This is a genomic window from Candidatus Anaplasma sp. TIGMIC (assembly GCF_028204095.1).
Classification (GTDB): domain Bacteria; phylum Pseudomonadota; class Alphaproteobacteria; order Rickettsiales; family Anaplasmataceae; genus Anaplasma.
This window is the reverse complement of the sequence record NZ_JAQLOH010000005.1, coordinates 1-47,576: the sequence shown is the minus strand read 5'-3', so window position 1 is coordinate 47,576 and position 47,576 is coordinate 1. Positions and strand designations below refer to the sequence as shown.

Sequence of the window (47,576 nt, the reverse complement as noted above, 5' to 3'; positions counted from 1 at the left end):
ATCGCATTGCGAGGGGAATTAAAGAAAATACTCTCTCCACAAACAAAATTGCGTCAATTGTTCTCAAATTACTCACAAAAGCTAATGAAATAGCGCTCGCTCTATTGAAGGAAGTGCGATACGTTGACTCTCCATGGACACATGCAGTAAATGTGTACGCCCTGGTGTCCGCACAACACAACGTCTCAGAAGCGTGCGGCTTGCTAAAAGGATGTAGTACAGAATTACCTGGAGATACCATAGGCAGGAGAATGTTGCGTACCTACGACCATACTATTGGTTTGTGCCACGTAGCAATGCTCATGTTAAGCGCGTTTTATAGCGACTCCGACATGTGGTTAAACGGTAATGATGAAAAATCTGTATACGTGGCACAAATTCTTGTAGTGATCAGCAATGCCGTAGATGCCATGCAGCAATGCAGGGCAAATATTTACCCTGATGAGTTTGTAACGAACGGTGATGACAAGTTATCAGATGCTCTTGGTAGAGGAGAAAAAATGCTCAGGATCGTGATTCATTCGCTCAACGCCGTGAGAATACCTAAAAAAGATGGCAGAGTTATGGCCGCGGAGAAAGCCGTCTTATTAACCAATGCTTCTCTCCTAATATCCTCGTTCAAACTCTTGAATATCGCTGCCCATAGGAGCTCGGCTATAAAAGATGAAGCATTGCCTAGAGTTCCTCATGAAAGTGTACGATCGATAAAGTTTTACTGTTCTTTTCGTACACTAATTTTACACGCTAAGTGCGAAGGGTATATGTCAGAAACAACCAATAAGGACGCCAGTAAGATATTTAGCACTATTATTTGGGCACTCGATCATCTTTACGATGTAATCTACCAAATATTTCAGGGTACGTATGAAGATGTCGGTGAAGATTTGCACAATGCTTCCAACATATCTCTCAATGTTATGGAATGCGCTACCATACTCACATTGCTATACATGGCCTATGAAAGAAATGGAGAGAAAAACTCAACTATCAAGCACATGCTTCATATAAATGTGGCACTAGCACATGTTACTGCTGTTGAGTATGTTTCGCCGGAGCGCAGCCTAGATAAAGCTGTACTTTACGCCGGAGAGCAACTGCATAACGTGATGACAAATTTAGCATCTCTGCACCAAGGCCTAGAATGCATCAGTAGATATAAGCTCCTGTATCCATTGTGGTCTGCTGAACTATTACAACAAGCACGGCAAGCTGTTGACACGGCGCTAACATTTTGTGAGGCAGAACTTAAAAGGGTAAGGGCGCTGGCGGCAAAGACCACATGTAACGAAAACCCAAGTAGTGAGTTTACCGCATTGTGCACAGAAGCACTTGGTTCCGATGATTATATCGATGCTGAAGTCAGTGATACTGTGCGTCATGTACACTTCAGGCAAAGAAACCACTTAGCCGCTACTCACCGTGAAACTCCCACACAAGAGACAAGTGTACTTAACGAGAGGGGGGGGGGTATTCAGGAACAAAGCACCTATATCGGCGTAACAACTCCTTCGGGCAACCTAGGAGAAGTTTCCAACGCGCAGGCCTATGTGCGTAGCTCTTCATCATGCAATAGGGTGTGAGATACGCAAATACACGTGAAAGAACTACACACATCGAGCGTATGGTTATGTAACAACCAGTACCTCATGTTTGCAAAAGTCTCCGTGATATAACGCATCTACTACATATGCCTGCACAGTGCCCAAACTGCATTAGCAATGGGAATCTCCTCTATCGTCGTAATAAAAAAACAATGAAATCACCACCATCGCAGTAGTGGCCCAAAAGATGTGTGTAAATATTTAAAGTTGAAGTTGAGGAATCATGATACAATAATACAAGACCTGGTATACTTCGGTAAATGCTGTGCATGAACATGGAGCACACAGTGGCAGCAGTAAGAGTTTTTCTCCTTGGGAGCAGTGGACTCCTGAGACAGACATTTTCTTTTACGATCGCGTAGCACGCGGTATTAAGGATAAGTCTCTCACGATAGACAGAGCCGCTGCAATTGTCCTGCAATTACTCACAAAATCTAACGAAATAGCACTGGGCTTATTGCAGGAGTTGGAGTACGTGGACTCTCCGTGGGCCTTCACGATCAACACACAGGCGTTGGTTACTGCGCAACAGTGCATCTCAGAAGCATGTGATTTTCTGACAAAAACAGATGGGGCTGAATCTATAGGAAGCCTGATGGTGCGGATGCATTACAGTATTGTACGCAAGTGCAGTACTGCCATGCTGTCCCTTAACACGTTTTATGACAGATTGGACATGTGGTTGTGTGTGCGTGATGAGAAGTGCTTACACGTGACACAGATGCTGATGAACATAACCGGTGCGGTGGGAGCCATGCAGCTGTGCCATATCTCTACGCATCCTGATGAGTATGTAGCAAGCAATGAAAAAGAACTGGAAGAGTATTTGGAACGTGCACGCCAGGCTCTTAGAATCGCAACAAATGCCCTCAATGCGGTACGAATACCTAAAATAGGAGACGAGAAGATATGTGCCGAAAAGTTGGCTTTAATAACAAATGCTTCAATTCTAGTAGTTACGCTAAAACTGCTGGAGATAGCTGCGCGCCGTGCGTTCTCAAAAAATACACACAGTGTCAACATGCTGTATGTTTACACCTGTGTGAAGGAGATGCGGCATCTCTGTGGTCTTAGAATCACAATATTACGCTCAAAGGCCTCTGAGTATCTAGATATCGATCGAAAAACAACTCTCAGTACAGCCGTTTGGGCCTTGGACCGGCTTGATGATGCCGTTGACGCAATTTCGCTCGGAACGTACGCACGTACAGGAAAATGCCTGAACTACACGGAGGATCTTCAGGCCGACATTGCAGAATGTATGACAATATTGACTTTGCTACGCGCTGCACACAGGCATAATAGGAAACAAAATTCGGACATAGCAAAAGCCCTGAAGGAAAATAGAAGAATAGTTAGGAATGCTGGGTTGTTGTGCACACGTATAAGGTATAATTATACTAATAGATTGTCGGATTCGAGAGGCGCAAGAAGACTTTACGACTTGCTAGCGTACTTGGAGCACGTACACAAAAATCTTACATCCATTGACAAAAGGCAGCTGCGATATCCACTGTGGTCTTCTAGCATGCTCGAACAAGCCTCTGCTGCCATAGAAAGAGCGTGTGGCATATGTGTGGCTGAGCTTAAGAATGCGGATGCGTTTATAGCAAGCAATATCAACGGTGATGGCCCACAAAGCGAGTTATTTTCTGTTGTGAACATGCTATTTGGGTTATCACCACATGCTGAAAGGCATGTGCATGAAGGAGTAAATACCTGCTTAGCGCGGCATACATGTCGAGATAATATGCCGGGTCGACATATGGAGTACTCGTATAGGGGGGGGGAATTCAGATCACCAAGAAGAGCCTCTTTTTAGCGGCATAATACCTTACGCATGTGCTCTTGACCACCCTTGGGCTGAGCCTATAACTTCGCACAGAGTCACACGAAACCAATAGATGCCGAAAACCTCTATGCTCCAGCAAAATGTCACTGATAAACGTGAATCTGGCCATGTTGTGGTAAGTTGCATAATTTTCTGTTCTTTGCACAAGTGTTGCAAGAAGATTTCGGTAAGAGAACTCGCTGTTCAGTAGCAAAGAACCGCTCTGCGTGGTAGCAAAAGTTGTGTTTCTGCGCTATAATTCTTAAGATATTAATGTACTATGGTACACGTGGTGCATGAACGCAGAGATACTCACCTTCTCTATGGATTTTCTCCATGGGAGTCGTGGTCTCCGGACGGGGACGTTTGTTTTCACGACCGCATAGCTGAAGGAATCAAGAACAAAACCCTTTCTACAGACAATGTCGCCGATGTGGTGCTGCAGTTGCTGACCAGGGCAAATGAGATAGCTCTAGCCCTCTTAAAAGAGGTGCAGTACGCCGACTCAACATGCGTAGGAGAGATAAACACATGTGCGTTAGTGATGGCACAACGTCATATTTCTAAAGCATGCGACTTGATGCGAGGAAAAAGCGTCAGTGGGGTGTCTTTAAAAGCCGCTACAAGGGGAGATAGGCTACTGCATGTACATTTTGATATAATTGATGAGTGCTACGCAGCTATGCGTCTTATGAACACCTTTTATCGCAAACTTGACATGTGGATATACGAATGCGATGAAAAGTGTGGGCATGTAGTACGTATGGAGATGCTTCTCGTTAACGCCATAGACGCAGTTCAGCAGTGCCACTTCCATGCCTTTTCTGACGAATACGTCACCCACGATGATGAAGCACTAGATAAGGCTCTGGGTCGTGCTGAACATTGCATTAAAATTGTGGCCAACGCACTAAATGCTGTAAAAATCCCTGTAGCTCAAGGAACAAGGCGAGGAGGAGCCGTGAAGCCATCTGCTCTGTCGTCGAACTGTTCTCTACTGATTTCCACATTTAAGCTGCTTAGCCTTGGGACACGCAAGGCTTTTCCAGTAGGCAAAGCGCGTGATATTCGTGTATATGACCACATGCGATCTATAAACTATAGTTGTGGTTTTAGATCGCTTATTCTTAGAACGATAGCGGATGAGTTTGTTATCGCGATGGAGAAATGTAAGGGCTCTAGTCAGCTACTAACCTGGAGCACAGTGATCTGGGCATTATCCCAACTTTCTGACAACATCGACGATATATCTGCAGGTATGTATGCAGACGTCGAGTGCGGAATGCATTATGCTACAAAGATATCCTTGGATATAACGGAGTGCGTTACACAGTTAACATTGCTCGTCCTTGCTCACGAGACCAAGGGTATGCAGAACTCTGGGACTGGAAAAATTCTTGAACATAGCAAAGAAATGAGTTGTGGCGCTGCGCTTGAGTGCGGGTGCCTAGAAGGCCATGAGGAGCATAATCTTACGGATGCTAGCATGAAGAGGCTATATAATGTGTTAGCGTACGCAGAGGTTGCCCGCGAGAATTTGGCTGCTATCAACAGGAATGAACTACCGAATTCAGAATGGTCTTCATCCTTGCTTGACCAAGCAATAGTAGCTTTAGACAGGGCGGTAGAAGCCTGCGTGTCAAAGCTTGGGGTCGCTGAGGCTCAAACTAGGGAAAGGCGCCAGTTATACGCTTGCGGGGAGTTGTCACCTTTTGGCGATTTAAGAAGGAAGACTGCACACCATAAAGGAGAAACGAGAAATAGAACTACCCCTCAAAGAAGCGCGGATTCCTGCTCAGGTAATGTTTGTTCTGTAAGTATATCTGGTGGTAATAATTCCATCGGGGGGGGGTATTCAGGTTCTGAGGAACTACATTTGGGCGGTGTAACATCCCTTGCGAACACTCTTGAAAATGCTTCAATAGAGCCTGCCGAGCAGAATATTATGGCAAGAGAGCAAGGCATTAGCCGTACCAGACTATAATATAAACTGCAAAACCAATGCCTGTAATTTGTCACAGCGGGTATTTTTGCTCCTTCTCATGCATTTCGAGATAAAAACATCCCCCTAGAAAGCACCTGTGGGTAACAGAGCAGCTGGTTTTGCAAGCATCCAGGTATTTTTTTCCGGTAAAACCACGCGACGTTGTACTCCATGTTACTGGAACAATAGGTAGCTCTTGTATCATGCAAGTTCCTTTCTATGCTACAATAGTTGAAAGAATGCAGTATACTGTGGGTGATGCCGTGCCCGAGCATAACTCCTCAACACATAACAACGATAGTAGCGGCTTTTCCCCTTGGGTACAGTGGACAAGTGAAATGGACGTTAGTTTCCATGACCATGTAGCACAAGGCATAAAGGAAAAAGTCCTGTCTGCAGACAATATATCCACTGTTTCGTTGCGGTTACTCACCAAAGCGAATGAAACTACACTGGCGCTTTTGAAGGAGATTCGGTATGTAGACGCTACCTGGGTATATGAGGTGAATGCCCAGGCTCTGGTAACAGCTCAATGCCATATACTGGAGGTATGCAACATACTGAAGGGTGTTAGTGGCACAGCGATTGACTCGGAGCCCATAGGAAAGAGGATGCTATGTGCATACCCAGAAATCACTGTTCTATGTTATTCCGCCGTAACGTCTCTTGATTCTTTCTATTCCAAACCCGACATGTGGTTACGTGGAGATGATGAAAAGTCAGCATATGTGTCACGAATTCTAGCATTCTTAGTTGGCGCCATAGATGCAATGCAACAATACCACATGTTTGTATGTCCTTATGCCTATAGGGTAAGTAATGGTCGAGAACTAGAAGGGGCACTGTGCCGTGCGCGACACGCACTTAGAACTGTGACCAACGCCTTTAACACTGCTAGCCTACCAAAAAATGAATGGGTACAACAGACAGGAAAGAATGCTCTGTTGACCAACATCTACTGGCTCACCGCCGTGTTTGAACTCCTTGATGTGGCATCACATAGGACTTTTTCAACGGCAGGGATGCATAATCTGACCGCATATCACAACACAGGTACAATAAGCCGCTGCTGTAGGTTCCGAATAACGCTTTTGCGTAAAAAAGCCACTAGGTACATGGCTGTGACAGATTCGTATGATCAGCAAAATCTAGTGTGCAGCACTGCTATTTGGGCTTTAGACAGATTAAATGACGAAATCGATGCCATAGCCAGCGGAACATATGAATACTTCGGCCAGGCCTTGCATTACACAACAGGGATAAACATAGGAACTACAGAATGCTTGTCAATATTGGCACTGATGCGTCTAGCTTACATACGGGAAGGAGAGCGTAATTCTACAGCTGCTAAAACTATTGAGCGAGATTACAAAATGTTGAAGGATGCAAAACTCTTGTGTGCGCGCCTTAAGCTCCGCGGATCAGGAAGTTCAGTTGATGCAGATTGTATAGAAAAACTATATGACGTTTTGGCATACCTAGAGTCTGTGCGAAATGATCTTATGTCTCTTGATGGCAGTAGGCTGTTGCATGCGCAGTGGTCTTCTTCCATGTTAAAACAAGCAGTCAAAGCCATTGAATCGGCGTTTGATATCTGTGAAGCGAAAATTAAGAGTGCAGAAGCTAATGTTGCCGTAGAAGGCACGAACAGTAGAGCCCCAATAGAAGGCGGCGCCACACGTTCGGTTCCAATCCCACAACGTGTCCGCGCCCTTCGGGAAAGATATGGCAACAGCACGTATCCACAAGGCAATATGCATGTAAACTTTGATCAGGTAAATCCTCTCCACACACCTAGTCCGCATGGGGGGGGGGAATTCAGGTCTCGCTGAGCAAATTTCTAATAACGAACAACATCCAGGTAGCTATATCGAAAATGTCGCAGAGCGTGTAGCCGCAGAGGCCGTGCGGAATGCGTACAGTAGACACCTATAAGCAGTAGTATGCTTGCGTGGAATGTTTCTCCACATCTCGGAATTACCATATTTGAACGGACAATTACAACACAGTATCCACATAAGCCAAACTTATCGGAGCATTGCCGCTATCATTGGGAGAAACTACTCCATTTTAAGTGGTAAAAACACCGCCAGGAAGTTGTGTAGACTGTGCTGTCATGCTATAATCTTAAAAAGTTAATATAGCTATGGTAGCCATGATGCATGGAGACGCCGTGGTATCGAACGACGTCGACAATGGGTTCTCTCCTTGGGAAGAGTGGTCACTCGAGGAGGACGTATGTTTTCATGAACGTATTTCCAAGTATCTTAAGGATGGTTCCCTATCGATAGACGGAGTCGCCGCCATTGTTCTGCAATTACTTACTAAAGCGAATAATACTGCTCTCGCGCTTTTGAAGGAAGTGCGGTACGTTGATTCCTCGTGGACACATGAGGTAAATGCGCATGCTCTAGTAACGGCACAACGGCGTATCCTGGAAGCTCGAAACTTGTTGCTCAAGGGGCGCAGCGATACTGTAACAGCTAGGTTTCCTATAGAACCACCAGGAGGGACGCGTATGTTGCGTTTGTATCGCCACATCGCCTACAGCTGCTATGCGGCAGCGGCTTCACTAAATACCTTTTATCAAAGATTTGAAATTTGGCTACACGGTAATGACAAAAAGTATTGTCATGTAGCGCAGATTCTGGTGCTACTGTCAAACGCGCTTGATGCCATGATGCAGTGTCATGCTTTGGTATATCCTGCTGAATACACAATACTTGACGAGAAGGATCTGGACAGTGCTCTAAATCGTGCAAATGTGGCTTTGAGAATTACCATAAATGCACTTAATGCGGTCAGCATACCCGAAGAAGACGCGGGAATGGTTCTGGCGGAAAAGTCAGCATTATTAATCAATACTGCTGTACTTGTATCGACAATTAAGCTTCTAGACATGGCAGCACGCCATGCATTTGCAACATACAAAGAAACTCGCAGTCACAACCCGCACAATCACATCGGGGTAATAAAGAGGTGCTGTATACTGAGGGTACAAATACTCAGGGCAAAGTCTGAAAGTTACGCGCGCATTGCCCAGAAGAATGAATCTACGCAACAGATGATGACTTGCGAGATTGCCATCTGGGCTTTGGATCACCTTCATGATGAAATCGATGCAATATCGCACGGGATGTACGACAGTGAACGAAGAGATTTGTGCTATACCACCGAAATCTCAATGGATATTGCAGAGTGTGTTACGGCGCTGACTCTGCTTCGTCTTGCCTATTCCAGAGCTGGCAGAGAGCACTCTACCCTAGCAAAAACTCTTGAGCGGTACGACGTGATGACAAAAGACATTAGATCACGGTGCGGCCGCCTTGATCCGTGTGAACAAGATTCCGTTACGGAGTTGCATGACATGTTGGAGCGCCTAGAATTCGTACGCGGGGAGTTGGTCGCCATTGATAAAAGTAAGCTACTCCACACTCCGTGGTCGTCAAGGGTGTTAAGCCAGGCCATACAGGCTTTAGCCAGAGCATTCAATACGTGTGAATCCGCACTAAGGAGAGCAGAATCTGGAATGAGCACTAGCGATAACATCTCACGTTATGCATCTAATGACCTATTCAATACACTGCGCAGCGTACTTTTCCGAGCATTGCTAGATAGCGCGTTTAACATAGAAATAGACTGCAGTGCATTAGGAGCTCTGTTTTTATCCGGGGATAATAATATGCCGTCTAGTGAGTACGGGCCTGCCACAGGAGGGGGGGGGTATTCTGAATCAGAACCTAGCTCAGGCAACGTGACACCTCCTGACTGTTACGTGGAGTACGTGATTGCTGAGCCTGTTGCAGAGCATAGCATAACTGAGATAGAGCGGAGTTATGGCCACAGCGGCACAGAAATGTAGGCAAAACTATAGCTCCTTTGCCTGTGGCTAGTCACCAACCTGTACAGCTCATAAGAAACATGGCACAACCGACGCGCCGCGAGTGTGCACATCTACCCTTGTACTGCATACGCACTCGTGAAGTAACCCTGTTTGCAATAGACCTATGCCCCTCATTGGCGAAGACCTACCTATACGGATTAGCGACGAAAGTACGTTTACAAAGGTAAAACACATTAGCCTGCAGAACATGTATGACATGCTCATATCCTCGCGGCCTAAAAAACTAGTATGCATCGAGCCAGCCGATATATTCCAGAAGAAGCAAAATGCAATTTGCCCCAAGAAATGCATAGCAAATCGTATTTCATTTTCAGGGTTCAAATCTCCGAATAGGAGTACTGCGCACCCTGCAAGGAAATGAACTCGGGCAACGTGGCCAACCAGCAGGCCCAATCTGGACTCAGTATTTTGTGACTGAAACAGTCAAAGCACAACCCTCGCCTTTTGACAGTAAGAATACATAGGCCTCACCTGCAGTAACTCCTGACATCAAGGTGCACAATTTCTATTCAACAGGTTGTACACATATAAGAAAGCTAGTCCACGCGTCTGCTTCCGGGCTCATCACGTGTTTCACGCTACCATCTAGAGAGAAGGAACGTATGTGGTAATTCATAAGGTTCCCTGCGTGCTTTTGTAATCCTATACATGCAATTGTCATAACTCTTATAAAGAGCTGAATTCTCCGGATAGTCTTGTTGCTACATACAGTAGTGGATTGATTTGAGCAGTGATCCTGGCTCAATGATACCTTTATAAGGATAAAATATAAGATATATCATAAAAATAATGCAGATGCCTAAAGCGTACGTAGGTTTGCAAGGCCGCGTACAGATCCAAAATTTCATGCTGTGTTTATTGATTTATGACACAGAAAAAACGCCTACGTTTTCGCAGCATAAACCCGCAACAGTAGAACGTAACATACTATCTACCGCCTCAGCATGAATCCTGGCTTGTAATTGATCGTGCAACCGCTATACCATTCCAGAAAATCGTACATATGAACTGCAATTATGGGTAGCACCCAAACCTTTTAATTCACAGGCTGCAGAATTTAGAATCCGGACAATGGTGAGTTATGGCTCCGCTACTGGTAGTATCCCTAAAGTTTTATTATAATTTTGTATAGTTCCACGCAAATAGGGCAATTTTATGTTAATTGCCAGAAGAGTGCCTCCTCACAGGAGGGTGCGCTCCGCTACTCGGCGCAATGACTTGAAAAAACACGTTGCTAACACCACTAGAAATTCCGGTAGAAACAAACGCAACATAGCATCATTAACGGCACGTGTGTCGATTTTGCACGATTTTGCGTCGTTTATTGGCAAGCTAATTGACGGCATGGGAGTTGTGACGAACAAAAATGCTGTCTCTGCCCCCGTAAATACAGAAAATAACATAAATGCAGGTGTGGCCGTGGATGCACAAGGCTGTGACGATTATGCGTCTTGCCACTACATCATTTGCGGTGAGGAAGCAAAAAATACAGAATTCTTCTCGCCCTACTGCACAACGCATTCGGTAACCTGTACATATACCAGTCCTCAGTCCGATAACACTCAATCTCAAATGTATGAGCGCACTGCCAAAGAGTCCATGTGTTTGGATCAGTGCAACAGCCCTTCTTACAAACCCAAAAGCTCAGAAAGTAGGCCATTGTGGCCAACTTATGCTTCGTATTGCTCAATTTTGTACATTTGGTTTCCGTCGTCTTCTGAGCATGCTACAGATAACTATTGCGTAAAATATTCTAAACATTCCCCGCTTGAAACTGTTACATCCGTGGAGGGGGGGGGTATCTATAGCCCAACTGCATCGCTAATCGTGGATTCAAGTTTGAGAAACACAATCTGTTGCCTTGTTATTGACACACATAGTAAGAGCCTCGGTGCACTGCCATCCGTCGTGACTTAACACCTGCCGTATTGCGTAAGAACCATAATAAGGGCCTGCATAATCTCTATCCGCCACGTGATTCTGTATAGTGTATAACAAGGTTATTAAAGGCCCAGACTAGCTATTGTGGCGCTAAAGTATGTTCTATAATTTGAAATGCAAAATTTTGATTACCATTCGAACAACATAGTACTGCCCTTTGCCTAACAGCATGGCAGATCGCGTATTTTTTCTACTTGGCTATAAAGAAGCAACTGCCTGAATTAACGGCACTACTTGGCAAAGCTTTGCACAATACCTCTCCTCAAACATGAGTGTGGGACCACATAGAACATGCATACTACCGATTTGCCCTAGTAACATCAGGTTCAATCTTCACAATCCTGCATGTTCGGCATAGCAGCACTTTGCATAATGTCTTCAGCATCTCCGCAGTTCTGCTTTGGTATGCAGCATGGTTTCATAGAACGCAAAAGTATAAGACATCTACTAGTCGGAGCTACACTACCTTTTGGACATTTGTTGCTTTGAACCAGCGCTTTTTAAGGAGTCAACCGATTAACCTCGTATCAATACTAGGATAATCAAAAACTGCCTATCATCGCATGTTACGAACACCACTTATGCTATCATCTCTTAGGTCAAATGTCAGAAATGAAAAATCCGTACACGTAGCACAAATTCTTGTAACAATCAGCATTGCGATATGCTCTACGCCGTTCCAGGGTAACTTTTACCATTATGTTGAACACACACAAGTAAAGGCAGACTATCAAATGCACTGATGAATTTTGGTAATCGTGATACCTTCACTCAGCTCCGTGAGACTTCCTAAAAGCTGCTAATCACGACTTCAGAGAAGATCGTCTTATTAACAAACACTTCTTCCTTAGCCAATATCCTGTTCAAACTCTCGAACATTGCCGCAACCAGGTACTTAGCCGAACTATTGCTCTATAGAGTTCTTGCCCAAGCGCCGTTAACAATAAGGTTTTATGCTATTCTCAGGCCTTATCTACGCGTTAACATACAAGAGTATGACACCGAGCTACCGCGCCCATTGGTTCGTAGAACATTCAGTCAGTACTACAATTTGGGCATTCGATCACCCTGTGATGTTATCTATCTCAAAAAACAGTTTTATTCTGCAATCACATGGATTCTCCACTGACACATGTCAAATAGGTTACAGCCTAACCTATTCACAAATAAGGCAATATGTACAACGGGTTTTAGATAGCCCATACTGCCGACTCGTAGCACATGAAATCGGAAAAATGAAAAATAATTACCGCGCAGCAAACTGAAATGCTACAGATCGTTAGCAAGGCAAAACACATCACCATGTACGCGCTGCATGTTGTTAACAACGTCGTGCTTTGTAGCTAGGCATTTTTCAAACTTAATACATGCGATGCTAAGTTTCTCGACAGCGTCATTGCTGCCTCTGTGAATCATACTTGCATCCATCCTTACCCTGCGATACGCTTTATCCAGCAATACAAGCAGCTCCCCCTCTATTCTCTGTAATTCCCGAAATTTTGTTATATCCAAAACACTCAGGGACTCAAGCTCCCTTTCTATCACAAACACAATCTGAGTTTTGAGCTCAGCTATATATTCCAAAAACACCACGATGCCATACATAGAGCTTACTAGCACAGCTGTATTCGCAAAATATTAAACTTCCCTTTACGTGACCGAACCAAAGGACTGAGATTATTACCTTTCCAACTTATATCAGAACATTTTCCCCACGTTCGTACTTGATAGAGTGCTTAACGCTACTACGCCACACCAACAAGAATAAGACTTCGAAACATTGGTGATAAATTCCCAACCAAGCAATTACCACCCATATAGTGAACACAAATTGCCAATCTCTATATAGAATTATTTCGTTTGACAGACGCTGAACCTCCGCTGAGTATAACTGACGCGACCCTGAATATTTGTTATGAAATATCCTAAAAACATGCCGATCACAAAATTGATACTCACAGAGCTCGCCCAGCATCAAAGAAATTCACTTGTCATTTTACCTACGCTAGAGCTTGTGCACAAAAATGAGCCTAAATCTATATGGTAACGGTAGGAACAATAGTCCGCGAAAATGAATAACTATTGCCACTAAGCTGGCACTTCCTGAGAGCTTGTACCAGTGTGACAACAAAAATTGCATCAAACAACAGCCATAATAACGACGTCTTCATTACAAAGCTATATTCACAACACGCTCCAGGACGCTAATTCCTGCCACAAAAAACTCATATCAAGCTATTATGTGGGAGTAGAAATCTGTATTAGCTTAAAATAACACCACTCACAGTCTAGCTATCACGGCCTGGGACCACCTGTGGAACCTCTGGTACACGCTTTAGTTTCTACACACAGCAAGGTATTGCTGCATGCATGAACGCGATAACAACGTCGAAAAAGTGGCGCGCAACTGCCTATAACTGACAATGTAAACAATCTGAGGCACAAAAATCGCCGCACATGCGTTCCAATATGCATCACCGAGCGTATCTCCATGCCCAAAGACCTTTCCTTAATCAAAAAGAAAGAACTGTCCTTTCTCATGAGCCCACTAAAACCACAGGCATGCCGAAAGGCCCAAGGAACCTTTTGTTGACATAAACAAAGTCGCACACGTGCTTCGAATACTAAAACTCAGCAACTTCTATCAGATGCCGGGCTCTGCGCCCTTTTACATAAAAAAGTAGCTACAATTTCACAAACCATAATGTACCATTGCTGCTGCGCCGCAGATGATAACATCACTTCCCACTCAAAAAAGCACTGAAAGCGGTGTAATTGGGGTTGACGAAGATCAAACACTGAAAACGGGACTATTCAACCTGCAGCAGAGGTGATCCGGAACAAGGCATAACCCCGCCACGTGAGACCCACAGTCCCTCACAAAAAACATGGAGCCAGACTAGCGCATCCCAAAAGCAGCGCGCATACTAAGCACCATGAATGAGACGCAAGTCACGAGGCCCCTAATAATTAACCGCGCGCTGCAACGCCGAGATAATCACAGCGAGAGCATGCTAGCTCTCAAAAACCCCACCCTTAGATGACCTTGAAAGGCGCTTCCTCTCATTAGGATCCAAAAACCTCTTCCGCAGCCTTATGGATTTCGGCGTACATTCTACCAACTCGTCATCGTTAATGAATCCTATCATCTCCTCTAACGATAATACCTTAGGCGGCACTAACCTCACCGCCTCATCTGCCCCGGCTGCCCTTACATTTGTAAGCTGCTTACCCTTCAGAACATTGACTTCTATGTCATTATTACGATTGTGAAGCCCTACAATCATGCCCATGTACACCTTGTCCTGGGGCTTGACAAACATTACACCCCTTTCCTGAAGATTAAAAATAGCATACGCTACGGCTTCACCAGCACCCGTGGAAATAAGAACACCATTAACCCTTCCAGCAATCTCTCCTTTATATGGAGCATACCCATGAAAGAGGCGATTCATTATGCCAGTGCCTCGAGTATCTGTTAGAAATTCACCGTGGTAACCTATAAGCCCACGAGATGGCATTAGGAAGATCATCTTCACCCTACCCTTTCCTGAAGGCGTCATGTCCTGCATGTCGCCCTTACGGAAGCTTAGCTTTTCCATGATGACGCCGCTATATTCTTCGTCAACATCTATGATCACCTCTTCCACAGGCTCTAGCACTGTGGCTCCATCCTTCCTGAAAATCACCCTAGGCCGTGACACAGAAAGCTCAAAACCCTCACGCCTCATTGTTTCGATCAGCACTCCCAGCTGCAACTCCCCTCTACCACCTACCTCATAGGCCTCATTTCTTGAGCCCTCTTTGACGGTAATTGCAACGTTCGTCTCCGCCTCCGCAAACAATCTCTGTTTTATAGCAGTAGATGTAAGCTTAGTGCCTTCTGTACCTGCAATTGGGGAATCATTAACGCTGATTGTGACAGCCATAGTTGGCGGATCAACCGGTGTCGATTCTATGGGGCTAGTTACCGACATGTCCACGACGCTATCAGAAACCGATGCCGACTCCAAGCCTGCAATGGCTATTATATCTCCGGCATCAGCCCCCTCGACAGGAATTCTCTTGAGGCCCGAAAAGGACAATAGCTTCGTGAGCCGGCCACTTTCCACAACCTCACCAGCCAAGTTCAGAACCTTAACCTGCGAATTTATCTTAGCCCTTCCCCTATACACCTTGCCCGTCAGCACTCTGCCAAGAAACTTGTCAGACTCCAACAATGTAAGAAGCATGCTAAAAGGCGCGTCCAGGTCATACTGTTTTGGAACTATATGTTCAAGTATCCCTTCGAATAATGGCGCTAAGCCACGCCTCTCATCGGATAAACTTCTAGAGCACCAACCATCTCTTCCTGATGCATATAACACAGGAAAATCCAGCTGCTCGCTTGTCGCATCAAGGTTTATAAAGAGCTCGTACACTTCATCGAGCACTTCATTAACCCTACTATCTGGCCTATCTACCTTGTTAACTACAACAATGGGTAACAACTTGGCCTTCAGAGCCTTTGAAAGAACAAACTTTGTCTGAGGCATTGGACCCTCTGACGCATCTACCAACAGCAATACGCCATCAGCCATCGATAGTACCCGCTCTACTTCACCGCCAAAATCGGCGTGCCCTGGAGTATCTATCACATTTATCTTATGATTTTTCCAAGTAACTGCGGTACACTTAGCAAGGATAGTAATGCCTCTCTCTCTTTCGAGGTCATTGCTATCCATGACGCGTTCCACCACATCCTGATTGTCTCTAAAAGCGCCGCTCTGCCTCAGCATGCTATCTAACAGCGTGGTCTTCCCATGATCCACGTGAGCGACAATTGCTAAGTTGCGGACGGAATCGTAACCACTTGACATTATCTGTGCTTCCCCTTAACGCAATGGGATAAATCTATATGATTATATTAAATAATCAACGACAAAAACACACTCATGCGGCGTTAACCAGCCATACTACTGGCGGAACGCTCGAAAAACTCGTATGTAAAGTCTTCCTTATCGGGATCATACCTTACCTCGACTCTACCGCCCTGAGCGAGTTTGCCAAATAGCATTTCAAACGCTAACTGTTTTTTGATCTTCTGTGTTACTATGCCCTGTATCTTCCTTACGCCATAATCCTCTCTCTGCCCCATTTTTGCCAAAAACTTCAGAGACGACTGATCTATGTCCAAACTTACATCCTTACGAGCAAGCTGCTCCCTCAGCTCATCAACAAACTTCTCCACTACCTTGGCAATAACATGGGTATCGAGATACGAAAACGGAATTATGGCATCGAGCCTATTGCAAAATTCCGGACCAAAAATCTTCTCTATAGTCTTATGTGCACTGTCCAGATGAAAACTGCGGTCTCTATTAAAACCAACCGCATTGTTGCTTAATTCCACAGCCCCAGCATTGGTAGTGAGTATTATTACCACATTCCTAAAGCTCACTTTTCTGCCATAAGTATCAGTTATGCATCCATAGTCCATAATCTGAAGCAGTATATTATATAAGCTACTGTGGGCTTTCTCTATTTCATCCAACAATAATACGCTGTACTGGTTGCGCGATATCGCATCGGTAAGCAACCCGCCCTGCTCATACCCAACATAACCAGGAGGCGAGCCAATCATCCTAGAAACTGTATGAGATTCCATGTACTCAGACATATCAAATCTGATCAGTTTCATACCCATATTTTTCGCTAGTTGCCTAACCAGCTCTGTCTTTCCTACCCCTGTAGGGCCCGCAAACAAATAGCATGCCAGAGGCTTTTGAGCACTCCTTATCCCAGCCTTTGCAATTCTTATCGCATCGACAACCTGAGCAATTGCCTCATCCTGACCGAAGATAACCTTCTTCAGATTTTCTTCCAAATTCTTAACTCGCTGCACATCATCGCTTGTGAAAAGATTGCAGCATGGTATTTCAGTAATCTTGGAAATTATGGCTTCTATATCCTTGCCCGTAACTATCCTGCTGGATTCTGGAGCGCGTAACTTACTGTATACTCCGGCCTCATCAAGTACATCAACAGCCTTATCGGGCAACATTCTTTCAGCTATATATCTATCAGACAACTCCGCAGCACATCTAATTGCCTGATTGGTATAGCGCACATCGTGATATACTTCGTAGTAGGATTTGATACCACCCAATATCTGGATTGTCTCCTCCACAGTGGACTCTTCGACGTTAATTTTCTGATACCTTCGTGCTAGCGCGCGGTCCTTTTCAAAGTTATTGTTATACTCTTTGTGGGTAGTAGCACCAATACATCTTATAGTACCCCTAGCAAGCGCAGGTTTCAGCAAGTTACTTGCATCTAATGGGCTTCCACTAGTTGAACCAGCACCTATTATAGTGTGGATCTCATCTATAAACAGGATGGCATTCTTCTTATTCTCTATTGCCCGAATTACTGACTTTATCCTCTCTTCGAAGTCACCTCTGTACCTTGTACCCGCAAGCATAGAACCCATGTCGAGCGAATATACTTCCACACTCCGTAGCTGTGAAACTATATCACCCTCTACTATCCTTAAAACCAAACCCTCGACTATAGCGGTTTTTCCAACACCGGAATCACCAACATATAAAGGGTTATTCTTTCGGCGACGCAGAAGAACCTCTATAGTTCTCTCTTGCTCATACTTTCTGCCAATAACGTAATCTATCTTGCCTTCCTTAGCCAAGTCATTAAGATTAACACAATATGCCTCGAGGCTTTCTCCATCCTTTGTAACGGAATCCCTCGCAATATTGGGGAAAGAAATCGTGCTTCTCTTGCTATCCCCATCTCTCACGCTGTCACTACCGCGATCGTAACTCTCATCACATATGTGCTCATTTCCAGATATACAGCTTACAACGTCGATGTATTTGACATTGTGTTCATTCAGGAAAGAAACGCTGTGCGACTCTTTCTCCAAAAACATTTCCGCAAGTACATTTACGCCATTAATCTCATCTCTTCCCGACGCATGTGCATGTACTATAGCTCTGTGCACTACCTTTTCAAAAGCCCTACTGGGCTTTACCTCCGCAACAGCTTGCCCGCCTCCTACAGACATCTCGTACCGTAGAAAATTCATGAGAGTATGTCTCAGCCTATCTATAGACACCCTACAAACATACAATACACGCCGAACATCAACATCGTCAGTGAGCGATAACAGCAAGTGCTCAAGAGTGGCGCACTCATGACGAAAATCGAATGCTATCGATATGGCCCTGTGCAAACTAGCTTCAAGATTCTTCGACAACACTAGACACAACCCTCAAATCCTACGTAGGCAAAGGGTATCAGTTAAGCATTAAAATATATTGAAAACAACTTGGATCGCACATAAAAAAAAGTATAAACTACGTAAAGTATAATGCTCTATAGACGCTAAATCTGTGTTAGATATGCATGCTCTTTTCAATCACGTACCGGAGTTTTTAACCCTTCTCGTGCTGGAAATGATCCTGGGCATAGATAACCTGATATTTGTATCTATAGTTTGCGAGAAATTACCTGATAATATACGCGACAAAACAAGAATATGCGGGCTATCGATTGCTCTCATAATGAGATTCTTGATGCTGTTTGGAGCATCACTGATTTTGTCCAGCACCAACAGTTTCGTTACTGTGCTACAAATCGAACTCTCGTACAGAGATGCGTTTATGGTAGCCGGGGGGCTATTTCTAATCTACAAATGCGCCAGAGAGATATACTGTGAAATCTTTCCCACTGAATCCAAGGAGATACGTACATTCTCTGGTATATCATGTGCTATCGCGCAAATTGTAGGCATAGATTTAATGCTATCCTTAGACTCTGTAATATCGGCCGTTGGCATAACGAATAACAACCTCCTCATAGGACTCGTGTTTTTCATTTACTCGGTCGTAGCTGTGTTGATATCAAAAGATCTGGGAAAGATTATAAACAAATACGGCAACTTCAAGATTATAGCGTTGTTGTTTATAGGTCTACTTGGTCTATTCTTGGTTTTAGATGGCTTTGATATCAAAATCTCACATAACTACCTGTACGCCACACTACTGTTCTCCATGTTAGCAGAAACGATCAACTGCTTACGCACGAAGCCATAGATCTGCATTGTTACCTGTTGCTCTCGAGTTGGTACACTGATTTTTTCTATAAAACAATATCCGCAAGCGGAAAGTCTAATATCCCTGTGCACGAGCCTACATATACCGTTATTACACTGCATACTTTCATGAAATGCCCATTGTTTGCGAAGCCACAAGCCCTAGTCTAATCCGTAGAGCAAACCCTGAATTCATACCATGCTAGCACTGCGCCCGCGATGTGCTTTTAGAACTATCTCTGACAGCTGTCAGCGCAACAAGAGCATCGCCTTCTACTCAGCAAAACGCCGCACTCTACCAAACCATGAAGTTGAAAAAACAAGGACTTAATCCTTCATCACTGCAAGCATATCATCTGTGACACACAGAAAACTGCCAAAGTCCACATCAAGCTTGAAGTACAACCTGGGCACATAACGAAGCTTCAAGTATTTGAATACCGCCCTGCGGATAACAGCTGAACTTTCATTTAGGGCATGCACTATTTCCTGCACCCTTGCTTCTTCTTCGCGAATCACAACAAAAACTGTCGCGTTTTTTATATCTTCACTTACCCTAATGCAGGTAATAGACACAACTCCACTCAAGTCGTAAAACTCCCGCATAAACAGCTGAGACAACGCCCTCTTCAGCACTGAAGAAACCTTTAAGCTCCTGTGCCCCTTGAATTCATCGAAAGCAATCACTCCACTGTCCTCACGTGTTCCACAACTTCAAGTATCTTTATCGTGTCACCCGCAGTAATACCATTTATCCCATCAACAAGAAGCCCACACTCAAGGCCCCTATTCACCTCCTTGACGTCCTCCTTAAACCTGCGTAAAGCCCTCACAGACCCTTCACCGACTACAGTCTCACCCCTAAGGACCCTTATTGCAGCACCTCTACTTACAGAACCCTCAGACACATAGCAACCAACCACAGTACCACCCTTTCCTGCAGAGAACACTTGCCTTACCGCTAACAGCCCCACCTGCACCTCCTGCACAATAGGTTTCAGCTTGCCACTGACCATGCTCTTCATATCATCCACCAGGTCATAGATAACCTGGTAATGCCGCACATCGACAGAACTCTTCTGACGAAGTAAATCCCTAGCCATAGCATCAACTTTCACGTTGAATGCCAGGATGACCGCAGAAGACACTTCCGCTAACAAGACATCAGACTTCGTAATATCACCAACTTCTTTATGTAGGATATTGAACTTAACCTCCTCATGCTCTATTTGAGCAATGGCATAAGCAACCGCCTCTATTGACCCCGCAACATCTGCCTTAAGAATCATATTTACTTCTTCGACAGCGGCGCCTTCCATTGAAGGAAGCACTGTACCACTGAACGTACGCGGAGCACCACTTTGTCGCGCAAAGTTGATCTCAGCTCTGTGTTTCAGCAAATCACTAGCATGTTTCTCAGACTGCATGGCGAGCAAAATATCCCCCGCCTTAGGAACAGAACCCAGGCCCAATACCCTCACTGGTGTCGCAGGCAAAGCAACATCAACAACCCTATCGGCATCATCAAACATACTACGGACTTTACCATAGGAACTATCGCCAGCTACAACAACGTCACCCTTTCTCAACGTACCTTGCTGCACTATGACCGTAGCAATCGCACCACATCCCCTATCTACTCTGGACTCTATGACCACCCCGCGAGCCCTACACCCTACTGGCGCCCTAAGCTCCAGCATTTCTGCAAGCAGCAGTATTGTAGACTTTAGCTTCTCTATATTCTCACCAGTCTTGGCCGATACAGGCACGACCATCACGTCGCCCCCTAATTCTTCTGACACCACTCCATGCTGCAGTAGGTCATTCGTGATCTTATCTACATTCGCATCACTCTTATCTATCTTGTTCACAGCCACAATCATAGCCACACCAGCTGCCTTCACGTGGTTTATAGACTCCACAGTCTGCGGCATAATCCCATCATCTGCAGCAACGACAAGAACTACTATGTCCGTCACGTTTGCACCACGAGCACGCATGTCCGCAAATGCTTCGTGACCCGGTGTATCGAGGAATGTAATCTTCTTACCCTCAACATCTATCTGATACGCACCTATGTGCTGCGTTATCCCCCTTACCTCTTTGTCAGCAACATTAGAACTTCTCAGTACATCAAGTAACGAAGTTTTACCATGGTCAACGTGACCCATAACAGTAACTACAGGTGGCCTAGGTTGTTCCTCATAGCCCTCAGCGCCAATATCGCTAAGCTCCTGCTCCATCTTCACCTTACTCACAATCCTAGGACGATGACCAAATGCCGTAGCCACCTCACACGCAAGCTCCGGTGTCAAATCAGTATTGATCTTGGACTCCACCCCAAGCTGCGCCAAATACCGTAGAACGTCCTGAGACTTCTCTGCCATTGCCAAAGACAAAGACCGAACATCCATACTGTCAGTAACCACAACATCCCTAGGCAGCCTTCTGGTATTGCTTTTTACGTTGTGCCCACGACGCCTGCCACCTGACGATGACATCCTAGTAACACGCTTGTCCTCGAGGACACTAAGCCCATCCTCTATATCCAATTTAACATGCTTACTTGAACTACGAACCGAAGCAGCCTTCTTTACACCGCCTTCTTTCTCCTTCTCTCGGTGACGCCCTGCAGCTGCCGGAGCACCGTGTGAGTACTTCTTCCTGTCATCATGGCCGCCCTTGCCTGAAGTAGCCGCCGGAGCCTCCGCCTCACTCACCACCTCTTCTACTTCGCGCACAGGCTCCGCATCAACTGAAACAGGCGCATCCCGCACTTGCTGCGCCTCAGCTGCAGCAGCTTCCCTCGCCGCAGCAGCAGCAGCCAATTCTTCCTCTCGAGCCCTCTGTTCAGCCGCCTCTTTCTCCCTAATGCTGATACTGTCTGCCATGTTTATGGCACTTATTCTGAATAACTGCTCCTGAGCGGTCAGCACACTACCTGACTTACCCGAAGCACCTGCCCTGCGCCGGTCCTCGGAAGATGGATACTCTCCCCTACCAGTAAGTGCACCCACCATCTTGCGCTTCTTACTACGCACCTCTACAGTCATGAAAGACTTGCCAGTCGATGAGGCCTTTGTTAAAGGCTGCGGCACCTTAAGCTTATCACCGAGACTCAGCGTCAGACGCTCACGCTTGCCTGAGGCATTATCTCCCGTACCAACCTTCTCAACATCACTCATCTACAGTACCCAGAAAAAAAACTAAACCCACCCTATCCGCTTACGTGACTCCAGTATTATGGAATCAACCTGCTCTTTACTCAATTTAACCTTGGGAATAATATCATAAAATTCATCAGTACACAGCGAAGCAATGTCTTCTATACTCCTGACTCCATTCTCGCACAACTTTACAATATCCTCTACTTGCAAGTACGGAAGCTGCATGACCTCCTCACTCACGGATACTTCTTCAAGCATCTTCATGGCTTCCTGCCGTCTGCGAGCCAAACATTCAGCAGCACGAGTCTTGAGCTCACGGGCAATATCCTCATTAAACCCGTCCACGGCTGCAATGTCACTGACCTCAGCTCTGTCCAGATCCTCTATACTGGAAAACCCCTCACTAACTAACAGCTGCCCTATTATTTCCTCTACATCCAAATCATCGATGAAAACCCTAGCCCCAGCACTCAGCTCCTTAGCTTTCCTAGTAGACTCGGTTTCATCCCCTATGACATCTATATCCCAGCCCACCAACTCAGACGCAAGCCTTATGTTTTGACCATATCGCCCAATGGCCAGACTTACCTGACTTTCCGGAACAACCAGCTCTATCTTACTAACATCCTCATCGATGATGACCTTAACAACCTCTGCAGGCGCTATCGCACTCACCACAAACTTCGCTAAGTCAGACGAGTATGGCACAACGTCTATCTTCTCACCGTGCAACTCAGCTACTATATTCTGAATTCTAACGCCCCGCGCACCAATGCACGCTCCCACCGGATCAACATTCTTATCTGACGAAAACACCGCCACCTTAGAACGTGACCCCGCATCGCGGGCCAGAGCCTTGATAGTAACGACCCCATCGTAAACTTCTGGTATTTCCTGTTTGAACAAAAGCTCCATAAACCTCTTGCTCACCCTAGAAAGGAAAATCTGCGGACCTGTCGCCTCTCTACGCACATCTTCTACATGCGCCTTCACCCTATCATTGGGTCGAAAAACCTCACCCCTGATAGTACTATACACAGGAAGATATCCCTCACTTCCATTCAGATCTACGACTACGTTATTGTACTCTACCCTCTTGACGACGCCGTATACAAGATCCCCCACTCGATCCTTAAACTCCTCATACTGCCTCTTCCTCTCTTGGAGCATAATAAGCTGAGCAACCTTCTGCTTAGCAAGTTTCGCAGAGTTATAGTCGACATCAATGGGCGGCAATGGCTCAAGGAGTATATCACCAACCTTAGCATCCTCTTTCTCTAGCAATGCATCAGATATCCTTACTAGCTTGTACTTGTCTACTTCATCCTCAGGAATCCCGCACTTCTCGGAGTCGAAGGACATATCATCCTCTACGACCAGCGCCTGCCTTGCAATGGATATAACACCGGTCTTCCTGTCGATAGAAACCTTAATCTTACAGTCCCCGTACTTGCCATGGCTGACAACTTCGAGCGCCTGCTCAATCGCCTCCACCACAACACCCAGGTCTAGACCCCTTTGCTCAGCAACGTCCCTAGCAACCCGAATCAGTTCGAGATTATCAAAATTATACAAATTCACCATAAAACTCCTTGCACGAGTAGGAAGCGCCTACTGATACCTAACTGGCAGAAGCGGTGTTCCATACTAGTCCGCCACGGCGATTCTACTTATGATACCACAATGAGTCAAGAAATTTCTCCGGGTTAAAGCGCTGGTGTTCTGCACGCCATTACAGCCATGGACCAGAAAATCAACATCATGGTGCATGCTGTTTTAATCATTGACATACTCCTATCGTGAAAGTCCTAAAGTGGCATAATCATCACTACGCTTTTCTGTTCCAACTTTATGACACATCAGCACCGCAGGTGTATATAACAATGTCACTATGGTGGCCAATAATAACCCCATAGATGTCGTAGTGGATAACTCAAACCATAGCTGACTTGCCGGAGAATCGTACAAAATCCTACCGTATATGAAATCTACACTTAGCCGCAATACCATTGGCATAAGGCCAAGAACACCTGTTATTACAGTTAGAAATATGGGCCTTAGTCGGGAAAGGGCAGACTTCATAATTGCTTCCTTTCTGCTGAGTGAACTATCAACATTAGACCTAAAAGCATCTATAAGTAGTATGTTGTTGTTCACAACCACCCCAGCCAGAACTATTATGCCCACTCCGCCCATAACGACACCGAAAACTTTGTATGTGAGTAAGAACCCGAAGAAAACACAAGTTGTAGATAGGAAAACTGCAGTCATAACAACAAACACGTAGTAAAAACTATTTAGTTCACACATCAAAACCAGTGAAATCATTACAAGAACCATAGCAAACGCCTTTATTAGAAATGCTTTGGATTCTTCCTGATCTTCCATATCACCTAAAAAACTCACCTCAACACTGGGGTCTACCGCACCCTGTAGAGCTGACTTTATGTAGCCGACCCTCTCTGATACATACATACCCGGAGCTATGTAGGAGGAAATCGTCATGGACCTCATGCCGTTTACTCGCTTTATGGAGCCCGCAGCGGCTCTGGCTTTTCTGTTCATGAAATACGATACTGGCACAGTGCCGTAGTGGGTATTTATCTGGAGGCTATCTATGCCTTTGAGCGATCTGTGTTTTTCATTAAAGCGCGCTATTATGTCTATCCCGTCGTCAAAGTCACTAGGATAATATTTACCCACCACCAGACCATCAGTAAGCAATTTGATATACTGCCCTATAAGATACACATCTACACCAGAAGCGCGTGCCCTCTTTCTATCGACATCCAATATCCATTCATACCCAGAGGTTAGAGTATCCTTCGAGACGCCCACAAAACCCTGTGATGCTGACATTGCCTTTTCCAAAACTGAAGCTGCATCATTTAACAGAACTTTATTATCCGCTCTTAAACTAATCTCTATCTGCTTTCCCCTGCTGGGCTTCATACTTTCATATTCAACGTCGAAAAATACACCCTTCACCCCTTTTATACGGTGCAAAATGTCGCGCAGTATTTTTGAAGACTTTTCCCTTAAGAACCAGTCGAAAAATTCTATACCTATAACTCCTACAACGCCGCTACTGGCATCTCCCCATTTTTCAACAGATCTAGTATAAATATGCCGTACTCCGGCAATATTGCGGATTTTCTCCTCTACATCTAGTATGATCAAATCCCGCTCGCCAACTGATAGGTTGTTGTCACTCTTCGCAATGATAAGAGCCCTGTCAGGCTCAACGTCAGGAAAAAATTCCACCCCGGGCCCGAAAGAGAAGTACATAACTGTGGACAGAACCAATACACTCGTCACTATACATACAAACTTGCGCGGGTGATCCAAAACTACAAAGAGAACTTTCGCATAGAAGCGTGTGCACTTGCCCAGGCTGTCAAAATCAAGATCTTCAATGGCATTTATCCTCTTGACCTCTTCAGGAGATACTGCAGAAACCTTGCCAAACATCGATCCTAAAACAGGAGTAAAAATCAGCGCAACAATCCACGAACCAACGAGCGTCGATATCGAAACCACCGGGATATATTTTATAAACTCTCCTGTTACTCCAGGCCAAAACAACAATGGAATGAACACAGCAAGTCTGGTAGCAGTAGCTGCAGCAATAGGCCAAAACATAGCCACTGCAGCTGATTTATACGCAAAAACTCTATCCATACCATGAGCCATCTTGCGGTCTGCATATTCGCTTACAACGATGGCGTCGTCCACGAGCATTCCAATTACCATTATCAAGGTAAACAAAATGACGATATTTAAGGTATAGCCCATTATGTAAATTACTGAGACTCCCAGCAGCGCCGAAACAGGTATGGCAACCGCCACCAATATGGCCGTGCGGAAGCCCATAAAGACCATCATAACCAGCAGCACCAAAACCACTGAAAATACAAGCGTATTTTCGAGCTCATGAAGCACATACTTAACTTCCTGCGATTGGTCTTGAAGAAAAATAAGGGCTACATTGCTTGGTAATAGGGAACTGGCTTCATCAAGTATATTTTTGATCTTTCCAACTACTTCGGTGATATCACTCCCACTCTTTTTTGAAACCTTCAATACTACAGCTGCTTTACCATCAACTCTAACAAATTCGCTCACTGCTTTTTCAGTAAAATTCACCTTAGCAACGTCGCTGATAGTTACAAATTCATCTCCCTTGGCTTTTAAAACAAGGTCTTGTATCTTCTTGTAGCTATCAAGTTCACCTGTCAGTTTTACTTTATGACGGCCAATTTCAGACTCCATAACTCCATACTCAACAAAGGAATAACTACCTGTGATAGCCCTTTGTATGTCCTGTACCTGTATGCCGTAATGATTAAGTAATTCCGGAAAAAAGTTAATTTCAACAACGTATTCTTGCAGACCTTCTGCCTCAACACTCAGAACACCACCGAGAGACTCTATGGAGGACTTTAAAGAACGCGCCACTTTAGAGAGAATAGCACCCTGAACATCTCCTGCTACGGCTACGTGCAATACGGGCGCCGCGCCCAAGTCAACCTCCTTGGCAATGAGGGATTTCAGCTCTCTCGGCAACTCGGAACGTGCCAAATCAAGTTTCGTCCTCACATCCTCCATAGCTGCACGCATATCTGTCCCATGGCTAAACTTCAGAACAACAGTCGCAGATCCATCTTTGGCAACAGATATTACCTTCTTAACACCGGAGACTGCCTGCACTTCCTTTTCGATGGGTGAGACAAGTAACTTCTCTGCCTTTTCTTCCGATATCCCATCTACAACGGCAACAATGGAGATAACCGGAACTTTAATGGTGGGAGTCCTTTCCCTAGGCAAAGTAAAATACGCGTACGTACCAAAAGCAACTATGGATGCCAAGAGGAACATCATAAATCTGTTCCGCTTGAGGAAACAACCTAATATCAAGTCCATAAACTAGCTCCGCATGGCCCTTATCCGAATACACAAACAGTATAGAGATCTCGACGGAGTCTAGCACTCACACGATGGATTTGTCATCCACTTCTTACTAATACCAACCTGCAATATGTAGTATTTTTACAACGTATAATATGCCCCAGCGATATGGGTTTAAGTATCAGGACAGTGTATAAAATGTTGGCTCATTGATAGGTCGTAAAGCACATAGAACTTTCGCAACACAAACTTTCTCGTCCACAGCCTTCCATCTGTTTGATAATGTCAGCTACATCGATGACGGACAGTTAGCAATCTGGCTACAATTCACGCAGTCTGCGTCGCGCAATGTAAAATCACACGGCAAAACTTACATCACCTGAAGAGGCTCATGCTGCAAATAAAGACCCTCCCGTACACAACGCGTAGTTGGCCACACACGATACTCTTTTACAGTATTGGTCAACTCGCTACCACAAGATATTTGTACGCATAATCCCCAAGCAGGTCATATATGCCATACATAGACAACTTAGCAGAACCAACACCTTCCAGACCATCAATACACTACATTTCGCACAGTCTTTGTTGGAATTTATCATAATGAAGCTACGCGCCTCAGCAAATCGCACTCATATGCGTATAAGCCGGTTCACTCATCAAGAGAAAAAACATAATTGAGATGGCAACCATCCCGCATTAACCCCACCCAACTCCCGCGCATTCAATTTACAGCCTTGTGTTATATAAAGCCTATAAAACATTTCCTGATTCGTACGCTATAGTTCCTATGGAGCAGAAGTCACTTCTTCTCTATGTACCTACAGGCAATGATCGAAGCTTCGTACAGTAATATCATCGGTACAGCGAGACCTATCTGACTGAGCACATCAGGAGGAGTAAGCACTGCCGCAATTATGAAAATAATGACTATAGCCACTCTCCTTTTACTAGCCAGGCTTTTTGACGATACAATCCCTATCCGCGCAAGTAATGTCAGAATAACAGGCAGTTGAAATGCTAACCCGAATGCAAACATGAGACGCAGTACCAAATCAAGATACTCACTTACCGACGGCATAAACTCTATCGGCACCCCTACTGACGCGTCTCTGTTTTCAAAGTTTATAAAAAACTTCCACGCAAGAGGAAATATGTAATAGTACACACCAGCCGCCCCTGTTGTAAAAAGTACAGGAGCCGCTATCAAGTATGGCAGTAGAATGCGTCTCTCCGCTTTGTATAGCCCTGGCGCCAAAAACATATAGAATTGCCACGCAAACATCGGGAATGAACCGAAAAGCGCAGCCATTGCCCCAACCTTTAGGTACACAAAAAACGCCTCGGTAAGGTCAGTGTATATAAGGGAAAAATCCTCGTTATCTCCTTCCAAATCAACAAGAGGTATGAGCAAGAACTCATATATCTCTTCGGAAAATAAATAACATACTACAAACATCACCACGAAAAATGCAGCAGAAAGGAGCACCCTTCTCCTTAGCTCCTTCAGATGCCCCGCAAGTGACATTAATCCCTTACTCACCTAATGCAAACCTCAGAGTTTCTACCACCAAATAAAACACCGCGCATATACAAAATTACACAGCAAAACCGAAGGGACTAATAGTCAAACAAGCTACTTAATACCCACTCGTTTACCACTAAAAATAAGCATGCCCACGCAATAAATCATGCATGGGCACTCAGCCGTATTTCTTCATTACGTATGCATCAATAATGTCCAAAAACTTCTCCAGCAGATCATCACCCTGCAGCGTGCACAGTTTGTTGCCGTCCTCATATACTGCAGCAACCTCTCTTTCCCCTCTCCCAGGCATGCTAATACCAATATTGGCATGTTTGCTCTCACCCGGACCATTCACAACACATCCCATCACTGCCACTGTCATATTTACGACGCCCGGATACCTCTCCTTCCAGACTTTCATGTTGCTTTCTATGTAGCCATTCACCCTGGTGACAAGCTTCCTGAAAATGGTGAAATTCGTCCGGTTACAGCCAGGACACGATACCGTCTGTGCAGCAAAAAACCGCAATCCCAGCGCCTGCAAAACTTCTTTACAGACTTTCACTTCCTGAGTCCTCTCCCCCCTAGTAGTCGCTGTAAGTGATACTCTAATGGTATCCCCTATTCCTGACATGAGAAGGTGAGATATGCCCGCAACACTATTCACAATACCGCGGAGCCCAGACCCTGCCTCTGTGAGCCCTAAATGCAATGCATGGTTGGACTCCCTAGCCAAAGCCTTATATACAGAAACCAAGTCACCCACCCTACTCATTTTACAAGAAAGCACTATGCGATCTGGGGGCAAACCTATCTTCTCAGCAAACCTTGCACTCTCGATAGCAGAACGAACCATAGCCTTACTCATAACAACGCTAGATGGCTCTGGAGTGGGCAGAGACCTGTTCTCATCCATGAGCTTTGCAATAACAACCTTGTCTAAACTCCCCCAATTTACGCCAATTCTTATAGGCATGTCGTGCTTTATCGCGAATTCCACCACCTCTTCAAAGCTTTTGTCTCTTTGGTCTCCGAACCCAACATTACCCGGATTCACCCTGATCTTACCCAAAGCCGCAGCACAGGTGGGATAGTCTCTCAACAATCTTGCAAGCTCGTACTGCCCGCATCCTACTATCATTTTTTCATCGTAGCCATGCTTCACGAGCTGGTTCACAACTTCCGGAACGGCTTTGATAGCTTCCTCTGAGTTGATAGCAACCCTTATAAGCTCAGAACCCTCATCCGCGAGAGAAAGGATCTCTTGCATGTCTTTATCGAAATCCCCAGTCCCGCCAAGCGCCATAGACTGGATAACCACAGGATGCCCACCCCCTATAGTTACCTTGCCTACCCTAACGGCATGACTGATCCTTTCCCCACGAAAACTTCCCATACACAAGCACTTCATATACAGAGAGTACGCACACACTTAACCACGGATTGCTCCTAGTAATCAAGCGTAAAAACATCACTCCCTACACATACAACGAAAGAAGCTCGTCTACAGAGTATCTTGCAAAAAACATGCACAATACGACAACCGCTAACCTTCTATCTGTCAAAATCCAAAAACGTTGACCGCCCGTTAAAAGTAAGAGGAAGCTCATACCCCTCCCCCTGACTCTCCTCATCATCTGAAAGGCCCTTATAGCCACCCAGCTTCGCCGCACTTACTGCATTCTCTGCCTCATGCTGCGCATCGTCACCTCGGTCAGCATCATTTCCTTTAGAAGAAAGCAAGGCATCATCCCCTTCTTCCTCCTCAGATTCATCCGCAAAGATCATCTCTGAATCTTCGATTATATCAGAAAAGTCTATCACGCCATCGTAGCCGGAAAGGTCATCATCCCACGAGTAATCTTCTTCCTCATCATCTTCAGGAAAGGCTTTCTCATCAAGTTCAGAATCATCAAGATCCTCCACAAACACATCCTCTTGCGGCTCCTCAACATCTACGGAATCATCTCCAAACTCTTCATCTTCCCCGAATTCATTGTCGCTCAATCCCCACTTAATACCAGGCCCAGCAGTTCCCTCAGTCTGAGTATTACCACCAAAGTCACCGTTGATGACACCAATGTCAGAACTACGCTTACCGCCAGCAGTGCCCACAGCACCACGTGAATCCTCGCTTTCGTATTCAGGCAACGCACTATCTATTCCGGTACCGGAACCATAAATATTCCCGACATCACTCACTGCGGCCGAATCGTCATCTTGGTCATCATCATTATCAATATCACCTACACTAACCGGTGGAGCATAATCCCCCACAACCCAGTCAGCACCTTCGCCGAATTCCTCATCAGATGCATCTGATGCACCCAACTGAGGCATTTCACCCTTTAAGTAAGCGCCATTTTCCTCGGCCACAGTCCGCCCATGCCCCAAGACCTCTTCAAGAGTTGCCTCACGCATGTGAGTAGCGCCACGAGCATTTTTTTCAATGTCGTCGACATCGGCATAAGGTGCAGTAACAATATCTACATTTTCTTCAGAAATCTCACCAGTTCCCTTAGCATCGTGCTGACAACCCGGAAGATCACACTTGTCACAACAGCCACACTTATCGTCGTCACCAACGCCTGTACCAGGCATTATTTGACCGTTCGCGCCATGACCTACTGGCTCTAACCCTTCCGCTAACACGTTGTTTTTTTGATGCTTACCATGGCTTACGCAATGACAATCAGCACAATCGCACTTTTCGCATTTGCATCCCTTGCCACAATCACAGTCCAATGACTCATCGCCGCGCAGATCGTCACTATCCACCCCATAGCTGCGTTCGGCTATATCCTCTTTTTCACCATGCCCAACACAGTGACAATCCACACACTTACACTTCTCACCGCAGTCACACGCTCCATCTACGCCCTGCTTATTGCTTTCGCAATCGCACCCTTTGCCGCAATCACAGCTCGGTGACTTCTCCCCCACCAAACCGGAACCGTGTTCGCTACTAGAAGCCCCCACATTCTCATTACCTACGAACAAAGGTATGTGCTCCTCAGGTGATAACTCTTCCTCTGTTGCTTCATCAACATGATGGGGTGATGCATGCTTTCCGTGATCACATTTACAGTCTTCGCCACAATCGCAATGAAGCCCCATGCCAGCCGAAGTTACGCCAACAACCGGAGCATCTGCAACGCTACTATTTTCTGCATCGATATTATTATCAGTCGCTTCCTTCTCAATTGCATCAGCATCTTCCTCTCCCTGGACGCCTTCTCCATTGCAACAAGCGCAGTCACACTTCTCCATGCAACCGCAGTCAGTCGAATCCTCTTTCGTAACGCCGGAGTCTTGATGAACGGAGCCCTCAATCGCCTCTTCTTCAGGCAGGACATTTCCGCCACCATCTGCCGCAACCACCTCTGCAGGCTCATCGTTAATCTCATCAGCATCTTTCGCCATTCCATGGCTATTATCTAGATCAACGTCTATAAACCTAGCGCCCTTAACGCGTGAAAGATCTACACCTTCACTATTCACCATTCCTGATTTGCTTCGCTCACCAGTTGCGCTGTTCTTTACGCCATATCCTCTCAGCTTCTCTAAAATGCGATCCCTCTCCGCATCACTTACCCGAGAACGCACTCCGCTACTCTTGCTCCTGACGCGATTTTGTCTATCATCTTCGCGCTCCTTCAGTATGTCCGCCCTACGTTTCTCGTACGCCTCATAGGACTGGGAAAAACTCTCATCCTCACTGAATAGATCACCACCTGGGTTATACGCAGGAGTATAATTCCTGCTCATTTCAAACATATAGTCCTTACAAGAGGAAAGTAACAACAAACTAACTAGACAGAATACTAACCTTGACATGAAACTAACCGATGATGCTGACACAACAAAAAGAACTACACCTTCCTTAAACTCAACAACAGGAGCACACAGCCCACTACCAGGACACATACTCTACAGGCCCCAGCAGGTCTACATAACACCTTTAAGGGACTTAGCACAACATTTATAACAATAAGGCCCAACTAACCCCTTTTATATAGAATCTACTACGATACTAAAGTACTTATTACTTCTTCCGCTATACTCCTGCTTAGGGAATCATATTCTATGATATCTCCCAAGGAATTTACCCTGTCATAGGAAATTTTGTCCATTACACATAAAATGATGTTAACTATATCCAAAAATTTTATTTCAGATTTGAGAAAGGAACACACCGCAACTTCGTTAGCAGCGTTAAAAACTACACCAGCTGCATGACTTTTTGGAGACTTTAAAATGTCAAACCCAGATCTCAATGCAGGGAACCTCTCCATGTCAGGTTGCATGAACGTCAGCTCACCATATGATGCTAAATCAATTGCGCCATTGTATATACCCCCACTATCAGGCCAGTACAGCGCATATAATATTGGAATACTCATATCTGGCACAGACATCAACGCCATCGATACGCCGTCAGAATAGGATGCAAAGCCGTGTATTATAGACTCAGGATGAACAACAACGTTTATCTTGTCGTGTCCAAGCGCAAAAAGGTAACTGGCCTCTATGACCTCAAGGGCTTTATTAACCATAGTCGCGCTATCTACAGAAATTTTTCTCCCCATTTTCCATACAGGATGAATCAGGGCATCATCCAATGATGCTCGCTCCATCTGCTCTTTTGTCCAGTGTAAAAATGGCCCACCTGAAGCGGTTATCGTTATACTCTCAGGATCACTTCTACTGGATAGCACCCTAAATACCGCATTATGCTCTGAATCCACCGGCACCATGTGAACACCCTTAGCTCTTGCAGCCTCAACAAGAAGTGCACCCCCGCACACCATGCTTTCCTTACTAGCTAAAGCTATAGTGCCGACTCCAGTTTTCACTAGCTCCATAACTGGAGCTAACGAGGCCATACCCGTAATTGCCATAATTGCGCTGTCAACATTAAACGAGGACGCCTCAAGAACGCCCGATAAACCTGCAGCAACTTTTATGCCTGTGCCCTGCAAACAGGACTTTAATTCCCCGTAGTGGGAGTCATCCGCAGTCACAACCATTTTCGCATTTAAAGACTTTGCCTGTAGAGCCAGTAATTGAACATTGGAGTTAGCTACAAGAGCTTCAACCTCAAAGTCATTGGGATTGCTACGCAAAATCTGAACGGATTTTTGCCCAATAAACCCTGTGGAACCAAAAACCGAAACTCTTTTCACACGCAACTACCGCTCACACTGCACCCTAACATCCACAAATTTAAGGAGAGATCAGCAGCAAGCTACGGGTAAAAGCTCAGCACAGACTCAAAACGCTCCCTAAAGAGGATCATTACAAGACTAAGCGTTACAGAAATAATTGCAATAACTGCAAGTCCCCTATTTTTGCGAGCTTCCCTATAATCCTCAATAGGATTGTCAAAGTAAACTACTCTCGCTATTCGAAAGCAGTAAAAGCACGGAACTATACTGGTAATACATAAAAACACTATGCCAACTAAAACCGTATAACTGTATGCATCGATTCCAACAATTGCCTTGAGCAAGGTATACTTCGCGAAAAACCCAGAGAATGGTGGCAGCCCAGCAAACGCTAGCATAGAGGTCACAAACGAAAATGCCAATATAGGATTCTTCTTCCCTAGACCAGCTATACGGGAAATATCAAACCCTTCATCGCAATACGCAAGTAGAACAGAAAAAATCCACACATTAATAAGCACATACGTGACAACATAGTACAGAAGAGGATTAAAAGTCGTACTGTACATACCCCCTATGCCAGCCAACACATAGCCCATATGACCGACATTCGCATAAGCAAGTAGCCTCTTTATGTTATCCTGACGCATTGCACAAAATTCGCCGAAGACTATAGACATCGATGCCAGCACCAGCATTATGACTACAAACCATCCACTTTGAACCGTAAGGGCACTGGTGACTTTCGTAATCGTCAGAACTATCGCCGTCTTTGTCACAATAGTAAAAAGTACTACAGCTGGCGTTGGCGCGCCCTGATATGTATCTGGCATCCACATGTGAAACGGCACCGCTGCAAGTTTGAATAATACCCCGATCAATATGAGAACACATCCCAGCGTGGCGCCTAGGCACTCCTCACCCGAAAGCACTCTTGTAAATACTTGGAACTCAAAATCTGCTGCGTAGCCGTAAACCAAAGAGATTCCATACAGCATAATGCACGATGAAAGAGCACCAAGAATGAAAAGCTTAATCGCCGCCTCAGTAGCCTTTCTAGAACTTCTATTGAAGCACACAAGTATGTAGGTAGAAAATCCTATCAGCTCGAAAGATAGGTAAAATGATAAGAAATGCTGCGAAATCATAAGGGACATAGCTCCCAAAATCGCAAACAGCATCATTACAGAAAATTCATAGCGATAATCGCGCTTGGAGCAAAAGAATAGTATGAATGTAAACAGACCAGCAATGGAAACTATAGCCCTAGACAAGTAGGTATGTCCCATTAACGAAACAAAACCTCTGAATAACGTCACACTACCGCCTGTGAAGCGCATAAACTCCATACAGGAAATAATTGAGGTTATTCCCATCGCAACAGTAGCTAATCCCCTCACCCACCTTTCGCCCATAAACATGCCAAGTATTAGCAATGTAAGCGCAGAGCCCAATACGAAAAGCTCCGGTACGATGTGTGACAAATCGCTAAAGTACACGCTCCACCCCCAAGATGTCGGAAACTTCTGCAATGCCATGCAAAATATCACTCACCCAGGGCTTAAGGAATGATATAAGCGGGTACGGAAGTATACCAAGTAACAATACCAATGCAGCCAAGATGCCCAAGACATAGAGCTCCCAAGTGTTTATGTCTTTGTCTATGATTGGCGCACCCGCAGGGCTACTTCCCCAAATAACCTCCCGACATAGACGAAGCATATATGCAGCGCTTAAAACAACACCCACAGCAAACAAGACTGCTGCAAACCTGTATGTCTGAAAAATTCCTAGAATGGAAAGAAACTCCCCAACAAAACCCGATGTACCAGGCAGACCAACAGATGCCATGCTGAAAAAGATCATCATAGAAGATAGCTTTGGCATGGAACTTGCCAATCCGCCACATTTTGACATTTCCAGCGTCCCTGCTCTACTGTAAATAATACCAACGCATAAAAAGAGTGCAGCAGATATTAGCCCATGGCTGATCATTTGAAAAACTGCGCCCAGTATACCGCTCTCATTAAGAGAAAATATCCCCGCAGAAACAAGCCCCATGTGGGCGACAGAAGAATAAGCTATTAGCGTCTTCATATTCTTTTGCGCATACGCAACAAGCGACGAATAAATCAACGAAACCGCGCTGAGGTAGACTACAAACTCTGCCAGAGTCAAACTCACATCGGGAAAAGCACTAATGCAGAATCTTAGAAATCCGTATCCACCCATCTTTATAAGCAGGCCTGCAAGCAAAACAGAGCCCAAAGTAGGAGCCTGCACATGCGCTTTCGGCAACCAGGTATGCCACGGCACCATAGGAAGCTTTACAGCAAACGCAAAAAAACATGCCGCCCATAACGAAAATCTAACCCCCGGCGGTAGCACGTCAGAAACTGAGGCAACTCTGTAGAACGACTCAAAGACCTCTAGAGAGAAAAAGTGCGAATACACCAGAGCAATCAAGAACAAAAGTGAGGCCGTAGCCGTATAAATTAGAAACTTAAATGCCGCGCCAATCTTATCTCCATGCCCCCAGAACCCTATCATAAAAAACATAGGGATTAGCGAAGCCTCAAAAAACACGTAGAACATTATGGACGTATGCACAGAAAATACGCCCAACACCAAGGATTCAAGCAGCAATATCAGTGCAAAAAAAGAATATTCGTCTTCACGGCACACGCCACAAGCGCTACTGAATACACCACATATGGCACATAGAAAGAACAAAAAAGTTGATAGCACAATCATAGATAAGGACAATCTATCTATTGCAAAGTGCACGCCCACCCACGAGGACTGAATTATATCTATCTCTGCCCCAGTGCTGCTGTAAAAGTTTGGGATAGCGTAAAGACTCGCAATAAACGACGCCATGGTGGTTACTACGATAACGCTGTAACGCAAACCGGGCGCACCTTCCTTAAGGAAGGCTAGAACGCACGCTCCAACAACAGGGGCTAAAATAATGAAAGGTATCACCGTGTTTTAAAACCATATACCACTATAAGTGCGGCAGTAACCACTCCCAGTAGCATGACTAGAGTATACCAAACTACGCGCCCGTTCTGCACTTTGACACTATGCTTGGCACAAGTTCCAACCGCCCCAGTAATACCACCTAGGATAAAATAATCAATCACTTTTTGATCCGCAAAGCGCCACACCAAACCCGAAACTCTTTGCATAGGCACCACAAAAACTGCAACGTATACCTCATCAAAGTAGAACTTGTTCTTCAAGACATGCACAAACATGCTCGGTGCAAAATTACGAAGTTTTCCCGAGTGGTAAAGATAATACGACACCATGCCCGCCACACCCATAAACATCGGCATAAGCTCCATCACCTTACTGATCACAATGTGATGTTCATGCACATCTATGCTGTGTAGCCAGAATTTCTCTCCTGTTATCCCAACAAAATTCTTAAATACCATGCCAGAAAATACCGCACCTACTGCCAGCACCAGTAACGGCAGCAACATAATCTTCCCTGCTTCATGAATAGAGGAAATCCTATCAGTATCAGAGTTATGGAATACTCTCATCATGAGCCTGCATGAATACACAGAGGTCAAACACGCAACAAGGTTGGTAATTACAAATCCCACAGTATTGCCATAGCTACTCTCTATAATCAGATCTTTAGAGTAGTAACCAGCAAACGGGAAAACACCCATGAGTGCCAAAGATCCAATCCACATAAGGACGTAAGTGAAAGGAATATCTCTCCAGCAATTGTTGCTCATACACTCTATCCTTTGCTCACCATGGTTGGCGTGAATTACATTCCCTGCCAAAAGAAACAATAGTGACTTGAAAAATGCATGCGTGAGCAAATGGAATATAGCCAAGTGGTAATTAGACGTACCACAAGCCACGAACATGTATCCAAGCTGACTGCATGTAGAGTACGCAACTATCTTTTTTATGTCATCCTGCACAACAGCAACACATGCAGCAAACAGACATGTCATCAGGCCAACCATGAGTATCACTTCCCTAGCTATAGGAGATAGTTCCAACATGAAGGAATTTCTCGCAACCAGAAATACACCCGCTGTAACCATGGTGGCAGCGTGAATGAGCGCTGATGCGGGAGTTGGGCCCTCCATAGCGTCTGGTAACCATACATGTAAACCCAACTGCGCAGATTTGCCCATGCATCCCAAAAACAGCAGTATGCAGGCTAAGTCTACAGCGTGTATACGAAAGCCCAGAACTTGTATAATTCCCGCGTCCATGCCATCACTTATCTTTGCGAATATCTCATCAAAACTTAGAGAGTGAAACGCGTAGAAAACAACCAAGATACCACACAGAAAAAACAGATCCCCGACTCTATTGACAATAAACGCCTTCAGCGCAGCTTTAGTAGCCGAGTCACGATGAAACCAAAACCCTATCAGAAGATACGAACACAAACCAACTCCTTCCCAGCCAAAAAACAGCTGCATAAAATTACCGCTGGTGATCAGCGCCATCATGAAGAAAGTGAATAAGGATAAATACGACAAAAACCTTGCAGCACCCTTATCATGATCCATGTACCCAACAGAGTATAGGTGAACAATGAATGAGACAGTTGTGACCACTATCATCATAACAGTGGTCAGTCTATCCACATAAATAGACCAATTTACGGAAACACCACCAACATCAAACCAAGGCGCTATATCTACAGAATAGCCATGAGTTGCAGTGAAAAATATATACCATGATAGCACCGCAGACTGCCCTATAAAGCAGCAAGCAAGTACATGAGATATTATCCTATTATGCCTAAAAAGATATCCTAATGCCGCACCAAATAGTGGCAACACAACACATAGAAACTCTACACAAAACATAACAGCATCTACAGAAAGTTCATCACATGTTCACACACAAAAAGGCTATCGTGGCGAAAGCAAATGCACACAGATTCACCACAAAAAATCCGACAAAACCACACTGCATGCAAACCGAATAACCTACATTTTCAGCAAATTAGCCTCGCCAAGGTCTATGTTCCCAACATTACGAAAATGCGCAAGCATAATAGCAAGACCTATAGCGGATTCTGCTGCAGCAACTGTTAGAACAAATACAACAAATATCTGGCCATGTATATCGTTATGGTACGCAGAAAAAGCAGCAAAGTTCACATTAATAGCTAGCAACATGAGCTCCAAAGACAATAAGACGTTTATCACGCTCTTGCTATTTATCACCATTCCACAAGCGCCAATTACAAACAACAATGCTGCAAGGATGAGAAAGTGGTTTAGCGTTATACCGGCGTTAATCAAAAATTCCATACTCTGCAACCAAATCTATCACGAAATCTAATCCGCACCGCTACCATCCTCAACACCTTTGCCAACCTCTGGAGAGAGCAACCTTATCTTTGAGGAACGATCAAGCTGAACACCCACGTCTTGCTTTCTCGATTTCGAAATACCAAACTTTAGCGTCAGCACAAGAGTGCCTACAGCCGCAACTAGTAAAAGTATCCCTGACATCTGGAACACATAAAAACATTCCGTATACATCTGTGATCCGATAAGAAACACATTCCCAGCAGAGCGCACTACATGCCCGCCAGCCTCTTTCACAAAACTGGCCTTAGTGTGCAATATTGAGTAAGTAGCGCACCCAAAAAACACCGCAGACAAAAGAACCCCCACCGGGTAGTACCTCACCAAACCATGTGAGGACTTCACACAATCTAGATCGAGCATCATAACCACAAAAAGGAAGAGAACGGCCACTGCCCCTACGTATACGATAACCAAAAGCATCGCTACTAGCTCTGCCCCAAGAAGGATAAACAGTGCACTTGAGACAAAAAACGTGAGAATTAGGTTAAGGACCGCATATACCGGATTAGACGAGAGGACAACAGCCACTGCTGAAATAGTGACCATACCCGCAAAACAGAAGAACAGAAAACCGACCATATGGCCAAAATCTACAACCGCCGTGATGATAACATAACTACCCAAGTTCGCAAACCAATTTACCGTAGATTCACACAAACACTGGCGTAGAAACAGTACCGCGTTCGCTGGCCTCGCCCACAGATCGTTTATGTAAAAAGCGCTACGAATGTGGAGCCACTGCGAGTGATGTATACCACATTAGCACGACCACATACGCCGCACGCTCCTTTTCTACGCTACTAGCAGTTTGATACTTTGCAAGTCGCTACGCGATGCGCCGCCCCCTGGACTGCCTAATTCTCTCCTCAACCATTGGTCGAAAATGCCTAAACAATCCCTGTATAGGCCAGACTGCAGCATCCGCCAGTGCACATATTGTGTGCCCCTCTATTTGAGACGCAACATCCAAGAGTTTGTCTATCTCGCTCTCATCTGCGGTGCCGTTTACCATCTTCCTCATAATACGCCACATCCAACCAGTACCTTCCCTACAAGGGCTGCACTGCCCACACGACTCATGCATGTAAAAGTGGGAAAGTCGCTCTATAGCTTCAACAAGGTCCGTAGACTTGTCCATGACTATGAGGCCTGCTGTACCCAAACCCGACTTCACAGCCCTTAAGGAGTCAAAGTCCATGGTTATTTCATCACATATGCTCTTGGGTAACATTGGCACGGATGACCCACCAGGTATGACAGCCAATAAATTATCCCAACCGCCAACAACTCCTCCAGCGTATTTTTCAATGAGCTCTCTCATTGGAATACCCAATTCTTCTTCCACATTACATGGGTTGTTGACATGGCCCGATATGCAAAAAATCTTTGTACCGGTGTTATTTTGAATTCCGAGAGAAGAAAACCACCCCGAGCCCCTCCTTAATATCTCACCAACCGTGGCTATAGTTTCAACATTGTTTACGGTAGTTGGCGCTCCGTACAGACCTACCGCAGCGGGAAACGGCGGCTTCAGCCTTGGCATTCCTTTCCTACCTTCAATGGACTCTATTTGCGCGCTTTCTTCGCCACAAATGTATGCACCAGCTCCCCTATGTATGAAGACGTCCAAGTCATATCCAGAGTTGCACGCATTTTTCCCCAAAAATTTACGCTCGTACGCCTCATCCAAAGCTCTTGAGAGAACCGTATACTCGTTATAAAACTCGCCCCTTATGTATATGTACGCCGTGGTAACTCCCATAGCAAAGCCGGCTATCAGTATACCCTCCAAAATTCTGTGTGGGTCATACCTTATTATATCCCTGTCTTTGCACGTGCCAGGCTCTGACTCATCCGCATTAACCATCAGGTAGGCTGACGCTCCCTCAGGTAAGGCCTTTGGCATAAAACTCCACTTCAAGCCCGTAGGAAAGCCAGCCCCTCCACGGCCTCTCAACCCGGAATCTTTCACCTCTTGGATGATCTTGTCACGGCCTAACAAAAGCAAATCCTTAGTGTTGGACCATATACCACGACCCATCGCCGCATCTAAGTAAGGACTCTCCCTACCCGACAGATTGGTAAATATAGCATCCTCGTGTTTCACGGCTTCCTCAAAGCAACCATGTCCATATTACTGAACAACCCCAAGAACTCAAATTCTTAATTTTGCAAATTTCTACCAAGTGCAGGATACACCTAGTCTACCAGCGAGTTCCTTAACTCCGTATTGCCATCTATAACCTGTTTGTAGAATATTATCCACTTCAGGCAGTACTTCCTCACCACTCTTCTGCACCAAAAACCCAACGTAGGCGAAGAATTTGCTCCACACAGCATCAGAAAATATTCCACATCTCTTATCTAGCAGGCACTCTTGCAAAAACATGTCTCTTTTTAGAGCTCTATACAGCCCGCTACGCAGATCTATAACTTGATCGGTCGTACCATATCTCATGCTGTACGTCCTGTAGAAACCGCCCCTGCCACTTATGCCCGTCATACCATCAGAAATCATGCCGTCAATGACCGGTGGCAACTGCCTGCACATTTCCTGCAAAGGGTCATCCTCCTCAAGTAACCCCGTAAGTTTGACAAGACCTTCAACAAACCGATCTACACCCATCTGATCAATGGCAGAGAAAAACCCAGGCATTCTTATGCCTGTGTGTTCATTCGCGATGATGTGATCAGCAACCTCGACGCCAATACCAATATCAAATGCAGAAAGGATACTACACGTGGCTAAAAAGTACCCAATCCTGTCAAACAGTGAGATCTCCCCATGAGAGTGAACGAGAAAATTCAATTTCCCTGCATAACATTCCTTCAGAGCATCGAAATGGCCACGTACACTTTCGTTGCGTAAAACACATTCCAAAATAAAACCGCTATGATAAAACGTTGGCGCACAAGCCGGAATTAGCCTCTCAAACAGGCGGGAAGGTACCATACCTCGCACGGAGTCACACGTGCGCACCGGCATCCCCAACGACAGTAAAAGCACATCGCTATTAACAACGGAACGCCGATTGTAAAATTCGGATTTCGCTTTCACGTCTCCAGAAATGCACTCAAAAATACAGCCCACATCGTGAATGTCTAAGTCCTCACAATGAAACTTGCGCATCTCTACACCATCTTGCAAGGACGTAGTAACGCCTTCACCACAGTACACAACGACTTGAATTCCGGAATCAACGAGGCGTTTTACAACAAGGTCGTTGGATAATTCAGGATCCATAACAGCTAGTTTTTTAGTAAGCAAGGACCCTCCTAATACTCAATTAAAACGCTAAGAAACGAAGCAGACACACGCCGCTCTATGCGCCAAACTCATCCTTGATTTTCTGCACAATCTCTTCCGAAGGGTTCTCCCCCCAGCCCGAATACAGGATCTCGCCATAAAGTGCAACATCCATCGAGCCACTTTTACTCTTAGCAAGGAACATTTCTCTTTTATGCTTGTCCACCAGTACGTAGTGCCAAGCCGGCCTACCCTTGTCTTTGCCTCGCACTAAAAACAGGCAGTCAAGCCTACTTTTTTTCGTGGCCTTAGCGAATCCTTCGTTGCTAGGTTTGGTAGTTCTGAGAACGCTTTTATCCTCCCTGAAGGAGGCAGGTTTCTCGCTCTTATTGCCAAGAAGCTTGGAAAACCCCCCAGCAGCAGATGCAGAAGCCCCTGTACCGTCAGCTTCTCCTTTTCTTTGAGCAAACGTCCCACTCTTACTGAACCTAGATGCAAATCCCTTACCGACGTTGGAAGAACCACCCTGATCAGCCATAGCGCACACCCTTTAAAGTACAACAATCCAGCAAAGCAGAAGACCATCTGGAGTGTAACACGTGCTTTACTCAAGTTCAACAGGATTCCCGGCACACTCCCTCCAGTCTACACCACTTCTACCAGCACATTTTCTGTCACGTCAATGTCCTCAGCGCAGTGCTGAAACCCTCACTTTGATCTCAATCAACGCTGTCTAGGATAATGGTCTTTGGTATCTATTAGATTAACACATCTCAGATTCACCAAACATAGAGGAAAATTAGACGGCTATCTTCCACGTAAAATCGACAACAACTTTATACGACGTATACCTGATAATTAGCTTATAATTGCTAGAAAATAGCATAGACTGAGTATAACCTAGCAGGGTTCTGTGCGTTGCTCTCGCTACTCGCTCAGATCACAGCTTAGAAAGCTTTTAGGAATAACACAAAAATGAGAGAGAGAGAGGTAGTCGTCCTAACAGGACCCACGGCGTCAGGAAAGTCAGAAATATGTGACTCACTCCTGAAAAGCATAAACTGCAGGATCATAAATTGTGATTCAAAACAGATATACAGTGGGATACCAACAATATCTGCGCAGCCTCTTACATCTTCGAACAAAGAGCTATACAGGTTGTATGGATACGTGCACCCAGCAGAAAATTATTCAGTGAACCTGTGGCTTGAAGACGCGAAAAGGGAAATACATCAGGCATGGGAAGAAAACATCATTCCTATAGTGACCGGAGGTAGCGGCCTATACATCAGCAGTTTAGTTTATGGGTTATCTCCAATACCCGAGATAGACCCAGATATACGACATCGGTCTAGAAGTTTGCTGTCAGAATTGGGTAATGATGAGTTTTATAGCATGCTGACAAAGATTGACGCCCAAGCATCGCGCATTGACAAGAACAATAGTTACAGAATGTTGCGAGCATTTGAAGTCGCGCTACAAACTGGAAAGTCTATTTTCACACTCTATAAGTGTTATCCGAAAATCCAGCCCTTTAAAAATTATAAGGTTTTCGTCTTGCTCCCGGATCGAGAACAGCTATACCACAAAATAAACGAAAGATTCCTTGATATGATCAACTCCTCTGCCATCGAGGAGGTAAAATATCTTATGTCACTTGATATTACAGGAGACTCCCCCGTAATGAAAACACTTGGGGTTCCAGAAATCTCCAGGTACCTACTCGGTAACATTGACCTTGCCGACACAGTGGCAGAAGCTCAAAAAAATACCAGACACTACGCAAAGCGGCAGTACACATGGTTCAGAACCCAATTGCCAGAAGGTTCTTTGTTTTTTACGTCAAAATCTGAGCTTGAACAGCATATGCTATCATACCTACACAAGCGGTAGCATCTGCACAGACTGATTTTTTTCAGTGCTCTTCTTTCATAACAACACGGCACCACAGCAGATTGATTGCACATTTTGAAAAGCCAACAGAATGGCCCCCTACAAAAGTGCAGCCATCTAACTACCTAATTGTACGCGTACCCTAAATACTACAAAAGCATAACCACCATATGTACCTGTACGCATGGAAAACAAAACTTGCAAGGCCAACCCTGGCAATCCCAGTGTTCAAGTAGGCACACAACCCTTCAGGAACTGAAGTCCCACGCATACCCTTGTAGCATACCTGACTGAAATACACTGGAGCATTAATCTATCTACCGGTATGCATGCAGACAAACTTCCAAAGTCACCTACGCCACAACCATCGCACCATACAAAAAGATGTACAAATGCTGCTCTTAAGGAGCTGAAGTCAAACACATATCCTTACAGCGCGCCTATCTGGAATACATGTGAATCGTTAGCCTACGTACCGGTTCATGGAAAACAAAACTTATAAAGCCAACCCTGGCGATCCCAGTGTTCAAGTAGGCACACAAATGCTTCCCTTCGGGTACTGAAGTCCCACGCATAGCCTTGTAGCACACCTGGCTGAAATACACTGGAAGCATTAGTCTATATACCGGCATGCACGAAGGACAAACTCCAAAATCAACTTCCGCCAAGTTGCCACAGTGTTCACGTACACACAAAGATGCTTCCCTTTAGTAGGAATTGAAGTCAAACCTTGGATGTGCCTGCTGAGGATATGCTAGAGGTGTGGATTCATACCAGCGCACATAACGATAAATTCTAAAGGCATCCCACACGTTCTGCCGGGAGCTCACTTGAATTTGAACTGAAAAACAAACGATATACCGGAGGGTAATAATCTCGGCCAAATCACGCAGCCGCACAGAGTATCAACCCAGGACTCTCTATTTGTAACCGTCAGTCTATATATTGGTACGCATGGATGGTAAACTCGAACGGCACAACTCCTGCTGCGGCCATCCTAACACTGGAAAGAGAGAATGAAAGTTGTACTTTGCGAGACTGAGTCTCTGCCAAAACGCCATGCACAAGGTATTTCACCTTAAACTCTACTATGGCGCTACTCATGGAAGCAATATTCTTCGGCAATAGCTCTACCTTGTCGATAACGGCAGATAGCGTAATGTCCTCGGTATTGTATTTAGAAATCAGCGCATGTATCGCAGCTCCGCGCTCTATCATGTTTTTAAAGCCAACGAATATCTTTCTTGAAGAGTTATTCTTCACGAAACCAAGCCGCAGCTCTTCGTCTCCACGAGAATATGACTCGTAGCGTTTCACATATTCTCCGGCCAAATACGACGATAAGATATCTTCTTCCTTTTCGTCTACATCGGAGCTAAGCCTCTTTATTCTGGAGAACTCATCGCTGTATATATCGGTATACTTTACAAAGCTGAATGCTGTTTTGGTAGGGAACATGGAATATATATCCAGGGCCAAAACCAGCATAAACGTAGTCAGCACCGAGAGACATACAGTTAGCCATGCCCTTTCTGTTACAACTACAACATACCGAGTGAAATACCACTCAAGAGCGAGACTAAAGTACTTCTCTTTATCACCAACAAAGCAACCGTTAACCTCTTTCACCGAGAACACTCCACGCCTGGGTCGAACCTAAACCGTATACCATGGTACCCATATCACTATAGGGCAACCCTACGGCTGAAGGATACACACGAACTCTTACCATTGTATTGATCACGAAGGAATTCGCAACAGTATTGGACATAATAGCATACACATACTGTTTACTTCCAACTCCGATACAGTGAAATCTATTCTGGTACTCTTATGGCACAAAATGAGTAGATTAAGGTTAATGCGGTGACCTCGAACCCAAGAATACCAGCAGTGATACGGAGAAGAGCCAACAACGCATAAGTATCAAGAAGTCACTGAGTAGTATGGCACAATCTTCCCAGCGTAACTAATGTAAGGCGCAGGCACAATGGCTGTAGACCCATGCAATCGCGTATGGCTTACGTAAAATTAGGGATAAGTTATGTGAACTGTATGCTGAACAATGTGCGTCCATCTTTCGCGCAGCCCCATGTCAAAAGCCTATCAGCATTCTAGACAGCTTCATCTGCGCAGCAAATCTCCCACAAACACGAAAGGGGCTTGTCCTTTAGCTTAGCCACCAGTGCCATCCCTGTTTCACCAACACACACATTGCTGTACGCTTCAAATTTCTCTGTACTACTAACTTCTTGTGTACCATACCCCTAACTTATGACTGGAAATACTAACTCAATTAGCAAAGCATCGGCGTCTTCATTGTTATCAGCCATGTCACTCAACACCTCGACTTTGTCTATCTCGTCACAAGAGCACTAGAGGCTTGATATCGTGAACCGATGTACAAACATACTGATAGAGTTTTAGTCATGTGAAAGTAATGCATACTAAAAGTGCTTCCTTTTGCCACTACGTCGCAGATCACTGATTGTTGGCAATAAATCTGTTATTCGACCGCGCAGTGGTAGAAATACTCCTTATCGGAGCTCATGTTAATACGCCTGACCAATATGCAGCCTTCACTTCCTGGAATCAGTAATCTGGTACATAGCGTATTGCAAATTCCACCACAACATTAGGCATCTAAGTCTGTCAGGTAATATCGCGGGGCTTCTGTCTATGGCTTCGTACATCGATATCTCCCTTGAAGGGGCAATTATAATCCTGAATCCGATCTCATCCCAAACTGGTATTCCCTATTGTCTGTTCGCTGCACAGACGAAGCTGCAGAAAATGACGAGAGATTCCTCTCACTATAAAGGCTAGGGCTACCGTATGACTTAAACGCCGCGTAGTATTATATGATGATGTCTCACATCGTGCTAAAGCAGTTGGGCTCTAGATATCGGGGTTAACAAAGTCAAGTTGGTAGTAGGGTTTAGT

Annotated in this window: 30 protein-coding genes; 9 read left to right on the top strand and 21 right to left on the bottom strand. The window is 45.1% G+C overall.

Annotation, left to right across the window (positions count from 1 at the left end; all coding sequences use genetic code 11):
* The 6 genes from PGW94_RS01070 to PGW94_RS01045 all read left to right on the top strand — a co-directional run.
* Positions 1-1,580, top strand: a 1,580-nt coding sequence (locus PGW94_RS01070) for a hypothetical protein (RefSeq protein ID WP_271757731.1), incomplete at its 5' end; no start/stop codon positions are given.
* A 286-nt stretch (positions 1,581-1,866) separates the two neighbouring features.
* A complete protein-coding gene (locus PGW94_RS01065) occupies positions 1,867-3,423 on the top strand; it encodes a hypothetical protein (RefSeq protein WP_271757728.1) in 1,557 nt (518 codons plus the stop codon).
* 289 nt (positions 3,424-3,712) lie between these two features.
* On the top strand, positions 3,713-5,416 hold the full coding sequence (locus PGW94_RS01060) for a hypothetical protein (RefSeq protein ID WP_271757724.1): 1,704 nt from the start codon (positions 3,713-3,715) through the stop codon (positions 5,414-5,416).
* A 239-nt stretch (positions 5,417-5,655) separates the two neighbouring features.
* A complete protein-coding gene (locus PGW94_RS01055; RefSeq protein ID WP_271757722.1) occupies positions 5,656-7,248 on the top strand; it encodes a hypothetical protein in 1,593 nt (530 codons plus the stop codon).
* A gap of 314 nt (positions 7,249-7,562) precedes the next feature.
* Complete coding sequence (locus PGW94_RS01050; RefSeq protein ID WP_271757719.1) at positions 7,563-9,278, top strand: hypothetical protein; 1,716 nt, start codon at positions 7,563-7,565, stop codon at positions 9,276-9,278.
* 1,197 nt (positions 9,279-10,475) lie between these two features.
* Entirely contained in the window at positions 10,476-11,237 is a 762-nt protein-coding gene (locus tag PGW94_RS01045; protein WP_271757717.1) for a hypothetical protein, read from the top strand.
* A gap of 1,293 nt (positions 11,238-12,530) precedes the next feature.
* Here the strand turns inward: PGW94_RS01045 and PGW94_RS01040 are convergent.
* From PGW94_RS01040 to PGW94_RS01030, 3 genes are all read right to left on the bottom strand, one after another.
* Complete coding sequence (locus PGW94_RS01040; RefSeq protein WP_271757714.1) at positions 12,531-12,866, bottom strand: hypothetical protein; 336 nt, start codon at positions 12,864-12,866, stop codon at positions 12,531-12,533.
* Positions 12,867-14,275: 1,409 nt separating this feature from the next.
* Positions 14,276-16,120: a translational GTPase TypA gene (typA, locus tag PGW94_RS01035; protein WP_271757711.1), complete on the bottom strand. Its 1,845-nt coding sequence runs from the start codon at positions 16,118-16,120 to the stop codon at positions 14,276-14,278.
* Between the two features lie 83 nt (positions 16,121-16,203).
* Positions 16,204-18,519, bottom strand: a complete 2,316-nt coding sequence (locus tag PGW94_RS01030; protein ID WP_271757707.1) for an AAA family ATPase — start codon at positions 18,517-18,519, stop codon at positions 16,204-16,206.
* Positions 18,520-18,661: 142 nt separating this feature from the next.
* Between PGW94_RS01030 and PGW94_RS01025 the strand changes: the two genes are divergently transcribed.
* Positions 18,662-19,354, top strand: a complete 693-nt coding sequence (locus PGW94_RS01025; protein WP_271757704.1) for a TerC family protein — start codon at positions 18,662-18,664, stop codon at positions 19,352-19,354.
* A 326-nt stretch (positions 19,355-19,680) separates the two neighbouring features.
* Here PGW94_RS01025 and rbfA read toward each other — a convergent pair whose 3' ends face one another.
* The 16 genes from rbfA to PGW94_RS00945 form a co-directional block, all read right to left on the bottom strand.
* Positions 19,681-20,040 carry a 30S ribosome-binding factor RbfA gene (gene rbfA / locus PGW94_RS01020; protein ID WP_271757701.1) on the bottom strand — a complete coding sequence of 120 codons (360 nt, stop codon included), beginning with the start codon at positions 20,038-20,040 and terminating at the stop codon, positions 19,681-19,683.
* Positions 20,037-22,538: a translation initiation factor IF-2 gene (gene infB, locus PGW94_RS01015; protein WP_271757698.1), complete on the bottom strand. Its 2,502-nt coding sequence runs from the start codon at positions 22,536-22,538 to the stop codon at positions 20,037-20,039. Before infB ends, rbfA begins: the two co-directional genes overlap by 4 nt.
* A 21-nt stretch (positions 22,539-22,559) precedes the next feature.
* A complete protein-coding gene (gene nusA, locus PGW94_RS01010; protein WP_271757695.1) occupies positions 22,560-24,104 on the bottom strand; it encodes a transcription termination factor NusA in 1,545 nt (514 codons plus the stop codon).
* Positions 24,105-24,314: 210 nt separating this feature from the next.
* Complete coding sequence (locus PGW94_RS01005) at positions 24,315-27,443, bottom strand: efflux RND transporter permease subunit (protein WP_271757692.1); 3,129 nt, start codon at positions 27,441-27,443, stop codon at positions 24,315-24,317.
* A 787-nt stretch (positions 27,444-28,230) separates the two neighbouring features.
* The gene (tatC, locus tag PGW94_RS01000; protein ID WP_271757732.1) at positions 28,231-28,956 is read right to left on the bottom strand and encodes a twin-arginine translocase subunit TatC; all 726 of its coding nucleotides are present in this window, start codon (positions 28,954-28,956) and stop codon (positions 28,231-28,233) included.
* Positions 28,957-29,131: 175 nt separating this feature from the next.
* Entirely contained in the window at positions 29,132-30,352 is a 1,221-nt protein-coding gene (gene ispG, locus PGW94_RS00995; RefSeq protein ID WP_271757688.1) for a flavodoxin-dependent (E)-4-hydroxy-3-methylbut-2-enyl-diphosphate synthase, read from the bottom strand.
* Between the two features lie 158 nt (positions 30,353-30,510).
* Complete coding sequence (locus tag PGW94_RS00990; protein ID WP_271757685.1) at positions 30,511-32,883, bottom strand: TRP75-related protein; 2,373 nt, start codon at positions 32,881-32,883, stop codon at positions 30,511-30,513.
* A gap of 98 nt (positions 32,884-32,981) precedes the next feature.
* On the bottom strand, positions 32,982-34,142 hold the full coding sequence (dxr, locus tag PGW94_RS00985) for a 1-deoxy-D-xylulose-5-phosphate reductoisomerase (RefSeq protein WP_271757674.1): 1,161 nt from the start codon (positions 34,140-34,142) through the stop codon (positions 32,982-32,984).
* 62 nt (positions 34,143-34,204) lie between these two features.
* Positions 34,205-35,623, bottom strand: a complete 1,419-nt coding sequence (locus PGW94_RS00980; RefSeq protein ID WP_271757673.1) for an NADH-quinone oxidoreductase subunit N — start codon at positions 35,621-35,623, stop codon at positions 34,205-34,207.
* Entirely contained in the window at positions 35,613-37,109 is a 1,497-nt protein-coding gene (locus tag PGW94_RS00975) for a NuoM family protein (protein WP_271757670.1), read from the bottom strand. The genes PGW94_RS00980 and PGW94_RS00975 overlap by 11 nt, the downstream gene beginning before the upstream one ends.
* Positions 37,106-38,980: an NADH-quinone oxidoreductase subunit L gene (gene nuoL, locus PGW94_RS00970; protein ID WP_271757668.1), complete on the bottom strand. Its 1,875-nt coding sequence runs from the start codon at positions 38,978-38,980 to the stop codon at positions 37,106-37,108. Before nuoL ends, PGW94_RS00975 begins: the two co-directional genes overlap by 4 nt.
* Positions 38,981-39,103: 123 nt before the next feature.
* Positions 39,104-39,430 carry an NADH-quinone oxidoreductase subunit NuoK gene (gene nuoK / locus PGW94_RS00965; RefSeq protein WP_271757665.1) on the bottom strand — a complete coding sequence of 109 codons (327 nt, stop codon included), beginning with the start codon at positions 39,428-39,430 and terminating at the stop codon, positions 39,104-39,106.
* A gap of 27 nt (positions 39,431-39,457) precedes the next feature.
* Positions 39,458-40,117: an NADH-quinone oxidoreductase subunit J gene (locus PGW94_RS00960; RefSeq protein WP_271757662.1), complete on the bottom strand. Its 660-nt coding sequence runs from the start codon at positions 40,115-40,117 to the stop codon at positions 39,458-39,460.
* 202 nt (positions 40,118-40,319) lie between these two features.
* Positions 40,320-41,600 carry an NADH-quinone oxidoreductase subunit NuoF gene (nuoF, locus tag PGW94_RS00955; protein WP_271757660.1) on the bottom strand — a complete coding sequence of 427 codons (1,281 nt, stop codon included), beginning with the start codon at positions 41,598-41,600 and terminating at the stop codon, positions 40,320-40,322.
* Positions 41,601-41,672: 72 nt separating this feature from the next.
* Entirely contained in the window at positions 41,673-42,737 is a 1,065-nt protein-coding gene (locus PGW94_RS00950) for a 3-hydroxyacyl-CoA dehydrogenase (protein ID WP_271757657.1), read from the bottom strand.
* A gap of 79 nt (positions 42,738-42,816) precedes the next feature.
* On the bottom strand, positions 42,817-43,278 hold the full coding sequence (locus PGW94_RS00945; protein ID WP_271757654.1) for a hypothetical protein: 462 nt from the start codon (positions 43,276-43,278) through the stop codon (positions 42,817-42,819).
* A 437-nt stretch (positions 43,279-43,715) separates the two neighbouring features.
* Between PGW94_RS00945 and miaA the strand changes: the two genes are divergently transcribed.
* Positions 43,716-44,633 carry a tRNA (adenosine(37)-N6)-dimethylallyltransferase MiaA gene (gene miaA, locus PGW94_RS00940; RefSeq protein WP_271757651.1) on the top strand — a complete coding sequence of 306 codons (918 nt, stop codon included), beginning with the start codon at positions 43,716-43,718 and terminating at the stop codon, positions 44,631-44,633.
* Positions 44,634-45,073: 440 nt separating this feature from the next.
* Here the strand turns inward: miaA and PGW94_RS00935 are convergent, their stop codons facing one another.
* Together PGW94_RS00935 and PGW94_RS00930 are read right to left on the bottom strand one after the other, a co-directional pair.
* The gene (locus PGW94_RS00935) at positions 45,074-45,301 is read right to left on the bottom strand and encodes a hypothetical protein (protein WP_271757649.1); all 228 of its coding nucleotides are present in this window, start codon (positions 45,299-45,301) and stop codon (positions 45,074-45,076) included.
* 265 nt (positions 45,302-45,566) lie between these two features.
* The gene (locus PGW94_RS00930; protein WP_271757646.1) at positions 45,567-46,262 is read right to left on the bottom strand and encodes a VirB8/TrbF family protein; all 696 of its coding nucleotides are present in this window, start codon (positions 46,260-46,262) and stop codon (positions 45,567-45,569) included.
* 1,050 nt (positions 46,263-47,312) lie between these two features.
* Between PGW94_RS00930 and PGW94_RS00925 the strand changes: the two genes are divergently transcribed.
* Positions 47,313-47,459 carry a hypothetical protein gene (locus PGW94_RS00925; RefSeq protein ID WP_271757643.1) on the top strand — a complete coding sequence of 49 codons (147 nt, stop codon included), beginning with the start codon at positions 47,313-47,315 and terminating at the stop codon, positions 47,457-47,459.
* Positions 47,460-47,576: the final 117 nt, after the last annotated feature.

What these genes read in the sequence shown, in the direction of transcription:
- miaA (WP_271757651.1), top strand. Translation starts at nt 43,716, where the DNA reads ATGAGAGAGAGAGAGGTAGTCGTCCTAACAGGACCCACGGCGTCAGGA.
- PGW94_RS01025 (WP_271757704.1), top strand. Translation starts at nt 18,662, where the DNA reads ATGCATGCTCTTTTCAATCACGTACCGGAGTTTTTAACCCTTCTCGTG.
- PGW94_RS00945 (WP_271757654.1), bottom strand. Translation starts at nt 43,278, where the DNA reads ATGGCTGATCAGGGTGGTTCTTCCAACGTCGGTAAGGGATTTGCATCT.
- tatC (WP_271757732.1), bottom strand. Translation starts at nt 28,956, where the DNA reads ATGTCACTTGCGGGGCATCTGAAGGAGCTAAGGAGAAGGGTGCTCCTT.
- PGW94_RS01050 (WP_271757719.1), top strand. Translation starts at nt 7,563, where the DNA reads ATGGTAGCCATGATGCATGGAGACGCCGTGGTATCGAACGACGTCGAC.
- nuoK (WP_271757665.1), bottom strand. Translation starts at nt 39,430, where the DNA reads ATGGAATTTTTGATTAACGCCGGTATAACGCTAAACCACTTTCTCATC.
- nuoL (WP_271757668.1), bottom strand. Translation starts at nt 38,980, where the DNA reads ATGTTTTGTGTAGAGTTTCTATGTGTTGTGTTGCCACTATTTGGTGCG.
- PGW94_RS01040 (WP_271757714.1), bottom strand. Translation starts at nt 12,866, where the DNA reads ATGTATGGCATCGTGGTGTTTTTGGAATATATAGCTGAGCTCAAAACT.
- PGW94_RS00950 (WP_271757657.1), bottom strand. Translation starts at nt 42,737, where the DNA reads ATGGATCCTGAATTATCCAACGACCTTGTTGTAAAACGCCTCGTTGAT.
- ispG (WP_271757688.1), bottom strand. Translation starts at nt 30,352, where the DNA reads ATGGGAAGTTTTCGTGGGGAAAGGATCAGTCATGCCGTTAGGGTAGGC.
- typA (WP_271757711.1), bottom strand. Translation starts at nt 16,120, where the DNA reads ATGTCAAGTGGTTACGATTCCGTCCGCAACTTAGCAATTGTCGCTCAC.
- PGW94_RS00990 (WP_271757685.1), bottom strand. Translation starts at nt 32,883, where the DNA reads ATGTGTCCTGGTAGTGGGCTGTGTGCTCCTGTTGTTGAGTTTAAGGAA.
- PGW94_RS00925 (WP_271757643.1), top strand. Translation starts at nt 47,313, where the DNA reads ATGGCTTCGTACATCGATATCTCCCTTGAAGGGGCAATTATAATCCTG.
- nusA (WP_271757695.1), bottom strand. Translation starts at nt 24,104, where the DNA reads ATGGTGAATTTGTATAATTTTGATAATCTCGAACTGATTCGGGTTGCT.
- PGW94_RS01060 (WP_271757724.1), top strand. Translation starts at nt 3,713, where the DNA reads ATGGTACACGTGGTGCATGAACGCAGAGATACTCACCTTCTCTATGGA.
- PGW94_RS01055 (WP_271757722.1), top strand. Translation starts at nt 5,656, where the DNA reads ATGCAGTATACTGTGGGTGATGCCGTGCCCGAGCATAACTCCTCAACA.
- infB (WP_271757698.1), bottom strand. Translation starts at nt 22,538, where the DNA reads ATGAGTGATGTTGAGAAGGTTGGTACGGGAGATAATGCCTCAGGCAAG.
- PGW94_RS01005 (WP_271757692.1), bottom strand. Translation starts at nt 27,443, where the DNA reads ATGGACTTGATATTAGGTTGTTTCCTCAAGCGGAACAGATTTATGATG.
- PGW94_RS01045 (WP_271757717.1), top strand. Translation starts at nt 10,476, where the DNA reads ATGTTAATTGCCAGAAGAGTGCCTCCTCACAGGAGGGTGCGCTCCGCT.